Here is a 46116-nt window from a genome sequence, read left to right as displayed (position 1 = left end):
CCCTAACCCTCCCCTTGGAAAGGGGAGGGAATTGAAAATTCAATTTCCCCCCTTTATAAGGGGGGATTAAGGGGGGTAAATATGACTTGTGTACACCACCGTAGCTCCCAGTACATAGGTGTCTTAAAAAGCTAAAGGCATCGCTTGAGAATAAAAAAGAAAGGTTGAGGTAGGTTTTTATAATCCATGATTCCTAACACAGTATTCTCATCTACTTTTCTAAAATAATCATTGATTGGCAAATAATCGTAAATCATTGTAGCAGTGACTTTTCCTCTATACTCCATCATTCGCAGTCTGGCTTGAGTTTTCTCGGTTTTGAGTAAAGAATTAATCAACCCCAGCAACGGTTTCAGAGAATTATTTTTGGGTCTTGGCAATTTCAAAACCCAGTTCATTAAAGTGGGATGAGGCGCAACTTGAAAAATTTTTCCCTGACCATTTAAAAATAACAACGGGTGAACACTTTCAGGATCTATAAATTCTTTCCCATACCAATTGGAACTTTCTAATAAACCATCCATTGGATGATCTGTATGAAGTCCAGATCCTTGCCAACGACCAGACATAAAGTCTAAATTTACGGGTTCGAGAGCGTCAAATAATTGTAAAGCTCTTTCTCTTGTAGTTTTACCCGTTTTCAGAATTAACTGATAATTTTCTAAGGTTTCCATTGTTGTTACTCCTGGTAGCTATAATCTTGCCAGAACCCAACCTTTAATGCTTATTCTTTCTTATGAAATTAATTGTGGCATTCGCCAAAATAGTTCGAGTTCTGGAGACAGCGGGTTTGTTTGTCTTATTCCTGTTTAATGGTGGTTTCACCACATATGTAGGGGCGCAAGGCATTGCGCCCCTACGAATGCTTGACAATTGTTTTTGATATATCCACAGTGGATTCTGTAGGACTGTAAACATTATAAAAGTTAATCTGCTCTGCTTGTACCAAAGCTTGCCAAGTCAATTTATCAATAGCTTGCGATCGGTCACGCTACGGCTACCCATCCGGATCGCAAACTCTGTAATCTTTGGAAAACAGTACTTACCCCGCTACCTGATATCTTGCACCTTCTCAATAAGGGCTGGTAGGCAGTGCTGAAACTACGAAACAATAAGCTTTTTAGCCTATGATTTTCTCAATAAGGTAGTGGTGCAAGATGTGAGGAGAGAACACCCGCGATGACTTGAAACGCTTGCAGAAAGTTTTAGGTCTAAGAAAGGAAGATGTAGAACCAATTGAAGAACGAATTCTTGGGAACACATCAGAAACGGAAGCGAGCGATCGTCTTTCACCCATCGAACAGACTCTTAAGTCACAGTCTCAAACTGTAGTTCCAGAGCTAAATGCCAGTATAGACATTTCTGCACGACCACCAGGAGCGCAAAGAGGTACACAAGCCAACGATCTTCGTAGCGCTTCTACTCTTCGTAAACTGCTACCACTGGCGATTGGGGTAGGTATTACAACTACTATGGCAATTGCGACTTTCATATCGAGAACTCCAAGACCAACTCCACCTGAATCTGAATCGTCGTCAAGCTCCATTCAGATACCGCTAGCAAACCCACTGACAAAAGAAAAATGTCAACGGTATAAGGATCTATACCCTACAAACTCTAAAGAAATTAAAGATAGAGTACTTAAAATCATTGGCCAGCGAAACGGGCCGATTAGGAAAGAATGCGAAGAAAAGTGGAAAGTTGAGATTTCTAACGGCTGAGTTTTGTTGTTGTAGACTGCTTTTTAAGCATCCTTCTTGCAAAGTTTGTGGTAGAAACTCAACTGTTTATGTATTTCAGAAATTGTTTGGACTAACCCTCTTTACAAATAAGTTGTTATGTGATTTAACTTTATTACCCCTACTGTAGTTGAGCACCTGTCAAAGTGTATACCAAGTATCCTATTTTCTATCTTCTAAAGTATTAAATTAAGCCTTATACCAAGTTGTTGGCGTAAGGATGAACGATGCATTTAGATATGACGCGTTCGCGTAGCGACGGCTTCCGCATCGCTAGCTTAAAAATAGTGTTTCCGACCTCGATTTTTGGCTGAATTTTAAGCACTATTACTTATTAACAAATAGTTGATGCTCAGAGCGGATTCGAGTTGGTATTTTCTCACGAATCATTTAGGATTGCTATAGAACCTCTATTGTCACAGCTAAATTTTTATTCAGCCCATCACTTTGTAAAAGATGGGCAAGAATTCTAGCTCCTTTCTCATTTAAGTAGCGATCGCGATACACAATCTGGCTGAATTGACTCCCTAACAACTGATGGTGCGGGAATAACTAGCAACTTTGGGCGTTGAAGTCGATTTACCTTTATTTAAAAAAATTTGTTGGAAGAAATAAACATAAGTGCGATCGCCTCTTTGGAAAGCTGCGTATTTTAACCACATTTCCCCTACTAGCCGCTAAGATTAGTGTGTTGCGCTCGTTTAAAACCTTAATTTTACATGACAGCTATGCCACAGACAGCTAATTTGAAGATAAATATCTTATTAAAGAATAAAAATGATAGGGTAATTGCTTCTGCTCTAGAGCTTCCCTCTTATCGAGTGGAAGCTACGACTCGCGAGCTAGCACTTGAAACTCTTGAGCAACTCTTAACAACTTACCTTAAAGATGCAGAAATTATTCCTGTAGAGATTAAGGTATCTCAAGCTACAGGTGAAGAAAATCCTTGGATTAAGTTTGCAGGCTTTTTCAAAGACGATCCGTATTTTGCTCAAATTGCAGAAGTAATTCGAGCCGAAAGGGAGTCAAACGATGATTCAGAAGTTGACCGCTCCTTGTACATGGTTGAGTAGCTATATTACAATATCTTGCCACCTGCTGGCAGTGGCAAATCTACTTAAATGCTTGACATTTGTAGTAGCGATTACACTCATTTGCCCGAGATGCTGTGCAGCTAGTATTCGCCATTGAAATCCAACCACACAATTGCCATAGATTAAGAATATAGCTTACATCCATCGGGTCGTTCAGCATCGATATTTTGTTTAAATCTTTCCCAGGCTTCGGCTTTTTGTGCGGCTTCAGTATCGCTCATTGATTCATGTCTAGCGATTCTAGCTTGTAGTATTTCTACAGCTTGTGGTTTGGCTAAATTTGTCAGTGTATACTCAGTTTTAGATGTAGTAAATAGTTCTTTTTCATCTCCTAAATATTTAGTTAAAATACTGAGGTCATTATCATGAATGAGGATGCCTTCTGAGCTACCTTCAAGAATAAGTAGGTAATTGTCATCATTGTTGCTAGGGATTAAAGCAACAAACCGAGATATATCGATAATTCTATTTTCCGTAAGTCTAATTAACTTCATGAATTGAAAATCAAATTTGTGAATCCTCTCTCAATTATATAATTATTCTGAGAAACGATAATGGCTACTGCACTCCTGAAGCAAACTCATTAACATTTTGACCAATAAAATTGGCATAAAAGCATATATATGCATTTTTTTGGAGATGCTTATCCCTTATACCTTTAACTGACAAATCTTGAAGCTCCCCTTTCAATTTATGGGTTTTTCATTGGGAGTGAAATGAATCTGTAGATAATAATGCTAAAGTGTTTTGAATATTTTGAGCCGCTAGGGGTTGCTTTTTCAAAATTTTTCGAGCTGACCGAACGAATGTGCTCGAAGTAATAACACAAACTTCACGAAAGAATTTTCTCCATGAGTTGTTCGGGAGTAACGGGCTGACATTTCCCTTCTCCAAACTCTTTTTGAGCTTCTTGAACATCTTTCACCAAATTGGCTCTTCTGCAATCTCGAAGGCGCTTAAGCAAAATATCAATTAAGTTTTCTTGGTCTTCAATAGACAGTTGCTCGGCGGCTTCTAATATTTCAGCAAAGGTTATTTGTATCATTATGCTTTTTCCTTTAAAGTAACAGAGTCTTCTTAATTATATTTTACATACGGTTCTCTTCAAGGTATGGGTAGGGTGGTCAAAATCTGATTATAGGACAATTTCATCAAAAATCATGTCTTTTTGCTCACCCTACAATATCAGTGCGATGCTACAGAGTAAAGAAACCGATCGTGAATGAGGTCTTCCCATCATTAAACGCTCTTCACGCTACTTTTTCGGGTTCAGTATCTTTTAAGGATGATTCGACCAGAATAGGGTCGATATCTTGGTTTTTGTCTCTTTGGAGAAACTCATCAAGAAGTTGAAAGAAATAATCAAATGCAGCTTTCTCATCAATACAGGTTAGCAATATAATTTTGTCCCAACCGTTAACTGTACGAATAGATAAGCGGTTTTGCAGCCACGGTTGGAAGTTTTTGTAGAAGTCACTTTCAACCTCAGTATTGGTTATGCTTAATTCCTTTCGCGCAAAGCGATAGCCTTGGATAAACATCCGCAGATTGCTGATGGAGGCAGTTCCCAAGTATAATCCAGGCTTAGTTTTGATTGTTTCAAGTAAATTAAATAGTGTACTTTTACTAACCTTACGTTGTTGTTGAAAAGTCAGTTTCATTGCTGATGTTTATCCCTTACACCTCCAACTGAGTGACTACAATATAACTTCGTTCTGTAACGCGATAGATACCACTTGTTCTTTGCTCTAAAAAGTCAATTCCCTTATCAAATAAAACTTTAAATTTCTGTCCGTCTTTTTGATGGACTTCAAGTTCTCGTGCATGAGGAAAATGAATGCGCTGTTGCCAAGGGCGAACAATTATGCTGAGGGAAACTCCCATTTCTTTAAGTTTGCTTAGAGCGGATTCGAGTTGCTGTTTTCTCTGTTTCTGTGTTTCTCCTTGTGCATCTTCTAAAACCTCAATTGTTACGGAAGAATTTTTATTCAGCCCATCACTTTGTAAAAGATGGGCAAGAATTCTAGCTCCTTTTTCATTTAAGTAGCGATCGCGATACACTATCTGGCTGAGACTACCTAACAAAACTTTGTCTAATCCCAGTTTCTGACGTAACTGAGGTAATGTTAAATCTCCCCAACTTCTGTCTGGAAATGCGACTGAAGTTTGTGGATCTTCGAGTTCTTTAGCTGTCACTAACTTAGCTTGCGTTCGCCCTTGGCGTAAGCCGTAACCGGCTTCTCGCAAACCTTGTAATCTTTGAAAAACAGTACTTACCCCCTCAGAACTTCTCGTTTGAAACCATTCCCATACACCCATCTCTAAATTCTGATGAAGTTGCAAAGCAATTCGGTTTTCTTGCTCGGTATTCAGACACAAAATTGGCGGAGAGCTAACAGGTGTTTTATAAAGCTTGAGCAATCCTTGATCTATCCACTGTCCCAAGCGTTTGTAGAACACCTGTAGATATGTTCTTTCTGACTCCGAAGCAACACCACGTACTTCTAGTAACTGATTGACAATCAATTCTAATGGAATTTTGCTACGTTGCATGGAGTAAACAATATCTTCTAACAATGCAAACCAAGACAACGGTGAATTATTGTTTAAGTTATACCTATCTAACAAACTCGGTAAATAAATTACACTCACTTCACTCGCCCTTCGCGCAAGTGCAGGTAACCGATCTGCCATTTGAGCCAATTGAACGCGAGTTGCATTAGGAGCAAAGTTTTGTAATTCTGAATCGGGAGCGAGTTTTTCTACTAAAGGTCTTAGAAATCCAGCTATTAAATTCCGATTTAACTCAGCATGAAATGGCTGATTTGAATAAGTTCTCAAACAATCGTAACAACTCGTGTCACAGCTACAAGTTGCAACAATGTGATAAGCTAGCTCCAGTACCTGTTGGAAATTGTCTGCAATGCGTTTGCTGTATCCAGCGCCTCCTGGGACGTTATCATATATAATGATTTCTGCCAATCCATCTGTTAGGGGTCTAAACAATCCATCGAGTTCTTGTCGTGGAACATCGATCGCTTGGGCGGCGGCGGCTAGTAAAGCGTAAGTGAGAGAACGCCAAAAATCCAAACCATTGGTTGTTTGATTGGAAGTATTTGTAACTGATGAAACGGTATTGCTATCCCCATAATTAACCACTTTGCCAAACAGCAAATTAGGTTTGGTATCTCTATCAAATCGTATTTTGAGGAGATCGCTGCGGAATTCATGACCTAGATGAAGCAGTTCATAACTTCCTTTACATTCTCTCCCAGTAATAGGGTGATTGTGAGTCAGCAGTTGCGATCGCGAAGGAGTTGAGGGCTTTTTACCTTTGGATTTACTGTTATTTGTTTGGCTCGCTATTTGAACCCTCTCACTTAAGTTGTAGCCACAAGTTTTACAAATCGCAAAACCTTGCTTGTTGAACCCTTTACCAGGTCCCAACAATCCTTGGTTTGCAAGGAAGAACCTTCCGCCTTGGCTGGTTGTTAGAAAATAAACGCCAGAAGGAGAAAACTCTTGTGATTTTTCTCCTTCACCTGCTAAGAAAACTTGGGATGTTGGTTGGCGTTGGGGTTTGGTGTATGGAGTCACTTTCGGAATCGCTGTCCAGTCAGTGCAGAAAGCTTTGGGAACTTTATACGCTTTCATCTGTTTCTTAGCAGCTGTCGGGGGCTGTACATTACAGACAGGACACTCATCAATCGCATCTGGCTGATTTGAGCGAAGAAAATGATTGCAATTTTGACAAATCCAGTAGTATTCTTGTTCTAAATCTCCCGGTCTGACAATGGCTACGCTTTGATAAACTCGGTCATCAACAACTATTTCCTGACCGGGTGCATATTCGCCAAGGGCTAAACGGCGATCGCGTTCCAATCTGTGTTTCCCTTGAGAGGACTTGTACTCGTTACTTTCACCTGTCAGCAAACGCACGACATCTATTGGAAAACCATAAATTGGCAAAATACTGGCTTGCACTAATTCATCATGCAGTCGGCGTTTGGCAATTTTATCAAGCTCTTCTTCAATGCTATCGCGCCGCTTTTCGAGCACCTTGCGTTTTTTGCGATCGCTTTCTGCACTAATGTCTTGCAGAATATTTTGCAGTAGTGATGTCAGTCCGTTCCAGTCTTCGAGTTGCTCTCGCTCAAAATCTGATATCGCTTCCAAAAACAGATCGATGATGTTTTGAGCAGTAGCCACACTCTTGAGTCGCTCAATCCAAGATTTTGCAATGGAACGAGCGCGATCGCTATCCAACCATTCCTGAAACTCACAAAAGAGTGAAGTTGCAGGTGGTCTAAAATTTTCAGCAGAATAGTTTTGTGGCAAACTGAAAAAATTGCCAATTTTGACTTCCTCTGCACCTACATTACGACTTCTCAAAAATTCAGCCAGTAACTCAGCGCGGAGGTGACGCTGCTGAATTTGAAGGTTACCTGCATCTAATTTAGGAATTTGATTGCTACCAGCTATCAGCTTTTCTGGTTGCTCAAAATAAAATCGGTCATGGGGACGCCTCTGTCCGTACATTAAAGTCATCGCAACACCGTCTGTACGCCTTCCCGCACGTCCAGCTCTTTGCTGGTAATTACTGACATGAGGTGGAAAATTCCGCAAAACGACTGCTTGTAGTTCGCCTATGTCTACTCCCATCTCCAAAGTTGTCGAACAACTGAGCATATTGATTTGTCCCCGCCGAAAACGGTTTTCCCGTTTTTCTAATTCACCAACACCTAGCTGTGCTGTGTGTTCTTGCGATCGCAACGGTAACGGCGAGCGATATTTGATAAGATACTGTTGGTAATGCTCGTTTGCACTCCGTGTCATGTTTTCACACGAGTAGGTTTGAAGCTTCCCTTTACACTTATATGACGGACATCCAAAGACATTAATCGTTGGTTTGTCTACTTTCGACAAACCAGGAACGTGAAAAATGTGCTGACAAGAACTACATTGAAACCAATCTTCCTCTGTGTTCTGAAGATTCAATTTCGTCCAGGTGAGTTGATAGCCATTTTTAGCACTGACTAATAAGCGAGAATCTTTAAGCTGTTGAAAAAGCCAAGTTAACGTTTCTCGACTCGGAAATTTTCTTTCCCCAAATAGCTGAAAATAATACCAGCCCAGACGATTTTGGGCTTGGCTCACTTTCCCGTCTTTTCTCCACTTTGGCAAAAATGAAGGAGAATCTTCAAATTTTTTCCTTTCTTCTGGTGATTTTTCTAAAAACAAATAATTTCTGGATTTTCCCTGAACGTCTACCATCTCCGGACGAACACCCTCAACACCACCCGTTTCAGGGAAGTACTGGGATGCACCATCAATACTCACAATTCCCGTGCGGCGAATAATATCTGTCAGAACTGTCAAGAAAATTTGCGCCTCATCCTTTGAAATTTCAAATTGAGCCGATACCAACTCAATTAAGCGCTCATCTAAAGATTCAAGATGACAAGCCAAAACAGTAAATGCTTCCAATGTAGAACGACGGTTAAAAGGTAAAGCAAATTCTCGAAGTAATAGCTCCTTAGCACGTGCTTCAGAACTGTCTTGGCAATCTTTCTTATTTCCCAAACTTTCTTCATCTTCTGGAAAATAGCTAAGGTAATTCCGTCGCGAATCTCTGTCTGGATGGGGAATTGATGTTTCTAAAAATAAGATTTTTAATTTGTTAATGACCTGAGAAATTGAAGCCGTATTATCATTATCTTTAGCTTCTTCAAAGGCTCTCCAAATCAATTGACGGTAAAGGATTTCTGTATGATTTCGCTGATAATCAGAGGCAAAAAAAGCAGCATCTTGGCGACCATCAGAAAAGGTCAAAAGTTTTCGTTTGGAAGCACTTCCTTTGATGGTTTCTGATTCAGGTAAAATATCAAAAAGGCTATCAATCATAGCCTCTAAAGGTTCATCGGTGTAAGCAACAAAACGATTGATTGCTTGAGCACGAATCGGTCGGGTACCACAAGCCGCACACTTGGGAAGGTAGCATCCTTCTAAATCTTTTGCATTGTTTTGAGACTTTTGACGATACCAAGCTAAATGAAATTCACCTTGTTCTTGAGATTTTTGTGAAAAAGTTTCATTTGAGGGAATACCAATCCAACCATCTCGCTGACGTATGGTAAAAGTTTTTGGTGCTGAAGAATTTTCTTCCTCTTCTATTTCGCCTATCTCCTCGTCTTCTATAACGCTGTCTAAAACTCCTGAAGTTAGGGTGTAAATGTTTTTTGTATTGTCTTCTTCTCGCAATCCTTGATTAGATCTAGGAAGAGATTCTAATTTAGATGAATTATTTAATTGGGTGAAAGCATAAGCTTGACCGCATTGAGAGCAACTACCCAACTCTAACACTGGTGCAGTACAGTAATCGCAAGTTATCTTTTCATTTAAATAAAGACGCCCGTAACGTGGCTTTTGTGGATAGTTTGGGTCGCATTCTACACCAGAACACTCAGGATTAATACAGGCATAAATACCTTCTAAACTTCGGAAAAGAAGATGGAGACGAACTGGTAATAAAGGCAAATCATCGGGATTTTCACGCGCTAAAGTGCCTAGTTGTAACAAATGAGACAGCGCTATCTTGGCATCTGTATCATCAACTTTCCCATCTAAAGTAAAAGGTAGATTGATGCACCATAATTCTTGCGATCGTGCAACTTGTTCCCATTGTTGGGGTTGACGGCTGAGGAGATCGATGAGTCGATGTATGAGAGGATGTTGTTTGAGAGCAAACCAAAGAAATTTATGTATATTTCCTTGGGCTTGAGATTGTGCTGATGCTAGTTGTTCGTGTGGGATGATATTGCTAAGTATATCCGACCACTGCTCAATGCGATCGTCAAGAGCAGGGAGTTCCAGAATTCTCAGAGAGTTAAAGATTTCTTCATGACTGAATTCAGAAGGTAAAACATAAGGGCTACCCAAGCGTTCTGTAGCTGTAACGCGGCTACCTCGAATAACTTGACTAAATGGCTCGGAAAAAAACTCCCCAGCAAACTGCAAGACTTGCTTATCGACTGATGCATCTCCCAAACTTGCACTTGTAGCAATACAGCGTATTTGTCCGGGTTTTTCTATACCAAGTGCTACCTTTAAACGCTCTAACAGCATGGAGACTTCGCTACCAGTAGAGCCGTTATAAGTATGTGCTTCATCTACGACTAACATTTTAAACGTTGATGCTGAAACCCCAAAAATTTCGTTGCGTTCCTTTGGGCGAATCAACATATGCTCTAGCATTGAGTAGTTTGTGACTAATATGTGAGGTGGTTTTTCCCAAATCTCTTCACGGGAAAGACACTGAACTTTTAGAGTTTTTTCAATAGCTTTATCGATTAATTTTTCACGGCTGTTGAGTTTTAAATTGTTTATTTCCGTTTGTGTAAATAACTCTTCAAGTTCCTTAGATTCGTAAGCTGCAAATTCTTGCTCTAACGCCTCTATGGCTTTTTCTCTCTTAGTTTCTGTCCGGCTTGTATAAAATCCAAATCTAATTTTTCTCGTTGTTTGACGACAGAGCAACTTCCGCAGACGCTTGACTTGATCGTTTACTAAAGCGTTCATGGGATACAAAATTAATGCTCTGACTCCTGAGTTTAATAGTTCTGCTTCCTCTTTCAGAAGCATATCTAGCATTGGTAATAAGAAGCACTCAGTTTTCCCAGAACCCGTACCAGTCGCAACAACAATATTTTGTTTTTCTTGAATAACTGCTTTAACAGCTTTTTCTTGATGTTCGTAGAGGGGGCGCTGACTGGGTACGAACAGCGTTACCATTTCTGGATGCAAAACCTTTTGATTGACTAAGGTGTTAACGCTGCTCGCTGGTTTGTAGGGCTGAGAACCTTCTAAGTAAGGATGTTGCCAAACTATCCCTGGTTGTTCGAGTTGTTGTTTTAAAGCGTAACGGAGATGGCGATCGCGCAGTGGATATGCTGTGAGCAAGTAACGAATAAAATCTTGGCGGGGTTGTTCTACTGCTGCAATTGGGTTGAGGTACTTAGTTGTTGTCATATCATGTCCGTTTATATATCTAGATAAAACTCACGCAAAGGCGCAAAGGCGCTAAGAATTTAAGAAACTTTTATTATTCGGGTGTATCATATGAGGGTGCATCCTAGGCGTTGAAATATGATGTCTACAATGGGGTGATTTTTATTTTCAAATAGCCGATGTCGGTATCGTTCGCTGTCTGGTTCGGATAGCCGCCAAAGCAATTGAGCATAAAGACTTGGTAGGATGGTTCCTTGGAGATTTAACCGACCTGGTTGTGCGTCCCAGGGAATTTTTAAAGAATTTTCTGTTTCTCGATCTTTGTAAAACATTGCTAGGATTGCTGTGTCTGGTTCGAGTTCATAGAAGGTTTGGTCTTGAAACCAGAGATACTCTCCTGTAGGAAGTTGTAATAATGTTTTGTCTTGTAATTGGTTGTGGCTAAGAGGTATCCAACGATTTCTTTGGATTGTGTCGCGGCGAGGTACGTACTGTTGTATGGTGGGATCGCGCCAATCTTTGATTGAAAAAGGGTTTTCTAACCACGGAGAACGCAAGACAGCTTTGGATGGTTGGCAAGGTGGGGGTAAATATTCGATACTATCAGCAACGGTAATGAGGCGAATTCCTACTTGGTTCAGACAAGTGTTGATTTTATGAAAGCCGTGTATTTTGGGGTGGAGTGAGAGAGCATCGTGACTTTGTTCTGTTTTTAGGGCTTGGTGGGCGAGGGGAAGGTATGCGCGATCGCCTCGAAATCGCAACCCTATTAAGTTATCTTTACTTTGAGCGACAACAGTTGGGGGAGCCATACAGTAACGATTTCTCATTCCAGCGTAAACTTCACCTTCTGCTTGCAGTTCGGTCAAAGCCTGCTGAATTTCAGTTTGCGATCGCTCTTGTATGGAGTTGGGCGAGCAACTCGAACGCAGTAGCGAAACAATCTGATGTTTTGTCAGCGTCATTGGTAAAGCTGGGTTGCTGGGCTGTCTGTGATTGCTTAGCAAAAGAATAATTTTATCAAACCACATTATTTTGCTCCCAACATTGTGTTTGCGTGTTGTAGAGATAACGGTCGCCTTTCTAAATTTTGAAAATAGGCAAGTTGGCTTACATGAGGATATGCTTCTTGATAATTTTTTAAATTTAATAACAAAATATTTTCATAACTTGAATCTTTAGGAACCTCCACTGCTAAGATTATATTTTGTAATTTCTTTTTGGCGATCGCTTCTTCTAATATTTTTTTAAATATGTCTCTTTTTTTAGGAGTCACCTGAAGTAAATACCAAGTACTAGGGGGAGATTTAACAGTGTTCTCATCTTTTTTGCTAGACCCTTCCTTCAAGAACTCCAATAGTCTTTTGAGCTTACTTAATAAAATTTCTGACTTGAACCAACTCGAAAAATAATACTGTCGATTTTCTAAACTAGAAATTCCTGTTTCTAGTTTCTTTATATCAAAATCTAACTTCAATTGCTGTACAGCCTTTATGAATTGTTCTGGTGATGCATTGTTATCCAAGACAGCGTACCAGTAGTTTTCTCTGGTTTTCTCTCCTAGGGGAGCTTTAGGCATATCATTCTGGTTGTTAAAACACCACCATCCAATATTGTCTATTAAGTGTTTTCCACTCATCAATTGAATATGATAAACACCAATGGGTAACTTTAGATTCACCAGAGTCATTTCTTCAATTTGTTTAACGGAAGGAATCGTTACCTCTTGTGGTTGTTTATCTGGTAAAAGTAAGTTCCAACAGATTAAAGAGTATAGTTTCCCAGGTGTAAGTCCCGTTATGCAAATATCCTGTTTATCCCAATCCCAACTTAAATTCTGAGTTGAAGTTGGCATTTCTAACAGTCGTTGGGGTTCGTATCCCAAACGTTGGTAATCTAAGGCGTACCACTCAGAAGGAGGAAGTAAATCGTGCAAAACAGAGACATATATCGCTAAAATACCAAGTGCATCTGCTTGTAGTTGATAAGATGTTTTCTCCTGATTATTAGACAATATTAAAATAACTTCTTCTAATGGCCAAAGTTCTTCGATTTGAATGACTTCTGCCCAAAACTTTTCTATAGTATCTTGTTTAATAGGCAAGTTTGTTTGCTCAGTTCCTAAATAGTTGCGAATTCGCGATCGCTTTAAACCAGGATTTTCCAAAATTTGGTATTTTGATTGTACCTCGAATTGATACGACCATCTCTTCTGAGCAAACCAGAAACGGGCTTCGTAATGTCCTGGTTCATTTATCCACCGAGTCAGATGAACTGCAGCCCAACGAGGTGATGGTGATAAATTTTCAACTGAGCGAGCAATAATAACGCGCTTATCGAAACTTTCTATTAAGACATTCAGAGTTAAAACTCGCTCGACGGGTGGATACCAGAAAGTAGGAGGTTCTAAGTAAATAGACTTTTTGCCTTTTAATCTTAATCCTGTCAAAAGTGGCTCATTGTCAGCAACTATCTGCCAAGTAATAACCTGGGACTGATGGGTTTCAGATAATGTTAAAGTAATGGAAGATGCTGGAACTGTCAATCTCATTTGCCGACCCAGCCATCCCTTCATACTGGAAGGAATGCAACTATCTACAATTTCAATACCATCTGCAATTGTTGGTTGGATGTTGCGTGGAGTATAACAGATGATTTCTTCAACACCTAAAATAGAGGGATTGGGTAAATTTAATCGCAAATGTTCCCCTGTTAAAGCATCAAATATCAAGCAAGGTAAGTGACTGCTAATACCTTGATACTCCCATTTCATCAGTTCCTGACGATTGTGGTCTAGCAATTGACAGTTCCAATTTTCTGCTTCTCGATTGACCTCTATAATGAGTTCTGGAACAATCAAATCTCCTTCTCTAGGAAATGTATCTTCCCAATGAGCTTGTGGAATTTGACAGTAGGTTTCTCGCAACAATCGCCATTCTGGTTTCCACAGCTTTTGTTCTGGCAATATTAATTGTGTATTCCAAGAGTCGCTAATATCCAGATTCATCTTTAAAGGTTGGATGCGTCGAGCGATCGCATCTCGTCGGTTGCGTTCTACACCTGGTTTGGGTGTTAAGACTTTTATGAGCGAGTCCCAATTCCGCAAGAAAAAGTTTTCTGGTAAATAATTATGACCTAGTATCTCTTCTCGCTCCTCTTCATTTTTTAGCGCTTGAGGAGGTAATTTTTGACGTTCTAATTCTTGAGCGACTAAGGCGATCCCCTGTAGCAGTTGTCCGGAAATGGGTTCTGTTGCTGTATTCTCAGAGTAGGAAGCTTTGAGAAAATTAATGAGTGTACCCCACTGGGGATGTTTTTCCTTACAGACGCTTAACAATACTTGTGATAATTGTTCAACTGGGGTGTGTGCGAGTTCCCACCAACCAAAATCATCGGCTATTTCTTGAACCAGTTGAGCAAAGTGGTTGAGGTTTTGTTCGGGAACGCCACTTTGTAGCCATAGTGTGGAAACGTATTTGTATCCTCCACTAGCACGGATTAAACCTAAAAGAGCGATTCCTTCGTTGACAACTTGACGCAAGGCAATTTCTACTCGCTGGTTGTGGTTAATATCTAAGCGATCGCAAAAGCCTTGCCAAAATCGGTCGCTGGAGTAGTAGTAAGCATATTCTGAAGTCGCGAAAGTAAAAATTTTTAACCAATTTTTGTCTAATTCGTAAAAGTTTTTTTTCAAAGAATCATAGGTCACTGTATCTATTTGTTGTATATTTTTTCCCACAACATCAAGGACTCGATCGCTCGTTTGGCGATGAACGCGAACGCTACCAAGAAATCTCTGTCCTACCGGGCGATCGCGATGCGTCCAATGAGGTAGTATTTCTTCTTCCCACAATTTTTTATATTGAGAGTCTGCAAAGGTATATCTACCTCTTGTTTTGGTATGTAACTGATTTTGAGAACCCTCGATTTGTGATATCTCTGTTGTTAATCGGTCTTTTTGTGAAGAGAGTGCTGCTAATTCCTGCTCGATCCGTTGTTTCTGTTGCTGTAAATCTCTGAACTGTGTTTGTAAAGAATCAAAACTGACTTGCGCTTCCTGTTGTTGATTGGTAATATTGGTTAGAGATTGGTTCAGCAGACCTAACTTTTGTTCTAAGTTAGCGATTTGAAGTTGTAGATGGGAAAGTTGAATTTCTAGTTGCTGCTTTTGCTGTTCTAGATGGCTGATTTCTTGAGTCAGTCTCGAGCGATCGCTCTCTTGTGCTGCTATCTGGTTTTGCAGTTGAGTTAACTGTTGGGTCTGTTCGTTGAGACTTTTTTCTTGTTGATTTTGCCGCTCTGTGAGGAAACTTTGTAGTTGACCGAGTTGACTTTTAGACGAATCCAACTCATTTTCTACCTGTTGTTTTTCTTTAACAATCGCTGCTAGAGCTTGGTTGAGTTCTGTCTGTTGACTTCTTAACTGTTGAATTTGTGCCTGTAAGCTCTGAGTTTCTGCTTCTAACTTCTGTTTGTCAGCATTTTGAGCGAGAACTGCTCGTTCAATGTCTTGTTTTTGGAACTGATGAGATGAAACTGCTGTTTGCAATTGCTCTAGATCTGTTTGTCGAGTCTTCAGTAAAGCCTCTATCTGTTCCTTTTCCAAAGTTGCAGTGGAGATAGCTTTCTGTAAACTGCTTTCTTGGAGTTTCAGTTGTTCTGTGTGTTTCTCTAATTCCGAAGCCTTTGCTTGTAGTGACTGTGTATCGTTCAGTTGCTGCTTGCGCTGACGTTCTACAAATGCAACACCTGCGCCTGTAGCTGGTAAGGTAATAAGTCCTGTGAGTGCGGCTCTTCTAATATCTTTGTCAAGTGTCAGACTGATACCGAAACCAACGCCAAAGCTAAGTACACCCAAAACGAACCAGTTTTTAGTTTGCATAGCTTGTCCTTTGCATCTGTTGAGAACCTTACTTTGACGCTGAGAAAGGTTCTATTTGTATCAATCTAACACAGCAACCTAGAGTACTTTCAGGATAAATCTTCTATCATGTATAAGAATTTTCTAACTGAATCTCCCCTTTCGCGTTGTAACTTCTTATGAGTATTTTAAAACCACAAGTAGCACCATTTGGGTCTTGGCGATCGCCCATCACAACAGATTTGCTAACTTCAAGCACGACCGGATTAGGACAAATTGCTTTTGATGGTGAAGACATATACTGGAGCGAGTTGCGTCCTTGGGAGCAAGGACGGACTGTTGTTGTCCGACGAGCAGCAGATGGTCAAATTCTTGATGTGACACCCACTCCCTTCAATGTGCGAACTCGCGTCCACGAGTATGGAGGAGGCTCTTTCTTAGTTGCCGATCGCACGATTTACTTTTCCAATTTTGCCGATCAACGTCTTTATCGTCAAGATGTTGAAAAACAACCCTCTCCCGTCACACCTGAAGCAACTATACGCTATGCAGATGGTGTGTTTGACCGCAAAAGACACCGGATTATTTGCGTGTCCGAAGACCATACTGTTGGCGGACGCGAACCAATCAACACACTTGTTAGCTTAGAACTAGGGGGAGATGGCAATCCTCAAATATTAGTCTACGGCAATGACTTCTATGCTGCACCTCGCCTTAGCCCAGATGGCGATCGCTTGGCTTGGATAACATGGAATCATCCCAATATGCCCTGGGATAGTACAGAACTGTGGGTTGGAGAATTGCAAGCAGACGGTTCTGTAGGAAATACCGAACGAATTGCAGGCGGTTCAGAGGAATCCATTTTCCAACCGCAATGGTCACCAGATGGCGACTTGTACTTTATTTCTGACAAAACAGGCTGGTGGAATCTCTATCGGTGGCGAAATGGTCATGTGGAACCACTCACTCAAATGGAGGCTGAATTTGGCAAACCCCAATGGCTACTGGGGATGTCCACCTATGCAATCGAGTCAACTAACCGCATCATTTGCTCTTATACTCAGCAAGGTATATGGTATTTGGCAAGCCTTGATACAACAACAGGTAATCTGGAGCAGATAGAAGTTCCTTACACGCAAATTGATTCGCTATATGCAGCCTCCGGACGAGTATTCTTTATTGGTTCTTCTGCTACCCAATCAAGAGCGATCGTGCAGATGGATTTAGAGACAAGAGAACTTGAGATTTTACGTCGTTCTAGTGAAATAACCATAGATACAGGTTATCTTTCGCTACCTCAAGCAATTGAGTTCCCAACATCCAACGGAGACACAGCTTATGCTCTATTCTACCCGCCACAAAACCAAGATTACACCGCCCCGGCTGGTGAAAAACCTCCCTTACTGGTTAAAAGCCATGGCGGACCAACAGCAGCAACTTCAAGCAGCCTCAACTTTAGCATTCAGTACTGGACTAGTCGAGGTATAGCAGTTCTTGATGTGAATTACCGTGGTAGTACGGGCTATGGTCGCAAGTATCGGCAAAAGCTAAATGGTCAATGGGGAATTGCGGATGTTGATGATTGTGTCTGTGGTGGGCTTTATTTAGTAGAACGGGGGGAAGTAGACGCAAATCGCTTAGCAATTTCTGGCGGGAGTGCAGGTGGTTATACAACGCTTTGTGCCTTAACTTTCCGAGACACATTTAAAGCCGGAGCAAGCTACTATGGAGTGAGTGATACCGAAGCTCTGGCAAGGGATACACATAAATTCGAGTCCCGGTATTTGGATGGTCTCATAGGTTCGTACCCACAACAACGTCAACTCTATCAGGAGCGATCGCCTATCCATTTTACAGAGCGTCTTGCCTGTCCGGCGATCTTCTTTCAAGGATTGGAAGATAAGATTGTCCCGCCCAACCAAGCTGAAGCAATGGTCGAAGCTCTACGGCGTAAAGGTTTACCTGTAGCCTATGTTGCTTTTGAGGGCGAGCAGCATGGCTTCCGCAATGCCCAGAATATCAAACGCGCCTTAGATGGGGAACTGTACTTCTACTCGCGAATTTTTGGCTTTGAACTAGCTGAACCAGTTGAACCTGTAGAAATTGAAAATCTTTCTTAATGTGAGTTCGCCCCCTCACCTCGTTCCCAGGCTCCGCCTGGGAATGCCTCAGTTAAATGAAGTACACCCCCCTTTCATCCCCCCTTAGTAAGGGGGGACAAATGTGGGACCCCCCTTTCATCCCCCCTTGGTAAGGGGGGACAAATGTGGGACCCCCCTTTCATCCCCCCTTGGTAAGGGGGGACAGAGGGGGGTAATTTTTTCGCACGCGGAGCTTTCGACCTGGAAATAGCATTTTCCACCTGCTGCTAATCTATAAACATACACCCACCAGCAGCCAACACCATGAAGAGAGAAGTTTTTAACTATCTTCCCAGTGTGGAAGTCTTAAAATTGTTAGCGCCAGGTTCCTTAAAACAACATTTAGCGAAAGCAGTCAGACTATGGGTTATTTTACGTTCTATTTATGGAGATGATGTTGATGAAGTTAAATTAGATTTAGAAGAAGAATTTACCTTTCTTCAATGGCGTGATTTATTTTTTCTAAATGCAGCAAAAGAACATTCACGGGATAAGACTCCAATCTTACACAATGGAGAATGTCGCTGTGCTACAAAATTAACTTATTGGTTGTTTGCATCATGTCTCTCAAGTTTGAATATTGAGGAAAATCAATGGTCTCAGTCATTCCAAAAATACTATTCCATCCAACCTGAGGAATTGAAAAGTTTATTGTTGGAGGGAATAATTAATAATTCTACGGAAAAGAGCCAACAGAACAAAGATTCAGTGACTGGTAGCAACAGTCAAAAATCTAAACGCTTTTCTAAAGTTTTATCTGATGGACGTTTGTTTGCGGTCACCAGTCGAAATTTACAAGAAAATGATTTTCAATGCTTAGTGAATTTGGGATGGCTAAGAACAGCAAACAATAAAGGAAGAAAAAATCAAGAGACATATTTGAAAATAGAAAAGTTTCCTGAAGGTTTCTTAGACCGTCTGAGAAAGATAGAAATGACTTCTAACCAGTTTACTAATGAAGAACTATCTGCTTTTAATAATTCCTTATCTCAACCAATTAATGGTGTTCAAAGATTTTTTATTCATGCAGAATATATAGTCCATGCAAAGCGAACTGATGATGTAGAAGCACTGCAAGAGCAATTAAAAAAACTTTGGCAACATGATAAGATTCCATTGGTGAAATTGACATATCAGAGTGTCAAACTATATCAGGATACTGTCGATTGTATTGTTTATCCAGTTTGCATTTACTATTACCAACGCGCACCTTATCTCTTTGCTTACGGTCAAGTTCCCAAGCGAGAACAGGAAAATAGTTGGAGTCAAATCAATTGGTATGATTATCGCCTTGACCGAATTCTTCAGTTAGATGAATTACCAAAAGATTTAGAGGATGCAAATATTCCCAAACAGTTTCTAGATAAATGTCAAGGGAAATATCCACCAACTCCTGATGATATTAAAGAAAAAATGTCAGAAGCTTGGGGATTTGATATCCACCAACCACAAAAGTTACTAGTCTTAAGATTTGACTATTATTTTCATGAAAATAACATCAAAGGAACCGAACGGGATGAAATGTTTACAAGAATTTCCCATCAACAGGTAGAACAATTAGTAAAATCTTACACTTCTACAGCATCAGCAGAACAAAAATATCTGCTTTCCACTGTGCGATCGCGATCGAAAACAGATATTTACTGTAAAGTCAATTACCGTGCTGATGATAACAATATTGTCATGCGTTTGCGAGCCTGGGGACCGAAGGTAGAAGTGATTTTACCTTGGGATTTACGACACCGCATGACAACAGACATCGAAGCGACTTACAAATTTTATAAATAATCGCAACAGTATGAACACAAACGCCACGGACGCATCGAAATTAACGAATCGTTTTGAACAAGCTTTAGTTTACGCTACCAGACTCCACGCCAAACAAACTAGAAAGGGAAGTAAGGTACCTTATATCAGTCATCTGTTAAGTGTAGCAGCGTTAGTCTTGGAAGATGGCGGGGATGAAGATGAAGCGATATCAGCATTATTACACGATGCTGTGGAAGACCAAGGAGGGAAAGAAACCCGCGAAGCCATTTTAAATATGTTTGGTGAAAGAGTCATCGAAATCGTTGATGGTTGTACCGATGCAGATACCATACCAAAACCGCCTTGGAAAGAACGCAAAGAGCAATACATTGAAAAATTGCGTTATGCTTCCGCTTCAGTTCGCAGAGTAGCGCTAGCAGATAAATTGCATAATGCGCGTTCTATTTTAAGAGATTTGGATAGGGAAGGGGAAGCAACTTGGGAAAAGTTTAAAGGTGGTAAGGAAGGAACGTTATGGTACTACCGCACTCTAGCAGAATTCTTTTTAACCACCGATCCTAATTCTTGGTTAGTACGGGAATTAAACGACGTTGTTAGCAAGTTTAACAGTAAACAGTGAACAGTGAACAGTGACCAGTGAACAGTGAACAGTGAACAGTGACCACCTGACCACTCTCTCGTTCCCAGGCTCAGCCTGGGAATGCATTACTAGAGGCTCCGCCTCGCGATACAGGAGGTAGAGCTAATACTTGTCGGTTAAGGTTTGTTAGCACAATTTTCCAATATGTAGAGACGCGCTGTTTGAAGCAATACTGCGTAGGTTTTGGTTAAAAATACGAAAATACGTAGGTTGGGGAGCCACTCGCGTGCTCTGGTTTCCAGAGTTGAGCGATGTGGCGTTTGAGGAACGAAACCCAACATTTGCAGACATTTGTTGAGTTTCTCCAATGGTTTGCCCAACCCACAACAATTCTTTTCCGAGTAGTATTGGCTGTTTGAAGCGTCTTGACAGAGATTATGACCCTTATCCTAGCAGTATTGGAGGCAGAGCCTCAAGTCTAGCATTCCCAAGCTGAGCCTGGGAACGAGGTAGTACAAAGTTTCTACAGTTCCTCAAAATTAATGTGGCGGAGTACTAGTTTTTTGAACGAGTAAAGTATACCTGAAAAAATGTAAGCTATATGACCGATCTTACTAGCGAATTTCTGGATATCAAGAATTTTCAACGTGCTTGGGAAAAGGTTGCTGAAAATCGCGGTTGTGCTGGGGTTGATGGAGAAACAATTGGGAATTTTGCTTGCAATCAAACTGTTAATCTTTATCAATTACTCAATGCTGTGGCTAATGGTCATTATCAACCTCTTCCTTGCAAGCAGGTGATTATTCCTAAAAAAAATGGCACTCAAAGAGAGTTGAAAATACCTACCGTTCGCGATCGCATCATACAACAAGCTTTATTGAATGTGCTTTCTCCGTTGATGGAGGAGAAGTTTTCTCCTGTCAGTTTTGCCTATCGCCCTAATTTATCTTATATCAATGCGGTGGAGAAAGTTGCTGATTGGCGAGATATGGGTTATCTTTGGGTGTTGGACGCGGATATAGTTAAGTTTTTTGATAACATTGACCATCACAGGTTATTAAAAGAGGTTAGGCTACATATTGATAATCTGGGAATCTTATGTTTGATAAAATCTTGGATATCAGTGGGAGTGTTAACGCAAGAAGGATTAATTTTACCTCAAAAGGGTATACCTCAAGGTGCAGTTATTTCTCCAATTCTGGCTAATATTTATCTCCATGAATTTGATGAGTTAGTCAGTGCAACCGATTTAAAAATCGTGCGTTATGCTGATGATTTTTTAGTTTTATCACGCTCTCAAGAACGCATTATACAGGCTAAGTTAGAAATTATCAATCTGTTGGATTCGATGGGGTTGACGATAAATACTGAGAAAACGCAAATTACTAGTTTTGAGCGTGGGTTTCGGTTTTTAGGTCATGGTTTTTTAGAAAATGCGATTTTTCCTGTAGATGCGAATAAAGTTACTTTGAAGTCGGGAATAGAGGATAAGCAAGAAAAAAAAGCAGGAAAGAATACTAGTAAAAAAAAAGCCCTGAAGAATCTCTCTCCCAGATAAATTCTCGTTCTCCTGAGGATTATAAGAACCCAGTTTGGGAAGTTCCACCTTCAGAAAGAGAAGAGAGTTTCTCAGCGATCGCACCTGGGTTGGAGGTTGGGAAAGGTAATATGGCAGATATTGCGACTTTACATCAACCTTTTCTTGCAGAAATAGAAACAGAATTACCTCCTCAAAGCGAAGAGGATAACAGCCCTTTTCAAAAAAATATTTGGAATCGAGAAATGGCGGCTATTTATCTCATCGAACAAGGGACAAGTATCTATAAAGATTATCAGCGTTTTGTTATTCATGTGTCTGATAAACCTAAATTAGAAGTTCCTGTCCGAGAAGTTCAGCAAATTCTTGTTTTTGGTAATATTCAACTATCAACTCCCGTGATTCAAGCCTGTTTGCAAGAACAAATTCCTGTTTTATTTCTCAGTCAAAGCGGTCAATATCACGGTCATTTATGGAGTGAAGAATCCACTCATTTAGAAAACCAGCTCGTTCAAGTTGAGAGACGCAATGATGATTATTTTCAGTATAATGTGTCCAAAGCGATCGTCTACGGGAAATTGATGAATTCCAAACAACTCTTGTTGCGATTGAACCGCAAGCGCAAGATAGCGGAAGTAGAAAAAGCTATCTTTGGAATCAGTCAAGATATTGATTCGCTGGATTCAGTAGATAATTTAGATACTTTACGTGGTTATGAAGGTATAGCTGCTGCGAGATATTTTCCGGCTTTTGGGAAATTAATTACTAATCCCAATTTTGAATTTTCTCTGCGTAACCGTCAACCGCCCACTGACCCGGTAAATTCTTTGTTAAGTTTTGGTTACACGCTTTTGTTTAATAATGTCTTGAGTTTTATTATTGTCGAGGGGCTTTCTCCTTATTTGGGTAATTTTCACTATGGGGAAAAGCAAAAACCCTATCTAGCTTTTGATTTGATGGAGGAAATGAGGTCAGTTATTGTCGATAGCTTGGTTTTAAATATTATTAATCATTCTTTGCTAAAACCGCAAGAATTTGACATAGTTCCTAGCACGGGAGGAGTGTACTTAAATCAATCAGCAAGAAGAGTATTTCTTAAACAATTTGAAGCCCGAATGAATGAAGAAGTTTCTCATCCAGATTTACAATCTCAAGTCACATATCGTCATGCAATTCAATTACAAGTTAGACGATATAAACGGAGTTTATTATCTGGGGTTTTCTATGAACCTTTTTTAAGAGCAGTGTAAATGTTAGTGCTTGTAGTGTATGATATTCCTAATGATAAAAAACGCACAAAATTGTCCAATTTCCTAGAAGGATACGGGCGAAGAGTTCAATTCTCTGTGTTTGAATGTTTTTTAAGTTTGGAGGAAATGCGGCAACTTTACGAACAGGTGAAAAAATTAGTGAAGCCAGCAGAGGATAATGTCCGATTTTATTGGATATCTCAGGAAGCTGTGTCCAGAGTGTTAACTATTGGTGGGGAAACCCCCCAACCACCGCCAAAGTATTATGTTATCTAGGTTTGAGGGTTCTTTGAGGGTTACTTTCAGATGTTCATCGACACCACTCGCTGAATCGCTGAAACCCTATATTTTTCGTTGAGTGGTGTCGATTGCTTACCATATAAGGGTTTGAGCTATGTGTTTTGCTAAATTTTTGGGAGGATATACTATAATTCCATCAGTGGTGTCGATTTGGGGGCTGAAACCCTTACTGCGTAAGCTCTCCTAGACGAACTCCCCACCGATTGGGTTAATTCGGATTAGTTGGAAACTTAGTGCGGCTACTGGGTGGTATACCACCCAGCCCCACCGATTGGGTTAATTCGGATTAGTTGGAAACGTTAAACATTAGAGACTCCTTCTTTTTTTCCTTGAGTGCCCCACCGATTGGGTTAATTCGGATTAGTTGGAAACTTTTTAAACATGTCTACAACTCCTGAGATAGACCCCACCGATTGGGTTAATTCGGATTAGTTGGAAACCAGTGATCGCGCATTACTAGTTCATCTTTTGGTACACCCCACCGATTGGGTTAATTCGGATTAGTTGGAAACTTTGAGTGTTGTTCCGCAGAAAAAGTATTACTCTGCTAAAAAGAAAAGCCATACCTTTAAAAATCAAATTACTGTTCTACCTAATGGTTAAGATATTGTTGATGTGATTGCTGGAGAACCAGGAGCAAAAAGTGACATAACTTTGTTTCGTGAAAGTCAGAAAGACTTTGAACCCAATCAAAAATTTCAAGGTGATAAAGGTTATATTGGAGAGCCATCAATTAAAACTCCTACAAAAAAGCCGAAAAAAGGAGAATTAACTCTCTTGCAAAAAGAGAAAAATAAAGAAATGGCATCATCGCGAATATTTGTTGAACATTTGATTCGTTTACTGAAAATATTACCAGCAAGTAAATTTTGTGCGGCTGACGGCGATGGCACTTGCGTCGGTAGGGTGGGCAAAATTCCTATATTTGGCAATATATTCCGAATTCATCTGCATTTGCCTACCCTACAATATCTGGCGATCGCGCGTGATTATCCCATTTTCAACTTTTGCGTCCTTTGCAATTTGATTGAAGGTAGCTAGGATCGCGATCGCCTTGGATGTGATGGCATTGCGTAACACACCAATGGTAGAATATATTGGCGATCGCCTACATTGCTATAATTTCAACAGGATAATTATATTTTCCCTTCTCTCAATTATGGAAATCACAAAAATATCCAATGAAGGACAAGTAATGATTCCCGAACCATTGCGAAAGTCTCATGGCTGGGAAGTGGGACAGGAACTGATAGCAATTGATATGGGTGACGGAATTCTTCTGAAACCAAAAAAACCTTTTTTAGAAACCACATTGGCTGATGTTGCTGGATGCTTAAAATACCAAAGCACACCAAAAACTATTGAAGAAATGGATGATGCTATTCGTCAGGGTATAGAGGAATCATGGCATGGTGGCAGTTGATACTAATATAATTGTACGTTTTTTGGCTCAAGATGACAAATTACAATACCGAAAGAGTCTAGAAATTTTTCAAACACAGAATGTTTTTATACCCGACACTGTAATTCTCGAAACTGAATGGGTGCTTAGATTTGCCTATAAATTTAAACCTGTCGAGATTTGTGAAGCTTTAAGAAAACTTTTCGGCTTACCAAATGTTTATCTTAATAACGCAAGTTTAGTGGCTTAATCGTTGCAATGGCATGAAGCTGGCTTAGATTTTGCGGATGCTTTTCACCTTGCCAATAGTCAAAATCATACACAATTTTATACTTTTGATGAGAAGTTTATAAAAAGAGCTAAGGGATTAACTACTTGTGAAGTACACCAACCTTAAGTTTATAATTTTACCTTGACAACAACTAAATATCTGTATTTGAGAGGAGTTTAAAAATGTGCGATCGCTATATTCGTCCTTTGCTTTAATCGTTATTTTTTTTTCAACATCGTAAAATCTGTCATACTGACTTTACTGAAACTACAAATTTTCTCCAACCACTCCATAAGTAGGTAGGTGGAAATCAACCAAAGTCTGTTACAGAACGTAAATATGTTGGAAACTCTTGCCAATGACCGATGACAAATGATAAATGACTGCCCTGACAACTTAACTTTCATTGTGCCAACTCACTTAACATCTCGTCAAATGAATCAAAACTTCAGCTAGTGCTTTTATCATTGGACGAGTTGATAAATCTTCTCCCCGTTCTAACCGATGTATGCTACCTGTAAGTAAAGGTGCTGTTTCTAGTAATTTGTCGGTGTTGAGCTTCCATTCTTCGAGGAGAAACACTTCATCTTGAGTAGCGTGTAAAATACTGTGAATCTTGGCAACAATTTTGAGATTTAATTTTTGACAACATTTTTCCCAGTCTGCAAAGTCATTTGTATCAGCTGCAAGGATAACGGCATGGGTTGCTGGTGCAATAATTTTCTCGTTTTCTGGAGTGATTTTACCACCAATATCAATAATATTAATTAACTGGTTAGCGCTCGTGACCCATTTTGAAGCTTGTTCTGCAAATTCTGGGGTAAGTTCAGATTTCAGACAAGGCTTGTTATCCTTGGCTAATTCCTGATTTTGCTCGTAAGTTTTTTGATACCACGATCCTTCTCCATCGGGACAAGCAGTAATGACATAGGGATAAATACTGGGATAAGGTGCATACAAAGTCCCTAAAATCGCCTGTTTTAAACCTTCTCGCAAACATGATTTTCCAGAATGTGGGGGACCGCACAACACGACTTTGATAATATTGCGCTCTTGTTGCTTTTCTTGTGTTTCAATCACATCCCCCACTTTGTAGGATGTTCCATGAGAAATAGTAACTATATAGTTTTTGTATCTCAGTGAGCCAGTGTTTGTATTGATTTTACTACCCAATTTTGGATCGAGAACGGCGATGACTTCGTATAAATGAGCGAGTTTATGGGCGATGGTATAACCTACAGCAACAGATTGCGCCCCGTCAATGAGAAGACGATGTCCTCCAGTAATTTCTCCAGAATCAATCATCTGGTTCAGTAATTCTACGGTATCTTTAACTATGCGTTAGCGAAGCTTACCGAAGGTATCGCCCTGAGCTGGTAAAGTGCGGTTAAACCCGACTCGCAGTACCTCGCCTTCTAGTTGAATTTGATAGCTATACATATCCGTGTTTTTTTACAACAGCTTTACTATCGCATGGAGATGGAATATGCATTTTCCACGATAGTGGGTGGAATGACCCCAGAAAAATTCCATTCTGAAATTGACGCTGGAGTCGCTATAGGCTACTTGCCTCCCGCATATTTTAGGTGTGGGGGAGTGGGAGGAGTTTTAAAAACTGAGTTTTCAAAAAAGCTACTTTTTGATCTGGAAAATGTATTACATATTTAGTAGAATAATTGTACAAAAAGCTATTTTTGTCTTTTTTAGCCTAATTGTACATTTTGTACATTTTTGGCTGACCCACTTTATTAATTAATGTGTTGCCCTATGACTGTCATAAGTGCATCTGATGCTCGTGCAAACTTTCAAGAAATTATCAATCGTGTTGAGTATGGCGGTGAGCGCATTCTCATTCAGCGTCATGGTAAGACTGCTGTAGCTGTCATTGGGTTAGAAGATTTAAAGCGACTTGAAGCACTTGAGGACGCTATTGATTCTGATGAGCTTCGTCGTGCAGTTGAGGAGAATGATGGTTTTACTACTTTAGAATCTATTATTGCTAGTCGAGGCAATGAATGAACGCTATAGTTTAAGAATTGCTAAGACTGCGGAAAAAGACTTGAAAGACTTACCTGCTAAACAATTTAAGCAGGTCAGTGTAAAAATCTTTTCTCTTTGTAGCGATCCTAGACCTCACGACCACATAGCTTTAAAAGGTTATGAAGGTTACCGTGTCGATCAAGGCGAATACAGAATTCTTTATACGATTGACGATACAACCAAGATGGTTGATATTTTTCGCATAGGCAAATGTAATATTGTAATTACACCAAAAAGACGAAAAAAATATACTCTTGATGAATTGTTGGATGGAATGACCCCAGAAAAATTCCATTCTGAAATTGACACTGGAGTCGCAATGGGGAATGAAATTTGGTAAGCATTCCATATATTCCAGATAGAGGCGATATTATTAAAGTAGATTTTGGCTCAAAAGAAATGACTCCTGATTTGGTCAAACGAGCATTTATATTGCAAGAGTCAGGGCTGTCTTTTGAAGATATTGCCACAACACTAAACGCTGAGATGCAACAAGGGCGAGAACAACAAGGTTATCGCCCTGCATTTGTTCTATCACCGCTTAAATACAATCAAATGGCTTCAATGGTGTTAGCGTGTCCAATCACTACACGCATAAAAGGTCTTAGTTTTGAAGTAGTTCTGACAAATGGAATGAAAACTATCGGCGTAGTCTTAACAGACCAAATTAAATCTTTCGATTGGAAAATCCGAAAGATTTTGTTTGTAGAGAAAGCCAATCTAGATTTAATTGAAGAAGTCCAAGCAAAAATCGAAACTTTGATTTTATGAAAGTAGATTTACGCTAGCACCACCCTATTGGGTACGATAGACAGTAGGCAACTGTAAACGCATAGATTTAAGTCAATCTGCTTAACCGCTTTTTTGGCGTTGGCGATCGCTACTCCTGATTGTGGCGGTGGACTACTCCCGCCCGAAGCGATCGCGCAAGTATTCCCAGATTTGTTGTATCTCGCGTTGCCGCTGTTCTATTTGCCTACGGAACTCTTGGCGGTCAATGGCGGCTTGCTGTCTATCGGCTGCGGCTTGCGCTCTATCGGCTGTAGCTTGCGCTCTATCGGCTACAGCTTGTGCTGCAAGTACATCAACACGATTGGTTACAGCGTTTACATTTTCAGTTAGTTGCTGGATGTTTGCCACTAGCACATCAATGGTGTTGTTATGCGCGGCTACCTGTTCACCTACGTTACTGAAAATAGATTCCAAGCGGGTTAAACGGGTTTCTAGAGATTCTGGTTGATTAGTCATTCGTCACATCCATAAAATTCGATAAATTGGTTATTCATCTCTTTATCGGTCATTTTTGTGACATCAATGCCCTTAAGTCAATGGTAGATGGGTTAATCATTCTCTTGCTCCTCGTCTTGGCTTTGGACAATTTTTAAACCTCTTTTGCTTGCTCTGCGACGTTGGTCGCCTAGCGGTTGTACCCTTTTGTCTTCAGGTAACTTGCTGTTGCAATGCTCGAACAAGATTTTTTCTACGTAAGAATTAACGTACCGTGCTTACTCAGAGAGGTTTTTTATTGATGCTCAGGGGTATGGGGGTACTCGTACCGCATTCATTGCCACTTTGCTTCATCTGTCGAAAACAACGGTTAATGATATTACGAACATCGCGGGCGTGTTTTTTCCAATTGAGATGCTCCCGTTAAATAAATCAATCCTGTGCCACTAATCAACATCATCCTGTTCAGAATTGTCTTGATAATCCTCATCCTCCTCCGATTCTTCATTCTTGCTTTGTGGAGCGGGACAATTTATTGTTTCAGATTTATAAAATCCCCAAATAATCTCCTTAGTTTCGCGATCGCATTGTTTTTCAATACGTTCTAGAGTTTCTTCTTTTCCTGACTCATAATTAAAATTGAAGTCAAAATCAAAATTTTTTTCACCAGCCATAACTTTTCTCCTGAGTGGCAATATATTAGAAAGTTCCTAAACTTAATCTCGACGTAAAACTCTTTTGATATCTTTCTCCTCATTTGTGGCTTGCCTAATTTTTTCGGCTACTCCTAAAGAATTAGGAATTGTATCGAGAAAGATTTGTGAATGGGAATAATCAGTGCTAAATATCCAAATATCTCCTAACAACAGAGGCTTTTGATGCAAACAGCTTCTGAATATATCAACAATTTGATATAGCAACCCCCTTTGTACTTGAATATCAGAAACTCGATAAAGCTCAAGAAAATTTATTTGCCTCCAGAAAATACCAGTTCTCAGAATTAGCCTCTGGTTAGTTAAAATATACTTGCTATATTTAATTTGCAAGTATTTCCAAAAGAAGTAGGGAATAGGGAAAATTGTCCAAACTAAAGAAATGAGTACCAGACTTAAAAGGAGATGAGCGGAGAGAAGTTTGAATAAAGAGGAGCGGAATTCGATAATTCCATATTCTACTGTTTTGCTGATGTTTCTGTTGTCTGTTTTCTTGTTCATCTCTATTTACCACTACAATAAATTAGGTTGTGAGCTTTAGTAATTTGAGTATTGCATGGCAATGGAAATAGAGATTTCCACCGAAGCTCGAAGAACAACTCGCCGTCCTCGCCAAATGTCCCTACAGCCATAGTCTGCCACAGGTTCCCGTATCATTAAGTGGGTCAGCTTTTTTCTTACTCATCTACCAGAGTCGCCGAAACCTATCTTCGTGTGATGTTCTGTGGGCTTCTCTGTTCAAAAAATTCAAAAAATCATCACATTCTGGAGAATCATCGGGAAAGATTGTCAGAAATTCCATATACTCGTTAGTAATTTTAGGAATTGGTTTACCATTAGGTTCTTCTGGTTTTTTTAGGATAACTATGGGATACATTCGATGCCATAGCCTACCTATTTGGCTGATGCGACCTTCTACACGACCCGTTACAGATGTTTGCTTAATACTAAGTTCAGGTTGTCTGATTTGAGGATCGTATCGTTGAAACGGTTGATGCAACCATGTTATAGCTTTACAATCTCCACTATCTTCAGCTATCCTTCCCCAAACTTGAACGTTATCTGAATGCCATGCTTCACGCCAGTTTGCCTTGTTATCTGGGTTAGGTACAACGCCTTGCGACTGCATCCACTCTTGAGCTATTTCTCGTACATTATTGATAAATCCTGTAGCCTGAGTTAACTTGCGGACTTTATTATCATTGATTAAAGAACCCCTATCCCATTTCCAATGGCAACCTATTAAAGGTTTACGACGATTATAATAATCTTCGTAAAATATTCGATGGTCAGCACGTCGCCAAGATTTTCCAAAACCACCTAGCAGCATTGCAAATCTCATTAATGCTCGCAGAAGTTTATTCAATATCTCTTTTTGTTCATCTTCAAGTGCTTGAGTTAACAGCCAATACAATTCACAAGCAACGTTATAAGTGGGTTCATTATAACCCTCTGCAAAAGTATTTAGATGCAAAGATGATGTTTTAAAGGCTATTCCTAATAACCCCTGTGTTCCCTCTCCTTCAATACCACCAAATAAAGTATTTACTAAATCTCTAGCAGTTTCAGCATTTGTTAAACCGCTAAAGATACGCAGCGCATGACCGCGTAATGATGCTCTAAAAATATTAGGACGAAACTCACTTTCTTCGCTATTAATTAGCTTTGGTGCTTGTCCTTGACCTTTCAGGAATACTCTATAAAGGATTTCTCCCTGGATGTCGAGCGATGTTTCTATATTCCCATTATCATCTAAACGGGCTTTAGGAAATCCATAACCATTGCTAACTCTGCATCCTATCCCGTAACCTAATGCCTTTTCCCAAATCTCCCAAACTTCATTCCAATTTGTGTTAGGCTCTAGACTAGAAATACCAAATTCGATAGTTGGTTCGTACAAAGAAATTAAGGCAAACCCACTTTCACCTTGCGGTTTTTCTGCAGTATCGTTAACTTCAACTTGCCATTTTTGTTGGGGATGAACAATATCTATCAATTTCTCTGTCCAATCATTAATGGGATAACCACCATGAAAGCGCAATAGACTGGGTTTTTCGCCATCACCTGTCAGCCTGTATCGTTGCTTTTGTTCTTCTGTACAAGCTTGACAAAAAGCGCCTTTCATGCTGCTACCGGGATAAAATGGCAAGCCAAATGCACCTATCACCGGACGAATAATACCTTCATCTTGACCGCCATTAGAGACAAATCGCCAGTTCATTTTGTAAGTTTGAGTTTGAATTTCTTTATCAAACTTGGGGGGATGAGGATAAGCTTTTTCTGTCCATTCTGAAGCCCAACGTTGACTATCTTGTTCTTGATTTTTGGAAATAAATTGAAGTTGCGATCGCCCTTTTGTTTGAGCTTGGAACATGAGCGGTACTCTGTCAGTTACGTTAGAGATATTCAACATAATATGTACTAGTTATCTTCTTCATGAGTTAGGTTGGTAGTTCCTTTATAGCGCTGCGTCCACCACACGATAGAATCGCATAGTTGTGTGAGGACTGCTAAAGCAAGTTGTCGGTCTTCTAGTGTTAATTTAGTCCCGCGATTGTCTACTGCTAATTCACCCCAGAGTTTTCGTGCCATAGTCTTAACTGCTGTGCTATCATCAACGCGAACTGGATCGTTAGGAATCGTGACACCAGCACGAGCCATAGTATTGACCAGAATATCCCAAGTTGCTTTCCAATATCGAGATTTACTCTCTTCTCTTGCTTGCAGACGCAAATGTTCTCCCCAAAATCTTTCTAATCCATAAGCAACAGCTTCTCGCATTTTAAAAGACTGATTTAAAGACTTTGGGTCACGTTCTTTAGCATCTAATACCAATTTTTGCGCCATTTGGTCTAAATTATAGTCATGCCAAGCCATAAGTTCTTTCCTCTGTTTTATTAGTTAAATGCTTCACCTGCTAGAGTTACATTACAGCGACCAAATCCAATAGATTCTAAGCCACCAAAATAAAGCTCTCTGGAATAGGGAGTATTAGAGCTATATTCACCAAATGGATGCCATCCTTTTTGTTTTAAAGCAATAGGAAATGCTAAAATACTACCTACAGGCAAAGCTTCCACATTGAAAAATGCACCAATTTTTGTGTCTACTTTCTTCATATCATCAAGTAATTTGACTCGACTTTGCCGATAAAGTCCCATATCGTGCAGCATTGAAATATCTTTGTCGTGTACTACAACCAATTGGTTAACAGATAAATCTGTACCAGGAGGAATCCATGCAGATAAATCTACCTCATGTTCTATACTTAAGAAACCGAGGTTAAAGAATAAAACTTTCTGGTTAGTTTCTGGTATTGGACGTGCTTGCAAACCAGGATGTGCGGTGTAGGGTTTGGGAATTTCTGCTTGAATTGAAGCGATTTGCTTGTAACGTTTAAGTAATAACGGACTGCTAACCCAAACTATTGGTTGACCGGGACAAAAAACAGGAAACCAAACTAAAGAAGCGTATTCAAATTTGATTAAAGCTTCAGTGGTACTGTTGGGATTACCTGTTTGTGCTTCGTGTCCGTAACAGTCATTAGCTAAATCTCGATTGTGCGATCGCATATCAGCGCGAAACCTACCCCTAATGGAACTCCCTGGTATGATTCCCGTTTGAGTAAACTGGTCGCGGAAAATCAGGTTTAAGTTACCTGTTTCTTCTCCCGCACTTGCTCCAATATGCAAAGGTGCTAGGGTTTCAATAATGCCATAAGCTTTGTGATACATTTATGATTCTCCAAATGAATTTTTCAGTCTCATCACACCGAACAAGCACTTGGTAAAGGGAGTGCTAACCCGCATCCCCAACGTTTGAAGGAGGGACCCTCTTTTGGGAACCATTTCTCATCCCAATATTGCCAAGATCGATCTGTCAGTCCTTCAAGCTCTTTTACAACGTAAACGGTACCCGCAGGAACTGCATAACGTCCTCGTGAGAGGAGTTTTGGCGGTTTTTGGTGTTGTTCGCCTTGAGGTTGATGATTGTCATGATTTCCCAAGCGATAACGAAAGGGTATGGGACGTTCTGTTAACAAAGCGTCTACTGCCCAAACTTTTTTATCGTTGCTTTCTGGGTTTTCTTGTGCGTATTTTTTTGAGTCCCCTTTTTGTAGATAAACAGGTTCTCGGTAAGATAGGCGATTGGAACCCCAAACAGCAGGTGTAATTAAAGCAAAACTTTTTCCCACAGGTTGCTCGAGCAAAGCTTGGACAGTCGGGGACAAGTCAATGCAACGCACATCCACCATGTGTCCCTCCCCACCAAAACGATACCAACCATCTTTGAGTTCGGTATTGGAAAGGTAAACCAGACATGCATCAGGATTTAATTGCACGGCATTTTCTAAAAATAAACTACCGCGCTCTAATTCTTCATTAACTCTGCGTTCATCTTCTTTAAGTCGGGGGTGTAGGTGTGGAGCATACTTCCAAGGAGGTATAGCTACTTTAATTGACTGACTTTGGTGCTGATTTCCTGATTTAATTCGTTTCCAGTGGCGTATCCCAATCCAGGTTCCTTTCTCAAATTTATCGGTGAGAATTGGAATGATGGTTTCTCTATCAAAATTCTCAATTGAGGATGGTAGCCACTTTTTATCTTGACTTTCTTTCTCTGTTTGCCATGTTAATAAGTGTTGTATCGTACTATTTTTTACCAAATAATTGAACGGTATAGGAACGTAAAAGTTGTGAGGATTTTTACTCCAAGCCCAAAATGGACCTGCAAGTTGCAATTTCTCTAGGTATTCCATATTACCTTGATAGCGATCGGCAAATAGACCTGATAAAGCCGCAGCACTGGGAGGAAAACTATTACCGGAACGTCCTATCAAATTTTCTGGTGACAGAAATTTTCCTGCACTACCGTAGAGAAAACCTAAAGGTTCTATAACTATCAAATATTTGAATGGAGGGTGGAGAAAATCTTTTGATTGTGTAGACTCGTGTTTTACTGTTTCTACTGCTGACATAGGTGAAATCCCACTTTAGCAAGGTTAATAATCCAATCGTTTATAGCTTCGTTAACTTTGGTCTGATTTAATGTACCAACCTCAGTATTATCTATGGTATAATTTTGGCGATTGCCCAAAATTCCGGCGTTCACAACTGTTAAATCTGCATTATGGTCGTGCAACCAGTTGTTTTCGTCTTTGATAATGTCTACTATCTGAACAGGAAAATAGACTTCCAACAGACCGAAAGCAATCTCTGTACTTCGCTCTTTGAAAGCGTGACGCGATTCTAGAACTGCGACATCATTATATATATGCGTCCAGTTTTGTTTCGGTTTTTGGGAATTGCGTTCTCTATCACAATAACTCGAAAGCAATCTTTGTTCTAATAGCCACCAAGGACACACCCACTCTAAATAATTGCCATTATTAAACAAAACTCGGAATGCTATCCTATCTCTTCCCTTATTTTTCGCTGATTTCTCGGCTAAACGACAATGTTGCAAGACATCCCGTTGGGGAATACTGGAACCAGCCCAGACAAAACCAACACTTACGGTAATTGGCTTTTTCTTGGGATTATTTTGATTTATATCCTCATTCTGATGCCATATCTTGCTTTTGAAAGTCGAGAAGTAATCAACACAATGCTGTGGTTGTAATCTTTGGTTTTCCTTTCCCGTATCGTAAAAAACACCTAAAAAATCATCACCACCTGCATAAACAACACGACAACTTTCCGGAGAATTTTTGTGAAAATGTTTACCCCATTCCCGCATCTGTTCACTAAATTGATTGATTCTTTCACCTTCTTCTGATGTGTTGGCAAATCGTTTTAAATAATCACCAGCTTTATCGCCATCACCTTGAAACCAACCTTGGAAATCGTTGTATTGTATGAGTTTGTAGGTGTCAGCTATCTTTTTCTTTTTTGGTCTACTTACATCCTTAAAAGAATCTGGATTCAGGTCTTGTGGTAACTTGTCAATTTCGGCGAATGCTTCTTGATTTGCGATCGCCTCTTCTCCAAAACGTTCTTTGAGCCGTTTTTTTAGGAGATTGACTATTTCTTTTACAATGACTTTATGGGTAATCAATCGCTTGATTAATTCGGGAACACTCAGTTCTTCATCTGGGTCGATAAAAGACTCGCCATACTCTTGACTGCGTTCCGCTTTTTTGTCTTTTGGTACATTTATGTTTGGAGTAGCATCAATAAATGATTCTCCTAATTTTTGGCTGAGTTGTGCGTTAAATTTTTTAATGGCTGTCCTCTCTTTTTGGTAGTTATATTCGTTAGGTTTGGAAATTTCGCCTAATCCTGGATAAGCTATAGCGTCAGCACCAGAAAGTGTAGAACTTTCTCCTTGCCAGTTGATTGCAGTCCAAGCACGAGAGCGTTTTTTCTCGTTTAGCAACTCCCGAACATAACTAATCGTATCGGTTTTAATATTCGTTTTATTTGCTGCATCTGATTCTTTTTGAGGAGTCTGCACCCAGAAAAATTCCCATGAATATTTTGTCCACAGTCCCCAAATTCGTTTCCAAGGTTCGTATCTCCACTCACCTGTGACTTGCAATTCAATCCATTCTCGACAGATTTCAGTGACGCATTTCCAACCAATGTTGAGAGCAGATTTGGCATCTTCTTCAGAAAAATTGCCTTCAATAATAATCTGATTGGGCATTCCTTGGCTAACGTTTGGTAAAGCTGGAGAAATAACTCTACAACCTTGACTTTTTGCAACATTACAAATTATCCAAGATAAGTAAGATAGTAAATAAGAACTCCCATACAAATCTCGCAATTTCCGCGATTTCTCGATAAATCCCTGCACGGGAGCAAAAGTTATGACTGTGTAAATTTTGTGAGTCATATTTAATGAAAAAGAGATTTCTTGTCCTGACTGAATTTTTTAAGCACGGTAAAATTTGTGATACTGACTTACAGGGCATACAAATCTTCTTTGCATTTCAAAGCACCCCGTAGCAAGCATCAACTCCAAAAGTAAGAGAGAAAATTAGTAAGTACCAATCATTACATTAGTTCTTTAAATCACATAAAGATGCTATCTAAAGAATTTTTTCAGCTTTCACGATGAAGACCTTAACATTTCGTCAAATGTATCAGCACTTCAGCGATCGCTTTTACCATTGGACGGGTTGATAAATCTTCTCCCCGTTCTAAGTGATGTACGCTCCCTGTGAGTAAAGGTGCTATTTCTAGCAATTTGTTGGTGTTGAGCTTCCATTCTTCGGGGAGAAACACTTCATCTTGAGTAGCGTGTAAAATACTGTGAATCTTTGCAACGATTTTGAGATTCGATGTTTGACAAAATTCTTCCCACTCCGCAAACTTGCTTGGATCGCCTGCGAGGATAACTGCATGGGTTGCTGGTTTCACAATTGTCTCGTTTTCTGGGGTGATTTTCCCACCAATATCAACAATATTGATTAATTGGTTAGCACTCCTAACCCATTGTGCAGCCTGTTTTGCAAATTCTGGGGTGAGTTCAGATTTCAGACAAGGCTTGCTATCCTTGGCTAATTCCTGATTCTGTTCGTAAGTTTTGTGATACCACGATCCTTCACCATCGGGACAAGCGGTAATTACATAAGGATAAGGTGCATTCAAAGTCCCTAAAATCGCCTGTTTTAAACCTTCTCTCAAGCAGGATTTTCCAGCATGTGGAGGACCGCACAACACGACTTTGATGATACTGCGCTCTTGTTGCTTTTCTTCTGTTGCAATCACATCGCCGACTCTATGGGATGCTCCATGAGAAACAGTGACTATGTAGTTTTTATATCTCATTGAGCCAGTAGATGTACTAATTTTAGTTCCCAATTTGGGGTCAAGAACAGCGATGACTTCGTATAAATGAGCGAGTTTATGGGAAATCACATAACCTACAGCAACAGATTGCGCTCCGTCAATGAGAAGACGGTGTCCTCCAGTAATTTCTCCAGAATCAATCATTTGGTTTAATAATTCTAGGGTATCTTTGACTATGCGGTCGCCCTGAGCTGGTAAAGTGCGGTTAAACCCGACTCGCAATACTTCGCCGTCTAGTTGAATTTGATAGCTGTACATATCCGTGTTTTTTTGCAACAGCTTTACTATCGCATGGAGATGGAATACGCATTTTCCATTAGACATCTCCAAAAATTAAGTATGCGTTACCCAAAAGTCTTGGTAGGGGCGCGGCGGCCTTGCGCCCTTACATCATTCAGAAAGTGTCTAATGTTAATGTTTACTTTGGACAAGATTAATGATACAAAAGCCTACAAGGTCGTGCAATTTTATAGAAGAATATGGGGAGTTGAAAAATGCAAAATGGTATAATTAGCCAGATACAAATCAATAAAAATTAAAGAGTCAGGATGATGCGCGAATCTACTGTTAAACTTATAATTGCCTTGCAAGATTCAGACTTAGACGAAGAAGAGTTAGACAAGCTGACAAAGAATTTGTTGCAAGAAATAAACACAAGTGCGATCGCCTGCTTAGAAAGCTGCGTCTTTTAACTACATTTCCCTTACTAGCCGCTAAGATTAATGTATTGCGCTTGTTTAAAACTTTAATTTTGCATGACAGCTATCCCATAGATGGCTAATTTGAAGATAATTATCTTGTTAGAGAATAAAATGATAGGGTAATTGCTTCTGCCCTAGAGCTTCCCTCTTATCGAGTGGAAGCTACTACTCGCGAGCTAGCACTTGAAACCCTAATCTATTTAACGATAGCAAGCGTTCAGATCGCCTTTCAAAGATTTCAGAAGATTTGAGGAAAGTGTTTTTCAAGACGTCTGCTCCGGAGGAGCGTCGCCATTAATGTTGCGGTTAGTCATCTTCCCTTACATCCCTAACTGAAACAATACCTCCACTGCACCATTGGATAAGTAGCCATTTATCTGATTCCCGGTAAGCATGCTGGCGTCATCTGGTTGGTTTTGAGTCATGCTGCATTCCCCTTATCATTTTTTTCTGTAGACTATGCAGGACAGGCGCTTCAAATAAATAACCCAGGATCTACCTGAAAAAACTCACCCAAAGCTTTTGCCTGCGCTTTGCTAATCTCTCGCTTAGCATTAACAACTTCAGATGTTACCCCACTCGAACCGAGAATGCCAACTAAATCAGCCTGCTTTAAATTACGAGCTTCCATCAAATGCACGAGCATAGAGTGAGGGCTGGACTGACCCATCGGGTATTGCTCATCCTCATATTTTTCGATCAGAGCAATTAAAAGTTCAAATAAAGCAGATTCTTCTGCTGTTTTGTTTTGACGATGCGCCAGTTCTTCAGCTAGTGCGATCGCCCGCTCATTTTCTTCATCCGTTTTAATTACCTTGGGTTGATATTCAGCCAGTAAATTGGCATAAATTTCTGGATTAATAGTCAGGGTCATTTTTCCACTTATCTTTGTCGTATTCGGCATGAGTTAAAACATATTTAATAAAAATTGTGGCTTCTGGATAGATAATATCTACTATTAAGCGATACTTGTTCCCTTTAATATTGAAAACTGTAAAATTGCCTACTGCCTCCGCCGTTGGATAAATTGCTTGTACTTCAGTCAGATCGGACCACTTTGCCTTACTCGCTGCTTTATACCAATTATCGAGTGCATCATAAGAATCCCCATGTTTCTCCCAGAACTCTTTCAGCTTTTTACGACTGATGACGTGCATTCAACTGCCAGGATTTGTTTCTCTTCCATTCTCTCAAAATGAGAGTAAAATGTCAAACTATCTCATGGAAGCGCCATGGAAGCGGTTTCGAGGGAGTAAACTATTGGTGGAGAAGCATACCAACCACTGCTCAAGTATTCTGTTATCCAGATGTAACGGTTTTTGGAAAGCCACTTTCAGATGTTCATCGACACCACTCGCTGAATTGCTGAAATCCTATATTTTTCGTTGAGTGGTGTCGATTGCTTACTAGACAAGGGTTTGAGCTATGTGTTTTGCTAAATTTTTGGGAGGATATACTATAATTCCATCAGTGGTGTCGATTTGGGGTCTGGAACCTTTACTGGGTAAGGTCTCCTAGACGAACTCCCCACCGATTGGGTCAATTCGGATTAGTTGGAAACCTCCTAAAAATAAAAACTAAATAAGCATCTACGTATAAAGCCCCACCGATTGGGTCAATTCGGATTAGTTGGAAACGGTGAGCCGGAACCGAAGTTCCGACGCTGGATATTCCCCACCGATTGGGTCAATTCGGATTAGTTGGAAACCATTTGGTCAGCCATCAGAAAAATACGAGAACTATTATCCCCCACCGATTGGGTCAATTCGGATTAGTTGGAAACAATGAGATTTGTCCTTTCCCTTTTTTAGGGGAGTAGACCCCACCGATTGGGTCAATTCGGATTAGTTGGAAACAAGTGGTGCAGTAGTAAAGTTGTATTTTTTTCCTGACTGCCCCACCGATTGGGTCAATTTGGATTAGTTGGAAACAATTGAAAACTTCAAAAGTCCTATTAACAAAGCGACAGGTGCAGCAAGTAACAACCACATGGTATTTTGTAAACCATAGTGTTGAGCAAGCAAACCCAACGCTAGTGGCATTAAACCACCCACAAAACCAAATAAGTTACTCAATGTCATGACTGTACCACTCTGTCCTGGCATTGCTGTATACAATTGTCCTTGGAGAATTGAGTACCAACCTGCATTAAACAAACCCAGTAAACCGAGAATTAATAACTTGATATTGATGTTTGGTACGAGCAAAAAAGTCGGGTACAGAAACAAAACAATTATGGCGCTTAATTTTAAGTAAGCAATTCCCCTCACTCTTTCTAGCAAAGGAATGAGCAAAAAATCTCCTAGCAAGCCAAACCCCAACCAGATAGTGATAGCAAAACTAGCCTGGGTATTGCTTGCACCAATAACATCAACAAAATACAGTGCCAAAAAGCCATGCAAAATATCCAGCATTAAATCGGAAAATTGTAACAAAGTTAACCAAAGCAGCACTTTTCGCCGTTTTAAAGCCGCGATCGCATGACCTATACCCTCTCTAAAACCCTGTATTGGTTCATCAATTTTGTCAGGTGTCGTTGGAATTGCTTTTCGAGACTTCCATAGCATTCCCAACAGCAATACTGTTAGCACAGCCAAGATAAAAAATGCACTCCGCCAACTTTGATGCAATCCTACAGCAACCGCTAACACCACCGGACCAATAACATTTCCCACAGAACCAGCTAAAGCCCAACGCGCCATATTTTGCTCGTGGCGTTTCGGTTCGATGTCCATGAGGGTAGCTTGGGAAAGACTGACAAAGCAACCGGAAGCAGGATAAAACAGGATAAAGGCTCCCAAGAATAATGGAAAATTGTGGCTCAGGGAAATGAGTAATAAGGCAATTGCAAAACCAACCCCTCCGCCCAAAATCAACTGTCGTCGTTGACCGATATCTCCCCAGATTCCCAGTATCAGTTCTATTATACTACTGATAGTATTCGGTATTGTCAGCAACATCCCAACTTGGGTGTAGTCAAGACCTAAGTCGTTGCGAATCAAAGGCCAAGCAGCACCGCGCACCCCATCAATCATTTCGTCTAATAATTCAATGATGAGGAAAATTATGGTTAATAAAATTACATGACTCGCAGTTTTGTTTTTACTATGCTTAAACAATTGTGTATTCTCCCATCTTCAACATTTGGTAACCAACGCACTCATGAAAACGCTGGCTGTTGGTGGGGGAATCCACGAACAAAACGGTACGAGTTGTAATGTAAATCGCTGGGGCGATAATTTTCTAGTGGCTTACCAGGGTGGGTAATACCAATTCGTAATTCGTAATTCGTAATTCGTAATTAAAAAAGTCATATCTGGTCTGGGTTTCGGGGTTTGAATGTGTTGCTGGATTTTAGAGAATTGGTACAACTTATAGATATTGGGTGGTAAACAGATGGCTTACAAACCATCTGTATTATATTGTAATATGCAAAAGTTGGTTTGTTTGTTGCTCCTTGCGATAAACCTCCGGTATCGCCAAGAACGATATCGGAGGTTAGCTGTATGCTATAGCAGTCCTAAATGATTTACAAACACCTCTTCCTTGTCTTCCTTGTCCTCCTTGTCTTCCTTGTCTCCCTTGTTTGGATCTCAAATAGGATTGCTATAGATGGTTCTCATACTATTTTACGAAAAGGTTTATACAAATCGATAATGTAGAGACGCCCCATAACACGTCTCTACAGAATTTATATGTACCGCGATTAATGCGAAATGGTATCATTTGTTGAAAAATCAAACGTTGAGGCGATCGCTTGACTCAACAGCAAAAGAAACAATCATCAGACCGCAAATACTCAGTATTCGTCTTGCGCCAATCACTACCGGGAAACTCATAAACCCAATCAATCCCGGAATCTACATTTAAAAAACCGCTCACCATCCCGTGAATCACACCAACACCCGTACTTGCACAGATACTATTCAACCAAAAGACTGCTGGGTCATTCACACCTTCTATATAACCTACACTCCCAACCATTTGATGAATTTCAGCAGGTGCAGACTCAAAAGCAGCCCTTTGCAGGCTAATGATATTACCGCACATCAAGCACCAACCACCCCCCATAGGAGGAACGCTCACTCTACAATACATTCGCGGTGTATGGTCTTGTTTCATATCTATGTGAGTCCCCAAACACACTAGAGGACGCATATATTCCAACGCTATTTCTTGAGCCATTTTTCGAGAAAAGTGGTTGTCTGTTGCTACCACAATTAAATCGCAAGTTGCTATTTCTTGCCGAGCTAATTCACTTTCAATTGAAGTTGGGATTGTTTTCACACAAGAACCCTCACTGTAAATTCTTTTGATAAGATGCTTGACGTAATGCACTTTATGCCATCTTTGTTCTACCATTTCTTGTGTAGCACCAGGCATGCGATTGAGATTCAGAGTTTCCAATCTATCGGGATCAACTAATACCCAATTTTTCACACCCAAACGCCCCAATAATTCCGCAAAAATTGAACCAATACCGCCACAACCAATTAATGCCACTTTTAGTTCGTTGAGCAGCCTTTGATTAGCTTCTCCAAAGATTTTTTGCCGAGCAAACATTAAATCTGGATTGTTCATATCATTTTCATTAGTCGCGACTTCAAACAAAGAATTACAGAATTGAACCTTCTCAAACTTCCGTCCTTTCCTATCCCACATCCGAAATTGACAAGACTGAAAATCTTCATCAAATACCCCAGAAATCAAACGGGGTTTTTGGGGAAAACCAGATGAGATAAATTGAGCATATTCCGACTCATAGCGATCGTCAATGTAGGAAAAATCAGGCATTCCTCGACCCGCGTGAGTATGAATGTGAACTACATCTAACCCCACTCGAAGATAATTTTCCAGTAGAAAGGAATGAAAAGGCTGTGTTAATACCAATCCAGTTGCAGATTGATGTTCGTAGCAGTCCGGTGAAGGAACGACCCAAGTTTTAGGGATATACCGGATTTTGCGTTTTGAAACCTGATGGCGCTGACAAAAGAAAAAACCAATGACTTCTTCATTAAACATTCTCGATTTGAGCATGGATTCCTGAAATTCAGACCACATTTTTGGTGGTACGTGAAAAGAAATGGTGGTAGGTTTGTTCATGGTTAGTTGTTAGTTGTTAGTTGTTAGTTGTTAGTGGTTGGTAGGGAAATAAGGTCACCGCACCCGTACAGTAGAAAAGTGCGTTGGCCTAGCCCTGTCAAGGTGGGTAAAAACTTTAGGAAATCAATTGTTCTCTCTCCTATTACCTCTGCGTACTCTGCGTCTCTGTGGTTAAAAAAATGGCTTTTAAACCGCAGAGGCGCTGAGAGCACAGAGAGTAAAGATGAGGAATTACCGCCTAAATCAGAGTCACCTTGACAGGGCTAGGTGCGTTGGGCGCATCAATCATCGCTATTAATTGCGTGGCGTGCTGTAACAAACAAAGTCGCAAGATTGTGTCCCTTCTCAGGAGTCTGACTGGGTCTCCAGGAATTCAACCAAACATCATGGTTAAATCCTCCCCCCAAACCGACGCAATACCAATACCATCCTTCCTCACTCAGAAATGGCGCACCATAGTAGCTTTGGCGGGTAAAGTGATGGTCTCCCTCTCCTACCGTATTCCAAGGGTAATTTAGATAGCAGCCAATGGGAGGAAGGCGCGGGTAATCTGGTGGTAATAAAAACAAAATATCTGTGTTAGAAACAGTAAATTTTTTGGAAGATAAAGGCATTCCCTTAATGAGAATCGCCGTATATCTGATATCGCCGACTGTCTTGCTACCAACTATGACATTTTTGGCAACTTTTTCTAACAGTTTGAGTTCTTCTAGAATTCGCGAACTTGGCTTAAATCCCGATTTTTCTTGACTCATTGCGATCGCCATACTTCACCTCTGCAATATTTCCAAATCCAAAACTTAAGATTCCCATCCAAAATTTTGTTATCCCTTCACAATTTTGGGTACACTCCAAACCTTAGAACCTTCCTTGAGTGCTTCGTTGTTTTTTAGAGGACGAGTTCCGCTAAAGCCTTCTTCCATCACATCATCTTGACCAATTTCTGGTAATTTTTTTCTTAATTCTTCAACAGTTGTACCTTGGGGTAAATCGACCAGTTTGCCGTTAACAATTGCTCTCATCTTTTTTCCTCTTTTTTGTCTAATTTATAAATCCCGTTTGGGTAAGTTATTGGTTCGTAGTAGCGCTTTAGCGCATGTATCACTAATACGAACCAATTACTTAAGTTTTTGTTGAATGAATGCTACAGACTCCGCACGTTTTTGAGGGCGATCGCGCTCGAATTCAGGTAGATGATTTATGACAAGCATAAATAATAAACCTCCCAAGCCAATAACATTACTAATCTTGAAAAATAACAACTCTTTAGCTTGGCTTGATGTTAACTCTTCTAAAAAGCCAATTCTTTTGTCAAGTTTTTGCAAAAATGTTTTGACATTATTAACCTCATAACTGACCTTTTGCAAATATTGTGTATAGTCTTGTTTGGTAAGAGCAGACACTTGAGATTCTAAAGATTCACAACGTCGAATGATTTTCTCAGTCCTTTGTGTCAGTTCATCTAACCGATCGCGTTCTTGATTGATTAATTTGCCATTCACTGTCACCATGAATAACTCCTTTTGTTTTTTGTTTTTAATTTATCCCAGCATTATGCATTTATGAATCAAAGACATTAGCACTACCAATTCGGTGATAATTTTGGTTAGTATCATGTTGGTCAAATTTATCAAACACCTCAGTTAAATCCACTACGCTATTAGCTGAATTTTTTAATTCATTTCCTAGTGATTGTTCCACGGACGCTACCTCAACCCGTATTCCTCGTCTTCTCAGTTTTTCTGCTAAATAGGCAAAATCAGAATCACCTGTCACTAAAACAACAATATCTGGTTTAATTTCTAAAGCTAACTCAATGGCATCAATTGCCATCACAACATCAACATTACTCTCATAATCATCTCCTTTCGCCTTTCCTTCTTTCGCTACAACTAAAAATCCATTACTCTTTGCCCAGTATATAAATTTCTCTTTACTTTTTCGCTGTTCTTCAAATCTTTCTTTTGCAGGAGGTAAACCCAGATAAATAACCATTTCAATCAGTTCTCTACCTTCTTTTGGATCGGCTAAATAATCACGCATTTTATGCCAATTTATTTTGCGATTAAAACTTTGTGCTGCCATAAAGGTGTTATCGCCGTCTGCAACAATCATCACTCGATGAAGATTTACCATACACTTTCACCACGTTTTTGGGGTTTGTGTTTTCTTATTTCTCATTAAAACCCATAGGTGGAATATGCATTTCTAGGGGTAGGGGTTAGGGTAGGGTTGAAAGAGAGTGGGAGTAGGGGAGTGAGAGAAGAAAATTTACATATGTTCTGGTGTATGCTATTTATGGCAACTACTGAAAGCGATATGCGATCGCAAACGGAAATATCATTTTCCACCTACTTAGTAAACTAAATACATCACAGTCAACAATTAGTGAGTAGTAAAAATGAAACTGACTCAAGCATTTCCGATTGCAATGGCTGCATCAATGGCGTGCATATTGACTGGAACTATTAGCAAACAACCTCTATTGCGCGGACTGGGGGAAATAGCTGCATTGGGAGCCATTTCTAGAAAAATACTAGCCAACCAGTCCCAATTAGATGAGAATAACCAGAAGCAATTAACCCAATTAACCAAAGAAAATACTTGCTTGCAAGCCAAATTGGCTAATGCACAGAGTGAATTAGATAAACTTGAGAAAAAAGTGAAAACTCAAAATACCTGTCAGCGCCTGTATCTTTCAAAAATCGATAAATTACAGCATCAACAAAAAGTCATCGTTGGAAATCTCGCTCAATTGCGAGAGAAGTTAGAGAACAAAACTGTTCCCCAATCTAAAAATCAGCCAAAAATTTCTCAAAAGCCAACTCAACCATCATCAGTTGAGTTATTTCCTGATGTTCCAACATCAGTAACCCGTGTTTATATAGATGGCAATAATTTAAGCTTTGCTCTCGATAGCTTACACATTGAAGTTGATTATAACGCTCTGCGAGTAGAGCTTTCTCAAAATACAACGGCTACAAGTTTTAAATATTACACTGGTGTTTTCTCGCCAATGACTGAAGGACAAAAGCGGTTTATGAGTTATTTAGAACATTTGCGTTATGAAGTCATTGGGCTTCCTATTCTACCCCGACCTGATAGTCATAGTGTCAAGACTGTGGGTGATGATGTAAAGATTGTTGTTGATATGCTGAGGGAAGTGAAACAGCAAGATAAGGTAATTCTTGTCAGTGGTGATGGTGATTTTATTCCTGCGATCGCTGAAATTCAACGACGCGGTGCAACAGTCACTGTTGTTGCAAAGAAGGGTATGTTAAGCCAACAGCTTTCAGAAATAGCAAATGATGTGATTTTATTGGATAATATTCAATACAAAATCGCTAAATGTACTAAGGTGAATGTAGCTTGACACTATGTTTAGCCAATGACTTATAAATTAATTAGTTCGTAGTAGCGCTGTCTTCGCATGCATCTCAACGACAAACCTAGTATCAGTGTTTATCCGAGCATGATATAAATCATTTGTAGCGATAGTGTTAGAGGATGTTTGAAAAGTCATGATTGATGTATCAAATATTTTTTACCCCACCCTAACCCTCCCCTTAGAAAGGGGAGGGAAC

General features: G+C 40.0%; 41 protein-coding genes, 1 pseudogene and 2 CRISPR repeat arrays. Of the genes and pseudogenes, 16 read left to right on the top strand and 26 right to left on the bottom strand.

Going from position 1 to position 46116, the window contains the following annotated elements; genetic code table 11:
* Positions 1–131: 131 nt before the first annotated feature.
* Positions 132–674 carry a DUF4334 domain-containing protein gene (locus tag F7734_RS35025; protein WP_155749119.1) on the bottom strand — a complete coding sequence of 181 codons (543 nt, stop codon included), beginning with the start codon at positions 672–674 and terminating at the stop codon, positions 132–134.
* A gap of 519 nt (positions 675–1193) precedes the next feature.
* Here F7734_RS35025 and F7734_RS35020 point away from each other — a divergent pair.
* Positions 1194–1721 (top strand): hypothetical protein, encoded by a 528-nt coding sequence (locus F7734_RS35020; RefSeq protein WP_155749118.1) that lies wholly within the window; start codon positions 1194–1196, stop codon positions 1719–1721.
* A gap of 545 nt (positions 1722–2266) precedes the next feature.
* On the opposite strand, the gene F7734_RS65600 is transcribed toward F7734_RS35020, so the two are convergent.
* Positions 2267–2401, bottom strand: a complete 135-nt coding sequence (locus F7734_RS65600; protein ID WP_279239795.1) for a hypothetical protein — start codon at positions 2399–2401, stop codon at positions 2267–2269.
* A gap of 66 nt (positions 2402–2467) precedes the next feature.
* On the opposite strand from F7734_RS65600, the gene F7734_RS35015 reads away from it, so the two are divergent.
* Positions 2468–2812, top strand: a complete 345-nt coding sequence (locus F7734_RS35015) for a hypothetical protein (protein WP_155749117.1) — start codon at positions 2468–2470, stop codon at positions 2810–2812.
* A 143-nt stretch (positions 2813–2955) separates the two neighbouring features.
* Here the strand turns inward: F7734_RS35015 and F7734_RS35010 are convergent, their stop codons facing one another.
* From F7734_RS35010 to F7734_RS34985, 6 genes are all read right to left on the bottom strand, one after another.
* Positions 2956–3327 (bottom strand): hypothetical protein, encoded by a 372-nt coding sequence (locus F7734_RS35010; RefSeq protein ID WP_155749116.1) that lies wholly within the window; start codon positions 3325–3327, stop codon positions 2956–2958.
* Positions 3328–3665: 338 nt separating this feature from the next.
* Positions 3666–3878 (bottom strand): hypothetical protein, encoded by a 213-nt coding sequence (locus F7734_RS35005; RefSeq protein ID WP_155749115.1) that lies wholly within the window; start codon positions 3876–3878, stop codon positions 3666–3668.
* A 205-nt stretch (positions 3879–4083) separates the two neighbouring features.
* Entirely contained in the window at positions 4084–4494 is a 411-nt protein-coding gene (locus F7734_RS35000; protein ID WP_155749114.1) for a hypothetical protein, read from the bottom strand.
* Positions 4495–4510: 16 nt separating this feature from the next.
* Positions 4511–10861, bottom strand: a complete 6351-nt coding sequence (locus F7734_RS34995) for a DEAD/DEAH box helicase (RefSeq protein ID WP_155749113.1) — start codon at positions 10859–10861, stop codon at positions 4511–4513.
* Between the two features lie 86 nt (positions 10862–10947).
* Positions 10948–11871, bottom strand: a complete 924-nt coding sequence (locus F7734_RS34990) for a hypothetical protein (RefSeq protein ID WP_155749112.1) — start codon at positions 11869–11871, stop codon at positions 10948–10950.
* Entirely contained in the window at positions 11871–15722 is a 3852-nt protein-coding gene (locus tag F7734_RS34985) for a chromosome partitioning protein ParA (RefSeq protein ID WP_155749111.1), read from the bottom strand. Before F7734_RS34985 ends, F7734_RS34990 begins: the two co-directional genes overlap by 1 nt.
* A gap of 158 nt (positions 15723–15880) precedes the next feature.
* On the opposite strand from F7734_RS34985, the gene F7734_RS34980 reads away from it, so the two are divergent.
* The 9 genes from F7734_RS34980 (at position 15881) to F7734_RS64150 (ending at position 24931) form a co-directional block, all read left to right on the top strand.
* Positions 15881–17821, top strand: a complete 1941-nt coding sequence (locus F7734_RS34980) for a S9 family peptidase (protein ID WP_155749110.1) — start codon at positions 15881–15883, stop codon at positions 17819–17821.
* Between the two features lie 285 nt (positions 17822–18106).
* Positions 18107–19630 (top strand): TIGR03985 family CRISPR-associated protein, encoded by a 1524-nt coding sequence (locus F7734_RS34975; protein WP_155749109.1) that lies wholly within the window; start codon positions 18107–18109, stop codon positions 19628–19630.
* Between the two features lie 10 nt (positions 19631–19640).
* A complete protein-coding gene (locus F7734_RS34970; protein ID WP_155749108.1) occupies positions 19641–20231 on the top strand; it encodes an HD domain-containing protein in 591 nt (196 codons plus the stop codon).
* Between the two features lie 562 nt (positions 20232–20793).
* Complete coding sequence (locus F7734_RS34965; protein ID WP_155749107.1) at positions 20794–21750, top strand: reverse transcriptase domain-containing protein; 957 nt, start codon at positions 20794–20796, stop codon at positions 21748–21750.
* A 110-nt stretch (positions 21751–21860) separates the two neighbouring features.
* Positions 21861–22979: a CRISPR-associated endonuclease Cas1 gene (gene cas1, locus F7734_RS34960; protein ID WP_155749106.1), complete on the top strand. Its 1119-nt coding sequence runs from the start codon at positions 21861–21863 to the stop codon at positions 22977–22979.
* Positions 22980–23255, top strand: a complete 276-nt coding sequence (gene cas2, locus F7734_RS34955) for a CRISPR-associated endonuclease Cas2 (RefSeq protein ID WP_155749105.1) — start codon at positions 22980–22982, stop codon at positions 23253–23255.
* A 218-nt stretch (positions 23256–23473) separates the two neighbouring features.
* A CRISPR array of direct repeats spans positions 23474–23791; the repeat unit is 36 nt; unit sequence CCCCACCGATTGGGTTAATTCGGATTAGTTGGAAAC.
* Between the two features lie 103 nt (positions 23792–23894).
* Positions 23895–24320: a transposase family protein gene (locus F7734_RS64155; RefSeq protein ID WP_347566339.1), complete on the top strand. Its 426-nt coding sequence runs from the start codon at positions 23895–23897 to the stop codon at positions 24318–24320.
* Between the two features lie 118 nt (positions 24321–24438).
* On the top strand, positions 24439–24702 hold the full coding sequence (locus F7734_RS34945; RefSeq protein ID WP_155749122.1) for an AbrB/MazE/SpoVT family DNA-binding domain-containing protein: 264 nt from the start codon (positions 24439–24441) through the stop codon (positions 24700–24702).
* On the top strand, positions 24689–24931 hold the full coding sequence (locus tag F7734_RS64150; RefSeq protein WP_243147249.1) for a type II toxin-antitoxin system VapC family toxin: 243 nt from the start codon (positions 24689–24691) through the stop codon (positions 24929–24931). Before F7734_RS34945 ends, F7734_RS64150 begins: the two co-directional genes overlap by 14 nt.
* 441 nt (positions 24932–25372) lie before the next feature.
* Here F7734_RS64150 and F7734_RS34935 read toward each other — a convergent pair whose 3' ends face one another.
* Positions 25373–26257, bottom strand: a complete 885-nt coding sequence (locus F7734_RS34935; protein WP_347566338.1) for a CRISPR-associated protein Csx3 — start codon at positions 26255–26257, stop codon at positions 25373–25375.
* Between the two features lie 462 nt (positions 26258–26719).
* Between F7734_RS34935 and F7734_RS34930 the strand changes: the two genes are divergently transcribed.
* From F7734_RS34930 to F7734_RS34920, 3 genes are read left to right on the top strand one after another with little or no spacing between them, the layout of a single operon-like run.
* Positions 26720–26971: a type II toxin-antitoxin system Phd/YefM family antitoxin gene (locus F7734_RS34930; RefSeq protein WP_155749104.1), complete on the top strand. Its 252-nt coding sequence runs from the start codon at positions 26720–26722 to the stop codon at positions 26969–26971.
* Positions 26964–27332 carry a type II toxin-antitoxin system RelE/ParE family toxin gene (locus F7734_RS34925; protein ID WP_155749103.1) on the top strand — a complete coding sequence of 123 codons (369 nt, stop codon included), beginning with the start codon at positions 26964–26966 and terminating at the stop codon, positions 27330–27332. Before F7734_RS34930 ends, F7734_RS34925 begins: the two co-directional genes overlap by 8 nt.
* Positions 27326–27763: a type II toxin-antitoxin system PemK/MazF family toxin gene (locus tag F7734_RS34920; protein ID WP_243147248.1), complete on the top strand. Its 438-nt coding sequence runs from the start codon at positions 27326–27328 to the stop codon at positions 27761–27763. Before F7734_RS34925 ends, F7734_RS34920 begins: the two co-directional genes overlap by 7 nt.
* Positions 27764–27895: 132 nt before the next feature.
* On the opposite strand, the gene F7734_RS34915 is transcribed toward F7734_RS34920, so the two are convergent.
* From F7734_RS34915 to F7734_RS34875, 9 genes are all read right to left on the bottom strand, one after another.
* Positions 27896–28240, bottom strand: coding sequence for a hypothetical protein (locus F7734_RS34915; protein WP_155749102.1), 345 nt, complete (start codon positions 28238–28240; stop codon positions 27896–27898).
* 425 nt (positions 28241–28665) lie between these two features.
* Complete coding sequence (locus F7734_RS34910) at positions 28666–28893, bottom strand: hypothetical protein (protein WP_155749101.1); 228 nt, start codon at positions 28891–28893, stop codon at positions 28666–28668.
* Between the two features lie 42 nt (positions 28894–28935).
* Positions 28936–29433, bottom strand: a complete 498-nt coding sequence (locus tag F7734_RS34905; protein ID WP_155749100.1) for a PH domain-containing protein — start codon at positions 29431–29433, stop codon at positions 28936–28938.
* A 184-nt stretch (positions 29434–29617) separates the two neighbouring features.
* Positions 29618–31345 carry an RAMP superfamily protein gene (locus F7734_RS34900; protein ID WP_155749099.1) on the bottom strand — a complete coding sequence of 576 codons (1728 nt, stop codon included), beginning with the start codon at positions 31343–31345 and terminating at the stop codon, positions 29618–29620.
* Between the two features lie 8 nt (positions 31346–31353).
* Complete coding sequence (locus tag F7734_RS34895; RefSeq protein WP_155749098.1) at positions 31354–31809, bottom strand: hypothetical protein; 456 nt, start codon at positions 31807–31809, stop codon at positions 31354–31356.
* Positions 31810–31829: 20 nt separating this feature from the next.
* The gene (locus tag F7734_RS34890; RefSeq protein WP_155749097.1) at positions 31830–32666 is read right to left on the bottom strand and encodes an RAMP superfamily CRISPR-associated protein; all 837 of its coding nucleotides are present in this window, start codon (positions 32664–32666) and stop codon (positions 31830–31832) included.
* Between the two features lie 32 nt (positions 32667–32698).
* Positions 32699–33910, bottom strand: coding sequence for a type III-B CRISPR module-associated Cmr3 family protein (locus F7734_RS34885; protein ID WP_155749096.1), 1212 nt, complete (start codon positions 33908–33910; stop codon positions 32699–32701).
* Positions 33898–35769, bottom strand: a complete 1872-nt coding sequence (locus F7734_RS34880; protein WP_155749095.1) for a type III-B CRISPR-associated protein Cas10/Cmr2 — start codon at positions 35767–35769, stop codon at positions 33898–33900. The genes F7734_RS34885 and F7734_RS34880 overlap by 13 nt, the downstream gene beginning before the upstream one ends.
* 230 nt (positions 35770–35999) lie before the next feature.
* On the bottom strand, positions 36000–37052 hold the full coding sequence (locus tag F7734_RS34875) for a CRISPR-associated protein Csx3 (protein ID WP_347566337.1): 1053 nt from the start codon (positions 37050–37052) through the stop codon (positions 36000–36002).
* 224 nt (positions 37053–37276) lie between these two features.
* Between F7734_RS34875 and F7734_RS34870 the strand changes: the two genes are divergently transcribed.
* Positions 37277–37420, top strand: a complete 144-nt coding sequence (locus tag F7734_RS34870) for a hypothetical protein (RefSeq protein WP_155749094.1) — start codon at positions 37277–37279, stop codon at positions 37418–37420.
* A gap of 484 nt (positions 37421–37904) precedes the next feature.
* Here F7734_RS34870 and F7734_RS34865 read toward each other — a convergent pair whose 3' ends face one another.
* The 8 genes and pseudogenes from F7734_RS34865 to F7734_RS34830 all read right to left on the bottom strand — a co-directional run bounded on the left by F7734_RS34865 (position 37905) and on the right by F7734_RS34830 (position 44647).
* Positions 37905–38303 (bottom strand): transcriptional regulator, encoded by a 399-nt coding sequence (locus tag F7734_RS34865; protein WP_155749093.1) that lies wholly within the window; start codon positions 38301–38303, stop codon positions 37905–37907.
* Positions 38287–38586 (bottom strand): type II toxin-antitoxin system HigB family toxin, encoded by a 300-nt coding sequence (locus F7734_RS34860; protein WP_155749092.1) that lies wholly within the window; start codon positions 38584–38586, stop codon positions 38287–38289. Before F7734_RS34860 ends, F7734_RS34865 begins: the two co-directional genes overlap by 17 nt.
* 368 nt (positions 38587–38954) lie before the next feature.
* Positions 38955–39360: direct repeats of the CRISPR family, unit length 36 nt; unit sequence CCCCACCGATTGGGTCAATTCGGATTAGTTGGAAAC.
* Between the two features lie 171 nt (positions 39361–39531).
* A pseudogene (locus F7734_RS34855) lies at positions 39532–40464 on the bottom strand (MFS transporter); the annotation flags it as partial.
* Positions 40465–41191: 727 nt separating this feature from the next.
* Positions 41192–42532, bottom strand: coding sequence for a ThiF family adenylyltransferase (locus tag F7734_RS34850; protein WP_155749091.1), 1341 nt, complete (start codon positions 42530–42532; stop codon positions 41192–41194).
* 281 nt (positions 42533–42813) lie between these two features.
* Positions 42814–43299, bottom strand: coding sequence for a hypothetical protein (locus F7734_RS34845; RefSeq protein ID WP_155749090.1), 486 nt, complete (start codon positions 43297–43299; stop codon positions 42814–42816).
* A 57-nt stretch (positions 43300–43356) separates the two neighbouring features.
* Complete coding sequence (locus F7734_RS34840) at positions 43357–43554, bottom strand: hypothetical protein (RefSeq protein WP_017746831.1); 198 nt, start codon at positions 43552–43554, stop codon at positions 43357–43359.
* Between the two features lie 96 nt (positions 43555–43650).
* On the bottom strand, positions 43651–44043 hold the full coding sequence (locus F7734_RS34835) for a hypothetical protein (RefSeq protein WP_155749089.1): 393 nt from the start codon (positions 44041–44043) through the stop codon (positions 43651–43653).
* Between the two features lie 49 nt (positions 44044–44092).
* On the bottom strand, positions 44093–44647 hold the full coding sequence (locus F7734_RS34830; protein WP_243147247.1) for an NYN domain-containing protein: 555 nt from the start codon (positions 44645–44647) through the stop codon (positions 44093–44095).
* 286 nt (positions 44648–44933) lie between these two features.
* Between F7734_RS34830 and F7734_RS34825 the strand changes: the two genes are divergently transcribed.
* Entirely contained in the window at positions 44934–45905 is a 972-nt protein-coding gene (locus F7734_RS34825; RefSeq protein WP_155749087.1) for an NYN domain-containing protein, read from the top strand.
* Positions 45906–46116 lie beyond the last annotated feature (211 nt).

It is taken from the genome of Scytonema sp. UIC 10036 (assembly GCF_009725235.1).
The sequence above is the reverse complement of the archived record's forward strand: the minus strand, read 5'-3'. Positions and strand labels throughout refer to the sequence as shown.

Excerpts from the sequence above, each read along its gene's own strand:
- F7734_RS35025 (WP_155749119.1), bottom strand. The coding sequence starts at position 674 with ATGGAAACCTTAGAAAATTATCAGTTAATTCTGAAAACGGGTAAAACT.
- F7734_RS65600 (WP_279239795.1), bottom strand. The coding sequence starts at position 2,401 with ATGTGGTTAAAATACGCAGCTTTCCAAAGAGGCGATCGCACTTATGTT.
- F7734_RS35015 (WP_155749117.1), top strand. The coding sequence starts at position 2,468 with ATGCCACAGACAGCTAATTTGAAGATAAATATCTTATTAAAGAATAAA.
- F7734_RS35010 (WP_155749116.1), bottom strand. The coding sequence starts at position 3,327 with ATGAAGTTAATTAGACTTACGGAAAATAGAATTATCGATATATCTCGG.
- F7734_RS35005 (WP_155749115.1), bottom strand. The coding sequence starts at position 3,878 with ATGATACAAATAACCTTTGCTGAAATATTAGAAGCCGCCGAGCAACTG.
- F7734_RS35000 (WP_155749114.1), bottom strand. The coding sequence starts at position 4,494 with ATGAAACTGACTTTTCAACAACAACGTAAGGTTAGTAAAAGTACACTA.
- F7734_RS34995 (WP_155749113.1), bottom strand. The coding sequence starts at position 10,861 with ATGACAACAACTAAGTACCTCAACCCAATTGCAGCAGTAGAACAACCC.
- F7734_RS34990 (WP_155749112.1), bottom strand. The coding sequence starts at position 11,871 with ATGTGGTTTGATAAAATTATTCTTTTGCTAAGCAATCACAGACAGCCC.
- F7734_RS34985 (WP_155749111.1), bottom strand. The coding sequence starts at position 15,722 with ATGCAAACTAAAAACTGGTTCGTTTTGGGTGTACTTAGCTTTGGCGTT.
- F7734_RS34980 (WP_155749110.1), top strand. The coding sequence starts at position 15,881 with ATGAGTATTTTAAAACCACAAGTAGCACCATTTGGGTCTTGGCGATCG.
- F7734_RS34975 (WP_155749109.1), top strand. The coding sequence starts at position 18,107 with ATGAAGAGAGAAGTTTTTAACTATCTTCCCAGTGTGGAAGTCTTAAAA.
- F7734_RS34970 (WP_155749108.1), top strand. The coding sequence starts at position 19,641 with ATGAACACAAACGCCACGGACGCATCGAAATTAACGAATCGTTTTGAA.
- F7734_RS34965 (WP_155749107.1), top strand. The coding sequence starts at position 20,794 with ATGACCGATCTTACTAGCGAATTTCTGGATATCAAGAATTTTCAACGT.
- cas1 (WP_155749106.1), top strand. The coding sequence starts at position 21,861 with ATGGCAGATATTGCGACTTTACATCAACCTTTTCTTGCAGAAATAGAA.
- cas2 (WP_155749105.1), top strand. The coding sequence starts at position 22,980 with ATGTTAGTGCTTGTAGTGTATGATATTCCTAATGATAAAAAACGCACA.
- F7734_RS34945 (WP_155749122.1), top strand. The coding sequence starts at position 24,439 with ATGGAAATCACAAAAATATCCAATGAAGGACAAGTAATGATTCCCGAA.
- F7734_RS64150 (WP_243147249.1), top strand. The coding sequence starts at position 24,689 with ATGGTGGCAGTTGATACTAATATAATTGTACGTTTTTTGGCTCAAGAT.
- F7734_RS34935 (WP_347566338.1), bottom strand. The coding sequence starts at position 26,257 with ATGATTGATTCTGGAGAAATTACTGGAGGACATCGTCTTCTCATTGAC.
- F7734_RS34930 (WP_155749104.1), top strand. The coding sequence starts at position 26,720 with ATGACTGTCATAAGTGCATCTGATGCTCGTGCAAACTTTCAAGAAATT.
- F7734_RS34925 (WP_155749103.1), top strand. The coding sequence starts at position 26,964 with ATGAATGAACGCTATAGTTTAAGAATTGCTAAGACTGCGGAAAAAGAC.
- F7734_RS34915 (WP_155749102.1), bottom strand. The coding sequence starts at position 28,240 with ATGACTAATCAACCAGAATCTCTAGAAACCCGTTTAACCCGCTTGGAA.
- F7734_RS34910 (WP_155749101.1), bottom strand. The coding sequence starts at position 28,893 with ATGGCTGGTGAAAAAAATTTTGATTTTGACTTCAATTTTAATTATGAG.
- F7734_RS34905 (WP_155749100.1), bottom strand. The coding sequence starts at position 29,433 with ATGAACAAGAAAACAGACAACAGAAACATCAGCAAAACAGTAGAATAT.
- F7734_RS34900 (WP_155749099.1), bottom strand. The coding sequence starts at position 31,345 with ATGTTGAATATCTCTAACGTAACTGACAGAGTACCGCTCATGTTCCAA.
- F7734_RS34895 (WP_155749098.1), bottom strand. The coding sequence starts at position 31,809 with ATGGCTTGGCATGACTATAATTTAGACCAAATGGCGCAAAAATTGGTA.
- F7734_RS34890 (WP_155749097.1), bottom strand. The coding sequence starts at position 32,666 with ATGTATCACAAAGCTTATGGCATTATTGAAACCCTAGCACCTTTGCAT.
- F7734_RS34885 (WP_155749096.1), bottom strand. The coding sequence starts at position 33,910 with ATGTCAGCAGTAGAAACAGTAAAACACGAGTCTACACAATCAAAAGAT.
- F7734_RS34880 (WP_155749095.1), bottom strand. The coding sequence starts at position 35,769 with ATGACTCACAAAATTTACACAGTCATAACTTTTGCTCCCGTGCAGGGA.
- F7734_RS34875 (WP_347566337.1), bottom strand. The coding sequence starts at position 37,052 with ATGTCTAATGGAAAATGCGTATTCCATCTCCATGCGATAGTAAAGCTG.
- F7734_RS34870 (WP_155749094.1), top strand. The coding sequence starts at position 37,277 with ATGATGCGCGAATCTACTGTTAAACTTATAATTGCCTTGCAAGATTCA.
- F7734_RS34865 (WP_155749093.1), bottom strand. The coding sequence starts at position 38,303 with ATGACCCTGACTATTAATCCAGAAATTTATGCCAATTTACTGGCTGAA.
- F7734_RS34860 (WP_155749092.1), bottom strand. The coding sequence starts at position 38,586 with ATGCACGTCATCAGTCGTAAAAAGCTGAAAGAGTTCTGGGAGAAACAT.
- F7734_RS34850 (WP_155749091.1), bottom strand. The coding sequence starts at position 42,532 with ATGAACAAACCTACCACCATTTCTTTTCACGTACCACCAAAAATGTGG.
- F7734_RS34845 (WP_155749090.1), bottom strand. The coding sequence starts at position 43,299 with ATGGCGATCGCAATGAGTCAAGAAAAATCGGGATTTAAGCCAAGTTCG.
- F7734_RS34840 (WP_017746831.1), bottom strand. The coding sequence starts at position 43,554 with ATGAGAGCAATTGTTAACGGCAAACTGGTCGATTTACCCCAAGGTACA.
- F7734_RS34835 (WP_155749089.1), bottom strand. The coding sequence starts at position 44,043 with ATGGTGACAGTGAATGGCAAATTAATCAATCAAGAACGCGATCGGTTA.
- F7734_RS34830 (WP_243147247.1), bottom strand. The coding sequence starts at position 44,647 with ATGATTGTTGCAGACGGCGATAACACCTTTATGGCAGCACAAAGTTTT.
- F7734_RS34825 (WP_155749087.1), top strand. The coding sequence starts at position 44,934 with ATGAAACTGACTCAAGCATTTCCGATTGCAATGGCTGCATCAATGGCG.